Source organism: Candidatus Macondimonas diazotrophica (assembly GCF_004684205.1).
GTDB lineage: Bacteria > Pseudomonadota > Gammaproteobacteria > UBA5335 > UBA5335 > Macondimonas > Macondimonas diazotrophica.
Genome location: NZ_SRIO01000013.1, coordinates 1 through 52,466 on the forward strand (window position 1 = coordinate 1; position 52,466 = coordinate 52,466).

General features: G+C 61.3%; 72 protein-coding genes and 1 tRNA gene (1 of these 73 running past the window's edge). 62 read left to right on the top strand and 11 right to left on the bottom strand.

Going from position 1 to position 52,466, the window contains the following annotated elements:
* The 29 genes from E4680_RS09840 to rplQ form a co-directional block, all read left to right on the top strand.
* The coding region (locus E4680_RS09840) for an EF-Tu C-terminal domain-related protein (RefSeq protein ID WP_479688846.1) at nucleotides 1-139 on the top strand (139 nt) is incomplete at its 5' end.
* Nucleotides 140-142: 3 nt separating this feature from the next.
* Entirely contained in the window at nucleotides 143-457 is a 315-nt protein-coding gene (gene rpsJ, locus E4680_RS09845; RefSeq protein ID WP_135282240.1) for a 30S ribosomal protein S10, read from the top strand.
* A 98-nt stretch (nucleotides 458-555) separates the two neighbouring features.
* Nucleotides 556-1,203 carry a 50S ribosomal protein L3 gene (gene rplC, locus E4680_RS09850; protein ID WP_135282241.1) on the top strand — a complete coding sequence of 216 codons (648 nt, stop codon included), beginning with the start codon at nucleotides 556-558 and terminating at the stop codon, nucleotides 1,201-1,203.
* A gap of 10 nt (nucleotides 1,204-1,213) precedes the next feature.
* A complete protein-coding gene (gene rplD / locus E4680_RS09855) occupies nucleotides 1,214-1,828 on the top strand; it encodes a 50S ribosomal protein L4 (RefSeq protein ID WP_135282242.1) in 615 nt (204 codons plus the stop codon).
* Nucleotides 1,825-2,121 (top strand): 50S ribosomal protein L23, encoded by a 297-nt coding sequence (gene rplW / locus E4680_RS09860; protein ID WP_135282243.1) that lies wholly within the window; start codon nucleotides 1,825-1,827, stop codon nucleotides 2,119-2,121. Before rplD ends, rplW begins: the two co-directional genes overlap by 4 nt.
* Before the next feature lie 38 nt (nucleotides 2,122-2,159).
* The gene (rplB, locus tag E4680_RS09865) at nucleotides 2,160-2,987 is read left to right on the top strand and encodes a 50S ribosomal protein L2 (RefSeq protein ID WP_135282244.1); all 828 of its coding nucleotides are present in this window, start codon (nucleotides 2,160-2,162) and stop codon (nucleotides 2,985-2,987) included.
* Nucleotides 2,988-2,998: 11 nt separating this feature from the next.
* Complete coding sequence (rpsS, locus tag E4680_RS09870) at nucleotides 2,999-3,271, top strand: 30S ribosomal protein S19 (RefSeq protein ID WP_135282245.1); 273 nt, start codon at nucleotides 2,999-3,001, stop codon at nucleotides 3,269-3,271.
* A gap of 14 nt (nucleotides 3,272-3,285) precedes the next feature.
* Nucleotides 3,286-3,621 carry a 50S ribosomal protein L22 gene (gene rplV / locus E4680_RS09875; protein WP_135282246.1) on the top strand — a complete coding sequence of 112 codons (336 nt, stop codon included), beginning with the start codon at nucleotides 3,286-3,288 and terminating at the stop codon, nucleotides 3,619-3,621.
* 15 nt (nucleotides 3,622-3,636) lie between these two features.
* A complete protein-coding gene (gene rpsC / locus E4680_RS09880) occupies nucleotides 3,637-4,311 on the top strand; it encodes a 30S ribosomal protein S3 (protein ID WP_135282247.1) in 675 nt (224 codons plus the stop codon).
* Between the two features lie 12 nt (nucleotides 4,312-4,323).
* Nucleotides 4,324-4,737 (top strand): 50S ribosomal protein L16, encoded by a 414-nt coding sequence (gene rplP, locus E4680_RS09885; RefSeq protein ID WP_135282248.1) that lies wholly within the window; start codon nucleotides 4,324-4,326, stop codon nucleotides 4,735-4,737.
* The gene (rpmC, locus tag E4680_RS09890) at nucleotides 4,737-4,943 is read left to right on the top strand and encodes a 50S ribosomal protein L29 (protein WP_135282249.1); all 207 of its coding nucleotides are present in this window, start codon (nucleotides 4,737-4,739) and stop codon (nucleotides 4,941-4,943) included. The genes rplP and rpmC overlap by 1 nt, the downstream gene beginning before the upstream one ends.
* A complete protein-coding gene (gene rpsQ, locus E4680_RS09895) occupies nucleotides 4,936-5,199 on the top strand; it encodes a 30S ribosomal protein S17 (RefSeq protein ID WP_135282250.1) in 264 nt (87 codons plus the stop codon). Before rpmC ends, rpsQ begins: the two co-directional genes overlap by 8 nt.
* A gap of 37 nt (nucleotides 5,200-5,236) precedes the next feature.
* Nucleotides 5,237-5,605, top strand: a complete 369-nt coding sequence (gene rplN / locus E4680_RS09900) for a 50S ribosomal protein L14 (RefSeq protein ID WP_135282251.1) — start codon at nucleotides 5,237-5,239, stop codon at nucleotides 5,603-5,605.
* Nucleotides 5,606-5,627: 22 nt separating this feature from the next.
* On the top strand, nucleotides 5,628-5,945 hold the full coding sequence (rplX, locus tag E4680_RS09905) for a 50S ribosomal protein L24 (protein WP_135282252.1): 318 nt from the start codon (nucleotides 5,628-5,630) through the stop codon (nucleotides 5,943-5,945).
* A gap of 12 nt (nucleotides 5,946-5,957) precedes the next feature.
* Nucleotides 5,958-6,497 (top strand): 50S ribosomal protein L5, encoded by a 540-nt coding sequence (gene rplE, locus E4680_RS09910; protein ID WP_135282253.1) that lies wholly within the window; start codon nucleotides 5,958-5,960, stop codon nucleotides 6,495-6,497.
* A gap of 10 nt (nucleotides 6,498-6,507) precedes the next feature.
* On the top strand, nucleotides 6,508-6,813 hold the full coding sequence (gene rpsN, locus E4680_RS09915) for a 30S ribosomal protein S14 (RefSeq protein WP_135282254.1): 306 nt from the start codon (nucleotides 6,508-6,510) through the stop codon (nucleotides 6,811-6,813).
* A 29-nt stretch (nucleotides 6,814-6,842) separates the two neighbouring features.
* Entirely contained in the window at nucleotides 6,843-7,238 is a 396-nt protein-coding gene (rpsH, locus tag E4680_RS09920) for a 30S ribosomal protein S8 (protein ID WP_135282255.1), read from the top strand.
* Between the two features lie 10 nt (nucleotides 7,239-7,248).
* Nucleotides 7,249-7,776 carry a 50S ribosomal protein L6 gene (gene rplF, locus E4680_RS09925; protein WP_135282330.1) on the top strand — a complete coding sequence of 176 codons (528 nt, stop codon included), beginning with the start codon at nucleotides 7,249-7,251 and terminating at the stop codon, nucleotides 7,774-7,776.
* A 13-nt stretch (nucleotides 7,777-7,789) separates the two neighbouring features.
* Nucleotides 7,790-8,143, top strand: coding sequence for a 50S ribosomal protein L18 (gene rplR / locus E4680_RS09930; protein WP_135282256.1), 354 nt, complete (start codon nucleotides 7,790-7,792; stop codon nucleotides 8,141-8,143).
* Nucleotides 8,144-8,155: 12 nt separating this feature from the next.
* Nucleotides 8,156-8,662 carry a 30S ribosomal protein S5 gene (gene rpsE / locus E4680_RS09935; RefSeq protein WP_135282257.1) on the top strand — a complete coding sequence of 169 codons (507 nt, stop codon included), beginning with the start codon at nucleotides 8,156-8,158 and terminating at the stop codon, nucleotides 8,660-8,662.
* Nucleotides 8,663-8,667: 5 nt separating this feature from the next.
* The gene (rpmD, locus tag E4680_RS09940) at nucleotides 8,668-8,859 is read left to right on the top strand and encodes a 50S ribosomal protein L30 (protein ID WP_135282331.1); all 192 of its coding nucleotides are present in this window, start codon (nucleotides 8,668-8,670) and stop codon (nucleotides 8,857-8,859) included.
* Between the two features lie 2 nt (nucleotides 8,860-8,861).
* Nucleotides 8,862-9,293 carry a 50S ribosomal protein L15 gene (rplO, locus tag E4680_RS09945; RefSeq protein ID WP_135282258.1) on the top strand — a complete coding sequence of 144 codons (432 nt, stop codon included), beginning with the start codon at nucleotides 8,862-8,864 and terminating at the stop codon, nucleotides 9,291-9,293.
* 33 nt (nucleotides 9,294-9,326) lie between these two features.
* The gene (gene secY / locus E4680_RS09950; protein ID WP_135282332.1) at nucleotides 9,327-10,628 is read left to right on the top strand and encodes a preprotein translocase subunit SecY; all 1,302 of its coding nucleotides are present in this window, start codon (nucleotides 9,327-9,329) and stop codon (nucleotides 10,626-10,628) included.
* A 41-nt stretch (nucleotides 10,629-10,669) separates the two neighbouring features.
* Nucleotides 10,670-10,783, top strand: a complete 114-nt coding sequence (rpmJ, locus tag E4680_RS09955) for a 50S ribosomal protein L36 (protein ID WP_135282259.1) — start codon at nucleotides 10,670-10,672, stop codon at nucleotides 10,781-10,783.
* 95 nt (nucleotides 10,784-10,878) lie between these two features.
* Nucleotides 10,879-11,235 carry a 30S ribosomal protein S13 gene (gene rpsM / locus E4680_RS09960; protein WP_135282260.1) on the top strand — a complete coding sequence of 119 codons (357 nt, stop codon included), beginning with the start codon at nucleotides 10,879-10,881 and terminating at the stop codon, nucleotides 11,233-11,235.
* 50 nt (nucleotides 11,236-11,285) lie between these two features.
* The gene (gene rpsK, locus E4680_RS09965; RefSeq protein WP_135282261.1) at nucleotides 11,286-11,669 is read left to right on the top strand and encodes a 30S ribosomal protein S11; all 384 of its coding nucleotides are present in this window, start codon (nucleotides 11,286-11,288) and stop codon (nucleotides 11,667-11,669) included.
* A gap of 39 nt (nucleotides 11,670-11,708) precedes the next feature.
* A complete protein-coding gene (rpsD, locus tag E4680_RS09970) occupies nucleotides 11,709-12,329 on the top strand; it encodes a 30S ribosomal protein S4 (RefSeq protein ID WP_135282262.1) in 621 nt (206 codons plus the stop codon).
* A 13-nt stretch (nucleotides 12,330-12,342) separates the two neighbouring features.
* Nucleotides 12,343-13,365, top strand: coding sequence for a DNA-directed RNA polymerase subunit alpha (locus tag E4680_RS09975; RefSeq protein WP_135282263.1), 1,023 nt, complete (start codon nucleotides 12,343-12,345; stop codon nucleotides 13,363-13,365).
* A 45-nt stretch (nucleotides 13,366-13,410) separates the two neighbouring features.
* A complete protein-coding gene (gene rplQ, locus E4680_RS09980; RefSeq protein ID WP_135282264.1) occupies nucleotides 13,411-13,800 on the top strand; it encodes a 50S ribosomal protein L17 in 390 nt (129 codons plus the stop codon).
* Between the two features lie 463 nt (nucleotides 13,801-14,263).
* Here the strand turns inward: rplQ and E4680_RS14075 are convergent, their stop codons facing one another.
* The 4 genes from E4680_RS14075 to zapE form a co-directional block, all read right to left on the bottom strand.
* Nucleotides 14,264-14,404 (bottom strand): hypothetical protein, encoded by a 141-nt coding sequence (locus tag E4680_RS14075; RefSeq protein ID WP_167792471.1) that lies wholly within the window; start codon nucleotides 14,402-14,404, stop codon nucleotides 14,264-14,266.
* A gap of 303 nt (nucleotides 14,405-14,707) precedes the next feature.
* Nucleotides 14,708-14,890 carry a transposase gene (locus tag E4680_RS09985; protein ID WP_135282265.1) on the bottom strand — a complete coding sequence of 61 codons (183 nt, stop codon included), beginning with the start codon at nucleotides 14,888-14,890 and terminating at the stop codon, nucleotides 14,708-14,710.
* Nucleotides 14,887-15,012 carry a hypothetical protein gene (locus tag E4680_RS14550; protein ID WP_276605623.1) on the bottom strand — a complete coding sequence of 42 codons (126 nt, stop codon included), beginning with the start codon at nucleotides 15,010-15,012 and terminating at the stop codon, nucleotides 14,887-14,889. The genes E4680_RS09985 and E4680_RS14550 overlap by 4 nt, the downstream gene beginning before the upstream one ends.
* A gap of 43 nt (nucleotides 15,013-15,055) precedes the next feature.
* Nucleotides 15,056-16,183 (bottom strand): cell division protein ZapE, encoded by a 1,128-nt coding sequence (gene zapE, locus E4680_RS09990; RefSeq protein ID WP_240696180.1) that lies wholly within the window; start codon nucleotides 16,181-16,183, stop codon nucleotides 15,056-15,058.
* A gap of 108 nt (nucleotides 16,184-16,291) precedes the next feature.
* On the opposite strand from zapE, the gene E4680_RS09995 reads away from it, so the two are divergent.
* Nucleotides 16,292-18,130 (top strand): OPT family oligopeptide transporter, encoded by a 1,839-nt coding sequence (locus tag E4680_RS09995; protein ID WP_135282266.1) that lies wholly within the window; start codon nucleotides 16,292-16,294, stop codon nucleotides 18,128-18,130.
* On the opposite strand, the gene E4680_RS10000 is transcribed toward E4680_RS09995, so the two are convergent.
* Complete coding sequence (locus E4680_RS10000; protein ID WP_135282267.1) at nucleotides 18,091-18,879, bottom strand: lysophospholipid acyltransferase family protein; 789 nt, start codon at nucleotides 18,877-18,879, stop codon at nucleotides 18,091-18,093. The genes E4680_RS09995 and E4680_RS10000 overlap by 40 nt on opposite strands.
* Before the next feature lie 52 nt (nucleotides 18,880-18,931).
* Here E4680_RS10000 and E4680_RS10005 point away from each other — a divergent pair, with 52 nt between their 5' ends.
* Together E4680_RS10005 and xerD are read left to right on the top strand one after the other, a co-directional pair.
* Entirely contained in the window at nucleotides 18,932-20,002 is a 1,071-nt protein-coding gene (locus E4680_RS10005) for a GGDEF domain-containing protein (RefSeq protein ID WP_135282268.1), read from the top strand.
* A complete protein-coding gene (gene xerD / locus E4680_RS10010; RefSeq protein WP_135282269.1) occupies nucleotides 19,999-20,886 on the top strand; it encodes a site-specific tyrosine recombinase XerD in 888 nt (295 codons plus the stop codon). The genes E4680_RS10005 and xerD overlap by 4 nt, the downstream gene beginning before the upstream one ends.
* 11 nt (nucleotides 20,887-20,897) lie before the next feature.
* Here the strand turns inward: xerD and fdxA are convergent, their stop codons facing one another.
* Both fdxA and E4680_RS10020 read right to left on the bottom strand, forming a co-directional pair.
* Nucleotides 20,898-21,221, bottom strand: a complete 324-nt coding sequence (fdxA, locus tag E4680_RS10015) for a ferredoxin FdxA (protein ID WP_135282270.1) — start codon at nucleotides 21,219-21,221, stop codon at nucleotides 20,898-20,900.
* Nucleotides 21,222-21,306: 85 nt separating this feature from the next.
* Nucleotides 21,307-21,846, bottom strand: coding sequence for an NUDIX hydrolase (locus tag E4680_RS10020; protein ID WP_135282271.1), 540 nt, complete (start codon nucleotides 21,844-21,846; stop codon nucleotides 21,307-21,309).
* A 103-nt stretch (nucleotides 21,847-21,949) separates the two neighbouring features.
* Between E4680_RS10020 and mutL the strand changes: the two genes are divergently transcribed.
* From mutL to E4680_RS10065, 9 genes are all read left to right on the top strand, one after another.
* Nucleotides 21,950-23,761, top strand: a complete 1,812-nt coding sequence (gene mutL, locus E4680_RS10025) for a DNA mismatch repair endonuclease MutL (RefSeq protein WP_135282272.1) — start codon at nucleotides 21,950-21,952, stop codon at nucleotides 23,759-23,761.
* A gap of 1 nt (nucleotide 23,762) precedes the next feature.
* Complete coding sequence (miaA, locus tag E4680_RS10030; protein ID WP_240696181.1) at nucleotides 23,763-24,710, top strand: tRNA (adenosine(37)-N6)-dimethylallyltransferase MiaA; 948 nt, start codon at nucleotides 23,763-23,765, stop codon at nucleotides 24,708-24,710.
* 144 nt (nucleotides 24,711-24,854) lie between these two features.
* A complete protein-coding gene (gene hfq, locus E4680_RS10035) occupies nucleotides 24,855-25,112 on the top strand; it encodes an RNA chaperone Hfq (RefSeq protein ID WP_135282274.1) in 258 nt (85 codons plus the stop codon).
* A gap of 31 nt (nucleotides 25,113-25,143) precedes the next feature.
* Nucleotides 25,144-26,430, top strand: a complete 1,287-nt coding sequence (hflX, locus tag E4680_RS10040) for a ribosome rescue GTPase HflX (RefSeq protein ID WP_135282275.1) — start codon at nucleotides 25,144-25,146, stop codon at nucleotides 26,428-26,430.
* A gap of 63 nt (nucleotides 26,431-26,493) precedes the next feature.
* A complete protein-coding gene (hflK, locus tag E4680_RS10045; RefSeq protein ID WP_135282276.1) occupies nucleotides 26,494-27,609 on the top strand; it encodes an FtsH protease activity modulator HflK in 1,116 nt (371 codons plus the stop codon).
* 11 nt (nucleotides 27,610-27,620) lie between these two features.
* On the top strand, nucleotides 27,621-28,496 hold the full coding sequence (gene hflC / locus E4680_RS10050; protein ID WP_240696182.1) for a protease modulator HflC: 876 nt from the start codon (nucleotides 27,621-27,623) through the stop codon (nucleotides 28,494-28,496).
* Between the two features lie 6 nt (nucleotides 28,497-28,502).
* On the top strand, nucleotides 28,503-28,688 hold the full coding sequence (locus tag E4680_RS10055) for a DUF2065 domain-containing protein (protein ID WP_135282278.1): 186 nt from the start codon (nucleotides 28,503-28,505) through the stop codon (nucleotides 28,686-28,688).
* A gap of 19 nt (nucleotides 28,689-28,707) precedes the next feature.
* Nucleotides 28,708-29,904 (top strand): ATP phosphoribosyltransferase regulatory subunit, encoded by a 1,197-nt coding sequence (locus E4680_RS10060; RefSeq protein ID WP_135282279.1) that lies wholly within the window; start codon nucleotides 28,708-28,710, stop codon nucleotides 29,902-29,904.
* A gap of 42 nt (nucleotides 29,905-29,946) precedes the next feature.
* Complete coding sequence (locus tag E4680_RS10065) at nucleotides 29,947-31,239, top strand: adenylosuccinate synthase (RefSeq protein WP_135282280.1); 1,293 nt, start codon at nucleotides 29,947-29,949, stop codon at nucleotides 31,237-31,239.
* Nucleotides 31,240-31,316: 77 nt separating this feature from the next.
* Here E4680_RS10065 and E4680_RS10070 read toward each other — a convergent pair.
* A tRNA-Leu gene (locus E4680_RS10070) sits at nucleotides 31,317-31,403 on the bottom strand.
* Nucleotides 31,404-31,523: 120 nt separating this feature from the next.
* On the opposite strand from E4680_RS10070, the gene rnr reads away from it, so the two are divergent.
* From rnr to E4680_RS10085, 3 genes are all read left to right on the top strand, one after another.
* Entirely contained in the window at nucleotides 31,524-33,860 is a 2,337-nt protein-coding gene (rnr, locus tag E4680_RS10075) for a ribonuclease R (protein ID WP_135282281.1), read from the top strand.
* Between the two features lie 49 nt (nucleotides 33,861-33,909).
* Nucleotides 33,910-34,641: a 23S rRNA (guanosine(2251)-2'-O)-methyltransferase RlmB gene (gene rlmB, locus E4680_RS10080; protein WP_135282282.1), complete on the top strand. Its 732-nt coding sequence runs from the start codon at nucleotides 33,910-33,912 to the stop codon at nucleotides 34,639-34,641.
* 154 nt (nucleotides 34,642-34,795) lie between these two features.
* Nucleotides 34,796-35,488 (top strand): hypothetical protein, encoded by a 693-nt coding sequence (locus E4680_RS10085; protein ID WP_135282283.1) that lies wholly within the window; start codon nucleotides 34,796-34,798, stop codon nucleotides 35,486-35,488.
* A 27-nt stretch (nucleotides 35,489-35,515) separates the two neighbouring features.
* Here the strand turns inward: E4680_RS10085 and cydB are convergent, their stop codons facing one another.
* Nucleotides 35,516-36,526, bottom strand: a complete 1,011-nt coding sequence (gene cydB, locus E4680_RS10090; protein ID WP_135282284.1) for a cytochrome d ubiquinol oxidase subunit II — start codon at nucleotides 36,524-36,526, stop codon at nucleotides 35,516-35,518.
* A 17-nt stretch (nucleotides 36,527-36,543) separates the two neighbouring features.
* On the bottom strand, nucleotides 36,544-37,902 hold the full coding sequence (locus E4680_RS10095) for a cytochrome ubiquinol oxidase subunit I (RefSeq protein ID WP_135282285.1): 1,359 nt from the start codon (nucleotides 37,900-37,902) through the stop codon (nucleotides 36,544-36,546).
* 204 nt (nucleotides 37,903-38,106) lie between these two features.
* Between E4680_RS10095 and E4680_RS10100 the strand changes: the two genes are divergently transcribed.
* The 9 genes from E4680_RS10100 to E4680_RS10140 all read left to right on the top strand — a co-directional run bounded on the left by E4680_RS10100 (nucleotide 38,107) and on the right by E4680_RS10140 (nucleotide 45,864).
* On the top strand, nucleotides 38,107-38,565 hold the full coding sequence (locus E4680_RS10100; RefSeq protein WP_135282286.1) for an SUF system Fe-S cluster assembly regulator: 459 nt from the start codon (nucleotides 38,107-38,109) through the stop codon (nucleotides 38,563-38,565).
* Nucleotides 38,566-38,595: 30 nt separating this feature from the next.
* On the top strand, nucleotides 38,596-40,044 hold the full coding sequence (gene sufB, locus E4680_RS10105; protein ID WP_135282287.1) for a Fe-S cluster assembly protein SufB: 1,449 nt from the start codon (nucleotides 38,596-38,598) through the stop codon (nucleotides 40,042-40,044).
* 55 nt (nucleotides 40,045-40,099) lie between these two features.
* The gene (sufC, locus tag E4680_RS10110; protein ID WP_135282288.1) at nucleotides 40,100-40,852 is read left to right on the top strand and encodes a Fe-S cluster assembly ATPase SufC; all 753 of its coding nucleotides are present in this window, start codon (nucleotides 40,100-40,102) and stop codon (nucleotides 40,850-40,852) included.
* On the top strand, nucleotides 40,849-42,120 hold the full coding sequence (gene sufD, locus E4680_RS10115) for a Fe-S cluster assembly protein SufD (RefSeq protein WP_135282289.1): 1,272 nt from the start codon (nucleotides 40,849-40,851) through the stop codon (nucleotides 42,118-42,120). The genes sufC and sufD overlap by 4 nt, the downstream gene beginning before the upstream one ends.
* 12 nt (nucleotides 42,121-42,132) lie before the next feature.
* Nucleotides 42,133-43,392 (top strand): cysteine desulfurase, encoded by a 1,260-nt coding sequence (locus tag E4680_RS10120; RefSeq protein ID WP_135282290.1) that lies wholly within the window; start codon nucleotides 42,133-42,135, stop codon nucleotides 43,390-43,392.
* Nucleotides 43,392-43,835, top strand: coding sequence for a Fe-S cluster assembly sulfur transfer protein SufU (gene sufU, locus E4680_RS10125; protein WP_135282291.1), 444 nt, complete (start codon nucleotides 43,392-43,394; stop codon nucleotides 43,833-43,835). The genes E4680_RS10120 and sufU overlap by 1 nt, the downstream gene beginning before the upstream one ends.
* A gap of 7 nt (nucleotides 43,836-43,842) precedes the next feature.
* Entirely contained in the window at nucleotides 43,843-44,394 is a 552-nt protein-coding gene (gene sufT, locus E4680_RS10130; RefSeq protein ID WP_135282292.1) for a putative Fe-S cluster assembly protein SufT, read from the top strand.
* A 4-nt stretch (nucleotides 44,395-44,398) separates the two neighbouring features.
* Nucleotides 44,399-44,656 carry a hypothetical protein gene (locus tag E4680_RS10135; protein ID WP_135282293.1) on the top strand — a complete coding sequence of 86 codons (258 nt, stop codon included), beginning with the start codon at nucleotides 44,399-44,401 and terminating at the stop codon, nucleotides 44,654-44,656.
* Nucleotides 44,657-44,778: 122 nt separating this feature from the next.
* Nucleotides 44,779-45,864, top strand: coding sequence for a transporter family protein (locus E4680_RS10140; RefSeq protein ID WP_135282294.1), 1,086 nt, complete (start codon nucleotides 44,779-44,781; stop codon nucleotides 45,862-45,864).
* Nucleotides 45,865-45,922: 58 nt separating this feature from the next.
* On the opposite strand, the gene E4680_RS10145 is transcribed toward E4680_RS10140, so the two are convergent.
* Nucleotides 45,923-46,891 carry a YbgA family protein gene (locus E4680_RS10145; RefSeq protein ID WP_135282295.1) on the bottom strand — a complete coding sequence of 323 codons (969 nt, stop codon included), beginning with the start codon at nucleotides 46,889-46,891 and terminating at the stop codon, nucleotides 45,923-45,925.
* A 146-nt stretch (nucleotides 46,892-47,037) separates the two neighbouring features.
* Here E4680_RS10145 and E4680_RS10150 point away from each other — a divergent pair, with 146 nt between their 5' ends.
* The 9 genes from E4680_RS10150 to E4680_RS10190 all read left to right on the top strand — a co-directional run.
* Nucleotides 47,038-47,532, top strand: a complete 495-nt coding sequence (locus E4680_RS10150) for a cupin domain-containing protein (protein ID WP_135282296.1) — start codon at nucleotides 47,038-47,040, stop codon at nucleotides 47,530-47,532.
* Nucleotides 47,529-48,191, top strand: coding sequence for a 16S rRNA (guanine(527)-N(7))-methyltransferase RsmG (rsmG, locus tag E4680_RS10155; protein WP_135282297.1), 663 nt, complete (start codon nucleotides 47,529-47,531; stop codon nucleotides 48,189-48,191). Before E4680_RS10150 ends, rsmG begins: the two co-directional genes overlap by 4 nt.
* 10 nt (nucleotides 48,192-48,201) lie before the next feature.
* Nucleotides 48,202-49,011, top strand: coding sequence for a ParA family protein (locus E4680_RS10160; protein ID WP_135282298.1), 810 nt, complete (start codon nucleotides 48,202-48,204; stop codon nucleotides 49,009-49,011).
* A complete protein-coding gene (locus E4680_RS10165) occupies nucleotides 49,008-49,874 on the top strand; it encodes a ParB/RepB/Spo0J family partition protein (RefSeq protein WP_135282299.1) in 867 nt (288 codons plus the stop codon). Before E4680_RS10160 ends, E4680_RS10165 begins: the two co-directional genes overlap by 4 nt.
* Nucleotides 49,875-49,983: 109 nt before the next feature.
* Entirely contained in the window at nucleotides 49,984-50,352 is a 369-nt protein-coding gene (locus tag E4680_RS10170) for an ATP synthase subunit I (RefSeq protein ID WP_167792472.1), read from the top strand.
* A gap of 7 nt (nucleotides 50,353-50,359) precedes the next feature.
* Nucleotides 50,360-51,136 carry a F0F1 ATP synthase subunit A gene (atpB, locus tag E4680_RS10175; RefSeq protein ID WP_135282301.1) on the top strand — a complete coding sequence of 259 codons (777 nt, stop codon included), beginning with the start codon at nucleotides 50,360-50,362 and terminating at the stop codon, nucleotides 51,134-51,136.
* A gap of 54 nt (nucleotides 51,137-51,190) precedes the next feature.
* The gene (atpE, locus tag E4680_RS10180) at nucleotides 51,191-51,445 is read left to right on the top strand and encodes a F0F1 ATP synthase subunit C (RefSeq protein ID WP_479688847.1); all 255 of its coding nucleotides are present in this window, start codon (nucleotides 51,191-51,193) and stop codon (nucleotides 51,443-51,445) included.
* A gap of 56 nt (nucleotides 51,446-51,501) precedes the next feature.
* Nucleotides 51,502-51,972, top strand: a complete 471-nt coding sequence (locus E4680_RS10185) for a F0F1 ATP synthase subunit B (RefSeq protein ID WP_135282303.1) — start codon at nucleotides 51,502-51,504, stop codon at nucleotides 51,970-51,972.
* Between the two features lie 11 nt (nucleotides 51,973-51,983).
* Nucleotides 51,984-52,466, top strand: the 5' portion of a protein-coding gene (locus E4680_RS10190; RefSeq protein ID WP_135282304.1) for a F0F1 ATP synthase subunit delta. The gene runs 57 nt beyond the window's last position; 483 of the gene's 540 nt are visible here — the first part of the coding sequence; the start codon lies at nucleotides 51,984-51,986; its stop codon lies off the right edge, out of view.

The following is a 52,466-nucleotide window of genomic DNA, read 5'->3' on the forward strand; positions in this document are numbered from 1 at the left end:
GATGGTGATGCCGGGCGACAACGTCAAGGTGACGGTGAAGCTGATTGCGCCGATTGCGATGGAAGAAGGTCTGCGCTTCGCGATTCGCGAAGGCGGCCGTACGGTCGGCGCCGGCGTCGTCTCCAAGGTGATCGCGTAAGTCATGACTACCCAACAGCGTATTCGGATTCGTTTGAAAGGCTTCGATCACCGTCTGGTTGATCGCTCTGCGCGTGAAATTTTGGATACGGCGAAGCGTACGGGTGCTCAAGTCAAGGGCCCGATTCCGTTGCCGACGGACAAGGAACGCTTCACGGTTCTTGTTTCGCCGCATGTGAATAAGGACGCGCGCGACCAGTACGAAATTCGTACGCATAAGCGTGTCATGGAGATCATTGATCCCAGCGAAAAGACGGTTGACGCCTTGATGAAGTTAGATCTTGCGGCGGGCGTGCACGTTCAGTTGAAGCTGTATTGAGCTGCAAAGGGCGGTTCGTCGAGCGAGTTTATTTGCTCGGTTCGGTCTCGACTCAAGCGGTTCAGTAGTGTCGGAACATTGTTTTTTAAGGTGAAAAGATGGCGATCGGAGTGGTGGGGCGCAAGCTCGGCATGACAAGGATCTTTACCCCGGAAGGGGTTTCGATCCCTGTTAGCGTTATCGAAGTGCAGCCGAATCGCGTGACGCAGATCCGTACAGCGGAAGTCGATGGCTACGCTGCGGTGCAGATCACGACCGGTGAGCGCCGCCCGATTCGGGTCAAGAAGGCGCAGGCCGGGCATTTCGCCAAGGCGGGTGTGCCGGCCGGGCGGGGGCTGTGGGAGTTCCGGCTAGGGCGCGCCGATGTGGCCAGCGACTATCAAGTCGGCTCGGAGATCAAGCTCGATCAGTTTTCGGAGGGGCAGGTTGTTCATGTGACCGGCACCAGTATCGGCAAGGGTTTCCAGGGCGCGATCAAGCGTCACCATTTTTCCACCCAGGATGCGACTCACGGTAACTCCCTCTCCCATCGGGCGCCGGGTTCCATCGGGCAGCGCCAGACCCCTGGTCGCGTATTTCCCGGGAAGAAAATGGCTGGGCACATGGGTAATGTGCGAACGACTGCGCGCAATCTGAGTGTCGTGAAAATTGATGCGGAGCGTGGGTTGTTGTTGATCAAGGGTGCCGTTCCGGGCGCCAAGGGCGGCGATGTGGTCGTCCGTCCAGCGACAGCGGCCGCAGAGTAAGGAATAGGCGATGGAACTGAAATCAGTCGAGGGCCAGGCGCAAGTGGTGGTCTCGGATGCCGCATTTGGTGCGCCGTTCAACGAAGCGCTGGTGCATCAGCTCGTCACTGCTTATTTGGCCGGAGGCCGCGCTGGAACGCGCGCTCAGAAAACACGGTCCGATGTCAGCGGCGGCGGAGCGAAGCCGTGGAAGCAAAAAGGCAGTGGTCGTGCCCGAGCGGGAACGATTCGCAGTCCGCTGTGGCGCCATGGTGGCGTGACGTTTGCGGCACGCCCTCAGGATTACGGGCAAAAGCTGAATCGTAAGATGTATCGCGCCGGAATGCGCTCGATCTTGAGTGAGCTTGCGCGCCAGGACCGTTTGCAAGTTGCGGACAGCATCGCGATTTCCGAGCCCCGCACCAAGGCATTGCTCACCCAGTTGAAGCAGTGGAGCATCGGTTCGGACGCTCGCGTACTCCTGGTGGTTGAATCGATCTCTGACGCGCTGCAGCTGGCTGCGCGCAACCTGTATCGTGTGCGGATTTGCGAGGCTGCTCGAGTCAATCCGGTGAGTTTGGTCGGCGCAGAACATGTTGTCGTGGAGCGGGGTGCGCTCGCCGTGCTCGAGGGGTGGTTGCAGTGAAGCAGGAACGTCTTTTACAGATTCTCCTTGAGCCGGTGGTCACCGAGAAGTCCACTTATGTGGCTGAAGCAGGAAACCAGGCTGTGTTCAAGGTCTGCCGCGATGCCACCAAAAGTGAGATCAAGGCGGCTGTCGAATCGCTTTTCAGTGTTCGGGTTCTCGACGTCAATGTTGTGAATCTGAAAGGAAAGATGAAGCGTCATGGCCGCTTTTACGGGCGGCGCAATGGAAGTCGTAAGGCTTACGTTCGGTTGTCTGAAGACAGTCGCATCGAATTGTCCGTGAATCCCTGACCGGGCACGGCATCGCACAGTTAACAGTGAGATTGATCATGGCACTGGTGAAGTCAAAGCCCACCTCCGCTGGAAGGCGGTTTGCAGTCCAGGTAAAAACGCCTGATTTGCACAAGGGCGGTCCCTATGAGCCGCTTGTGGAGCGTCAGTCGACTCGCGGCGGCCGGAACAACGTCGGGCGCGTGACCGTGCGCCACCAAGGGGGCGGTCACAAGCAACGCTACCGCGTAATCGACTTTCGTCGCGACAAGGACGGGATTCCGGCGGTTGTGGAGCGTTTGGAGTATGACCCGAATCGCAGTGCAAACATCGCCTTGCTGTGCTATGCGGATGGTGAGCGGCGCTACGTTCTGGCGCCCAAGGGCGTGCGGGCAGGTGCGGATCTCCAGTCAGGCGTGTCGGCGCCCATCAAGTCGGGTAACGCGTTACCCCTGCGAAACATCCCTCTCGGCACGAGCGTCCATGCGATTGAGCTGAAGCCGGGCAAAGGCGCGCAATTGGCGCGGAGCGCAGGTGCGTATGCTCAGATCGTGGCCCGCGATGGGGGGTTTGCGACCTTGCGTTTGCGGTCGGGCGAGATGCGTCGTATTCACTTGGACTGCCGGGCTACCGTTGGTGAGGTCGGAAACGCTGAGCACAATCTTCGCTCGCTTGGGAAGGCGGGTGCCAAGCGTTGGCGCGGTATTCGTCCGACGGTCCGCGGGGTGGCGATGAATCCGGTTGACCATCCGCATGGCGGCGGCGAAGGCCGTACATCCGGGGGACGTCATCCAGTAACGCCTTGGGGTGTGCCCACCAAGGGTTACAAGACGCGCAGCAACAAGCGGACCGACAAGATGATTGTTCGTCGGCGCAGTTCCAAGTAAGAGAGTTTGATATGCCGCGTTCTATTCGAAAAGGACCTTTTGTCGACCAGTATCTGGTGAAGAAGGTCTTGGAAACCCAAGAATCCCGCACCAAGCGTCCCATCAAGACGTGGTCTCGTCGTTCGATGGTGATTCCCGAGATGGTCGGGCTAACAATTGCGGTTCATAACGGACGTCAGCATGTGCCCATTCTCATCTCTGAGAATATGGTTGGTCACAAGTTGGGCGAGTTTTCGCCAACCCGGACTTACAAAGGCCATGTTGCCGACCGGAAGGCGCGGTAAGGAAAGGATTGGCCATGCAAGTGTCAGCAACATTGAAATACATTCATATCTCGGCGCAAAAGGCGCGTCTGGTTGCAGATCAGATCAGAGGTCTGCCGGTTGATCGCGCGCTTCAGGTCCTGGCGTTCAGCTCGAAGCGAGCCTCCGCTCTTATGCGAAAGGTGCTGGAGTCGGCGATTGCTAATGCGGAGCACAATGAAGGCGCCGATGTCGACGAGCTCCGTGTTGCCGGCGTTTGGGTGGATGAGGGTCCGACCATGAAGCGATTCCATGCGCGCGCCCGAGGGCGTGGCACACGTATTCACAAGCGGACCAGCCACATTACCGTACTGGTTGGCGATCGGAAATAAGCGGGAGCGCAGGCTATGGGTCAGAAGGTTAATCCGATCGGCATCCGCTTGGGTATCGTGCGCGATTGGGCATCAACATGGTACGCCGAGAAAGGCGACTTTGCGGAATTTCTTAATCAGGATCTGCGGATTCGCGATTTTCTGCGTCGCCGCTTGGCCAACGCATCGGTCAGCCAGATCCGCATTGCCCGTCCCGCACGCTCGGTTCAGGTGACGGTCTATACCGCCCGTCCGGGAATCGTGATTGGCAAACGCGGGGAAGATATCGAGCGGCTTCGGACGGAACTGGGACAGATGGTCGGGGTTCCGTCGAGCATCAATGTGGAAGAGATCCGCAAGCCGGAACTCGATGCGCAGCTGGTGGCCGAAAGTGTGGCGCAGCAGCTGGAAAAGCGTATCATGTTCCGCCGCGCAATGAAGCGTGCGGTCGGAAACGCGATGCGCCTGGGTGCACAGGGTATCAAGATTCAGGTCTCAGGCCGACTGAACGGTGCCGAGATTGCCAGGACGGAATGGTACCGCGAGGGTCGGGTTCCGCTGCATACGTTGCGCGCCGACATTGATTATGCCCTTGCGGAGGCGCATACGACGTATGGCGTCATCGGCATCAAGGTTTGGATTTTCAAGGGCGAAGTTTTTCATGGTGATGGTTCGGCAGTCGAGCATCCCAGTGAAAAGGCCAAGGTTTAAAGGGGTAATCGCATGCGTCAGCCGAAGCGAACCAAGTATCGGAAACAACAGAAGGGCCGCAATCAGGGCTTGGCCAAGGGTGGCGAGCGAGTCAGCTTTGGCGAGTTTGGCTTGAAAGCTGTCGAGCGAGGCCGTATTACAGCTCGTCAGATTGAGTCGGCGCGTCGTGCGATTACCCGTCACGTGAAGCGCGGCGGAAAAATTTGGATTCGTGTCTTCCCCGACGTCCCTGTGACGAAAAAGCCCATTGAAGTGCGCATGGGTAAAGGCAAAGGGAATGTGGAATATTGGGTGGCGAAGATCCAGCCGGGTTTCGTCATGTATGAAATGGAAGGCGTGAGCGAGGACATCGCCCGGGAGGCGTTCAAGCTCGCATCGGCAAAGCTGCCGATTAGAACCGCCTTTGTGTCGCGGACGGTGATGTGATGAAGCCTGATGAACTGAAGGCCATGAGCCCCCAGCAACTGGAAGAGCAGCTGCTTAAGCTTCGACGAGAGCAGTTCGACTTGCGCATGCAGCGGAGTACCGGGCAGCTTGCGCAGTTTCATCACTTTCCAAGAGTGCGCAGAGAGATCGCTCGCGTAAAGACAGCGATCAATGCGCAGCGCAAGCAGGAAACGGTCAATGACTGAAGAAGCAAAGGCAAGTCGGACGTTGGTTGGGCGAGTCGTTAGCGACAAAATGGACAAGACCATCACCGTGGCAATCGAGCGTCGTGTGAAGCACCCGCTGTACGGTAAGTATGTAACGCGTACCAGTACACTGCATGCCCACGATGAAGAGAATTCCTGCCAGGAAGGTGATCTGGTCCGTGTGGTAGAATCGCGGCCGATTTCAAAAACCAAGTCGTGGCAACTGGTAGAAGTCGTGGAGCGCCGTCGGGACTGACTGACGGCGAGTTAAGTATTTCGAGGCGGATTAAACGATGATCCAGATGCAGTCCGAGTTGGCGGTAGCCGACAACAGCGGCGCAAAGCGGGTGATGTGCATCAAGGTGCTGGGCGGCTCAAAGCGTCGCTATGCCGGTATCGGTGATGTGATTAAGGTGTCCATCAAGGATGCGATCCCGCATGGGAAAGTCAAGAAAGGCGACGTGTATAACGCCGTCGTGGTGCGTACGCGAAAAGGTGTCCGTCGGCCTGATGGCTCTTTGATTCGCTTCGACGGTAATGCGGCTGTTTTGCTGAATAACCAGTTGCAGCCAATTGGGACGCGCATTTTTGGGCCTGTGACTCGTGAGTTGCGTTCAGAGCGCTTCATGAAAATCATTTCATTGGCGCCGGAAGTTCTCTGACCATCGGTCAAGGTAGATTGCGATGAAACGAATCAAAACTGGTGACGAAGTCGTCGTCATTGCGGGCAAGGACAAGGGACGGGAAGGTCGCGTCCTTCGTGTTCTTGCGGACGATCGCGTGGTTGTCGAAAACGTCAATGTCGTCAAGCGCCATACTCGGGGCAACCCTGCCTCGGGCCAGGCCGGTGGCATTGTTGAGCAAGAGCGGTCGATTCACATTTCGAATGTGATGATCCGCAATCCGCAGAGTGGGAAGCCCGAGCGGATTGGATACAAGCTGTTGGCGGATGGACGCAAGGTGCGCTTCCTGAAGTCTAATGGCGAAGTTTTTGACGTCTAAGGCGATTGAATCATGGCGAGACTGCAACAGACTTATCAGGAAAAAGTGGTGCCAGAACTCATGTCCCGGTTTGCATACCGGAATGTGATGGAGGTGCCGAGGATTGCCAAGATCTCCTTGAACATGGGGCTGGGTGAGGCCGTCGCCGACAAGAAGATTATCGATCACGCAGTGCGCGATATGACACAGATTGCTGGGCAGAAGCCCGTGGTCACGAAGGCACGCAAATCGATTGCCGGCTTCAAGATTCGTGATGGCTGGCCCATTGGCTGTAAGGTGACGTTGCGTCGTGATCGGATGTATGAATTCCTTGATCGACTGATTTCCGTGGCGTTGCCGCGTGTCCGGGATTTTCGGGGCGTCAATGGTCGTGGTTTCGATGGTCGCGGCAATTTCAGCATGGGCATTTCCGAGCAGATCATCTTCCCGGAAATTGATTACGACAAGATCGATGCGCTGCGCGGCATGGATATCACCATCACGACCACAGCGATGACCAATGAAGAAGGTCGGGCTCTTCTCGAAGGGTTTGGCTTTCCATTCCGGAATTGAGGACAGATTAATGGCCAAACGTAGCATGATTGAGCGAGAGAAGCGTCGCGCTAAGGCGGTCGCCCGCTATGCGGCTAAGCGCGAAGCGCTCAAGGCGACGATTCGTGACATGTCTCTTGATGATGAGACTCGGTTTGCTGCGGTTGACGCCTTGGCCAAATTGCCAAGGGATTCAAGTCCCGTTCGGCAACATAACCGGTGTCGTCGGACTGGCCGCACTCACGGCTATTACCGCAAGTTTGGGTTGGGCCGAAACAAACTGCGAGAAGCTGCCATGTTCGGGGAAATTCCTGGGCTGGTTAAGGCCAGCTGGTAAGCATTAATGTACGAGAGCGACTGAACCCTATGAGCATGACAGATCCCATTGCGGACATGTTGACGCGCATCCGCAATGCACAGCGCGCCGGCAAGGCCGTCGTTAGCATGCCCCTTTCCCGCGGCAAGCAGGCGATCGCGAAATTGTTGGTTGATGAAGGCTACGTGGCCGGCATCCAGGTCGTCGAGGAAGAAGGCAAAGGAACACTGGTTCTGGAGCTGAAATACTTCGAAGGCCGGCCTGTGATTGAACATCTGGCGCGCGTGAGTCGTCCGGGTTTGCGTATTTATCGCAGTGCGAAAGACCTGCCTGTGGTCCTTGGCGGACTGGGTGTGGCAATTGTGTCTACTTCAAAGGGCTTGATGACTGACCGTGCGGCGCGTGCCACAGGCATGGGCGGTGAAGTCGTCTGCACCGTTTATTGAGGATTTTGGGATGTCTCGCGTAGCGAAAAGTCCGGTGACGATTCCCTCTGGCGTGAATGTGCTCTGCGAAGGGCGCCGTCTGTCGGCCAAAGGAAAGAATGGCGCATTGGATTTGGACATCCATCCGGATGTCACTGTGAGCCAGGCGGAAGGGCAGCTGACTTTTGCGCCTATTCGGCCTGCCGCGGATAAGATGGCTGGGACAATGCGTGCTCTGTGTCAGAACATCATCAAGGGCGTGCATGAGGGGTTCGAGCGGCGACTCCAGCTGATTGGTGTCGGTTACCGGGCACAAATGCAGGGATCAAACCTGAGTCTCACGCTGGGTTTTTCACATCCTGTCGTCTATGCCGTTCCGCAGGGAATCACGATTGAAACGCCGAGCCAGACGGAAGTCGTGATCAAAGGCGCTGACAAGCAGCGTGTTGGTCAAGTCGCCGCAGATATTCGCGCTTATCGACCGCCGGAACCGTACAAGGGCAAGGGCGTTCGCTATGTTGGCGAGCGAGTGGTCCTGAAAGAGACCAAGAAGAAGTAAGTAGGTGGCCAATATGGATAAAAAAGCTGTACGCATGCGTCGCGCGCGCCGGGGTCGGGCGAAGATTCGTGACTTGGGAATGACGCGTCTGTGCATTCATCGTACGCCGCGCCACATCTACGCACAGCTGATCGGCGCCGATGGATCGACAGTCTTGGCCTCTGCGTCTTCGGTATTGAAGGACGTACGAGAGCAGACTGGGTCGACGGGGAATGCTGAGACGGCGGCTGTTGTTGGGCGTCTGATTGCCGAGCGAGGTCGGGCGGCTGGTGTCAGTCGCGTGGCGTTTGACCGGTCTGGTTTCAAGTACCACGGTCGCGTCAAGGCCTTGGCCGATGCTGCTCGCGAAGGCGGGCTTGAGTTCTAAAGGATTTCGAAGATGTCCAATACCGGGTTGCAAGCAAGTGGTGACGGTCTCTTGGAGAAGCTGGTCGCTGTCAACCGCGTTGCGAAGGTTGTAAAAGGAGGCCGTCAGTTCGGCTTCACGGCGTTGACTGTGGTTGGCGACGGCAATGGTCGCGTCGGGTTCGGCTACGGCAAGGCGCGGGAAGTTCCTCAGGCGATTCAGAAGGCGATGGACCGGGCGCGCAAGTCGATGCGACCGGTGCATGTGACTGAAGGAACCTTGCAACATCCGGCGATTGCAGCGCACGGATCGACCCGGGTGATCATGAAGCCTGCGGCTCAAGGGACAGGGTTGATCGCGGGTAGCGCCATGCGTGCTGTCTTCGAAGTTGCCGGCGTTCATAACGTTCGCGCCAAGTGCTTGGGTTCGCGTAATCCGCTCAATGTGGTTCGGGCGACAATCAAAGGTCTTCACGATCTGCATGATCCGACGCTCGTGGCGGCGAAGCGCGGCAAGACCGTGGAAGAGATTGTGGGGTGACCGACGTGACTGAAACAACCAAGCAATATCGGCTGACCTTGGTCCGTAGCGTTGCGGGCCGGCTGAAGAACCACCAGGCGTGTGTCCGCGGGCTCGGCCTTCGTCGGATGAATCACTCGGTCATCGTCCCGGGAACACCGGAAAATTGTGGAATGATCAACAAGGTTTCCTACTTGTTGTGTGTTGAGGAGCTTTGACCATGCATCTGAATACGCTGCGTCCCGCCGATGGAAGCCGTAAGGAGAAGCGTCGTCTGGGTCGCGGGATCGGTTCTGGCTTGGGCAAGACAAGCGGAAAAGGTCACAAAGGTCAGAAGGCACGTGCTGGCGGATTCCACAAGGTCGGTTTTGAAGGTGGCCAGATGCCCCTTCAGCGCCGGATTCCGAAGCGGGGGTTCCGCTCTCGTGTGGCGCGGAGCCATGCCGAAGTCCGACTGTCCGAGCTTAATGGACTTGAGAATCCGGTTACGCTGCTCAGCCTGATCGGTGCCGGGGTCGTGCCGCAAGGGACCGTCAAGGCGAAGGTGATCTTGTCCGGCGCGGTCGCCGGTGCGGTCACGCTGGAAGGAGTGTCTGCAACAGCAGGCGCGCGCGCGGCGATCGAGGCGGCCGGCGGGTCGATCAAGGACTGATGATTCGTGGCGACTAACCGACCCTTGCCAGATATGGGAAAGCTCACCGAGCTGCGCCAGCGGATTCTGTTTCTGTTGGGCGCCTTGGTCGTATTCCGGGTGGGTACGTTCATTCCGGTGCCGGGGGTGGATCCTGTTGCGGTTGCACAGATGTTTGAGCGCACCAGCGGCACCATTCTGGACATGTTCAACATGTTTTCGGGCGGTGCATTGGAGCGCTTGAGTCTCTTTGCGCTCGGGGTTATGCCCTATATTTCAGCCTCCATCATTGTTCAGTTGATGACGTCGGTCATACCGGCATTCGAGGAACTGAAGAAGGAAGGCGAAAGCGGACGACGCAAGCTGACACAGTACACGCGCTATGGAACGGTGGTGCTCGCCTCATTTCAGGCGATCGGTGCGTCGGTGGCACTACAGAATCAAGGTGTGAACGCCGTTCAGGGGCCGTTGTTCGTCGTGATTGCCGCGACAAGCCTGGTGGCGGGTACGATGTTTTTGGTGTGGCTTGGCGAGCAGGTAACCGAGCGTGGCATCGGTAATGGCATCTCCATGATCATCTTTGCCGGCATTGTCGCCGGTCTTCCGTCGGCAGTTGGGGGGACCCTGCAGCTGGTGCGTAATGGTGAGATGAATCCGCTGTTTGCCGTGGTCATTCTGGCGCTAGCGTTCGCGGTCATCGCCGGCGTGGTATTCGTCGAGCGGGGGCAGCGTCGCATTCCCGTGCATTATGCGAAGCGTCAGCAGGGACGTCGCTTGTTTGCCGCACAAACCACGCATTTGCCGCTCAAACTGAACATGGCTGGGGTCATTCCGCCAATTTTCGCCTCGAGTCTGATTTTGTTCCCGGTTACAATGGGCGGCTGGCTCGGCGGCGCGTTGGGTGATGGGTGGGCGGCGTCCGTGGTGCAGAGTGTCACCAGCGCACTCTCCCCTGGGCAGCCCATATACGTTCTGCTCTATGCGGCGCTGATCATCTTCTTTTGCTTTTTTTATACGGCGCTTGTTTTCAATGCGCGTGAGACTGCGGATAACTTGAAACGGTCCGGTGCGTTCATCCCGGGCATACGGCCAGGCCAGAATACAGCCAACTACATCGACGGCGTGCTGACCAGGCTGACAGTGGTAGGTGCCATCTATATCACGGCCGTGTGTCTCATGCCGGAGTTCTTGATTTTGTCCTTCAACGTGCCTTTTCACTTTGGGGGGACTTCGCTCCTCATCATTGTGGTGGTGGTGATGGATTTCATGGCGCAAGTTCAGGCGCACGTGATGTCGCATCAGTACGAAGGCTTGCTGAAGAAAAGTAACCTGAAGGCCGTCGGTCGCGGTGAGTGACCTATAGGGTCCCGCGTCGGCATCGAGGAGTAGTTTGGATCATGAAAGTGCGAGCTTCGGTCAAGCGGATTTGCCGTAATTGCAAAATCATTCGGCGGCATGGCCATATCCGTGTGATCTGCACGGATGGCCGGCACAAGCAGCGGCAGGGTTGAAGGCCACCGCATTGCCATAGGTAAAAGAAACGGCTATCATAGCCGGCTCGCCATTTCTTGGCCGGCGGGCGCTAGGCTCAGTAGGAGATTTTTGAATGGCCCGTATTGCCGGTGTCAATATTCCTGATCAAAAGCATGCAGTGATTGCATTGACTGCAATTTATGGCGTTGGGCGGAATCGTGCAAAACTGATCTGTGAGATGGCTGGCATCAGCCCTTCGGCGCCGATCAAGGATCTGACCGAGGGCGAACTTGAAACGTTGCGGCAAGCAATTGCGAAGTTCACTGTCGAAGGTGATCTGCGACGCGAAGTTTCGATGAACATCAAGCGCCTTATGGATCTGGGCTGTTATCGCGGACTCCGTCATCGCCGCGGCCTGCCGGTTCGGGGGCAGCGCACTCGAACCAATGCGCGTACACGCAAGGGCCCGCGTCGCGCGATCCGCAAATAAGGCAGGCATCCTGCTCAAGGTCGTATCAATCACGGAATTGGCGTATTTCAATGGCAAAGACAGCACCCCGTAAACGAGTCAGAAAGCATGTCACCGATGCTGTGGCTCACGTGCATGCATCCTTCAATAACACCATCATCACTATTACGGATCGTCAGGGTAATGCGCTCTGTTGGGCGACGTCTGGTGGATCGGGGTTCCGTGGTTCACGCAAGAGCACGCCATTTGCGGCGCAGGTCGCTGCGGAACGAGCCGGGAATGCTGCTCAGGAACATGGCGTCCGGAATCTTGATGTCTTGGTTAAAGGCCCGGGTCCTGGTCGTGAGGCGGCGGTTCGTGCACTCCATAATGTGGGCTTCAAGGTGTTGAGCATCACCGATGTGACCCCCATTCCTCATAATGGTTGCCGGCCACCCAAGCGGCGGCGGGTCTGATCGACGCATTGGCGTGATGCGATCGTACGAGAGATAGGCATGGCGAAGTATATTGGACCGAAATGCAAGCTTTCCCGTCGCGAAGGAACGGATCTGTTCCTTAAGGCAAGGGGGAGCTCCTATGAGAAGAAGTGCCGAAGTGAGTCGGCTCCCGGCCAGCATGGTCAGCGCCGCACACGCGTATCTGACTACGGTTTGCAGCTTCGCGAGAAGCAGAAGTTGCGCCGCATGTATGGCGTGCTCGAACATCAGTTCCATGGCTATTATGAAAAAGCGGCGCGGACTCGTGGGAATACCGGTGAGTTGATGCTGCAGATTCTTGAGAATCGCTTGGATAACGTGGTCTATCGCATGGGGTTTGCGTCGACTCGTGCTGAGGCACGTCAGTTGGTTGGACACAAGGCGTTTATGGTCAACGGGAACACCGCAAATGTTCCATCGATGCAGGTTCGTCCAGGTGACGTGATCCGTGTGGCAGACCGTGCGCGTGGGCAGGACCGAATTCGTGGTGCGTTGACGGTTGCCTTGGAGGTCGGTCTTCCCGCTTGGGTCGAGGTGGATGAGAAGGAGCTTCAGGGGACCTATAAGATGGTTCCGGATCGGTCCGACTTGTCCCCGGATATCAACGAAAACCTCGTTGTAGAGTTGTACTCCAAGTAAGAGGGAAGAGTGGATGCAGGGCTTCGGTGCTGATTTTTTGAAACCCCGCTTGGTTGATGTCCAACGGCTGTCGTCGACGCATTTCAAGGTCGTACTCGAACCTCTGGAGCGTGGCTTTGGGCACACTTTGGGGAATGCGCTGCGGCGTGTCCTGCTCTCCTCAATGACCGGGGTGGCGGTGGTCGAGGCGGAGATTGATGGCGTTCTGCACGAATACAGCAGTATCGAAGGTGTTCAGGAAGATGTCATTGATATTCTCTTGAATCTCAAGGGTATCGCTTTGCGCATCACGGATCCTGCGGTGAGTGAAGTCAATCTCATGCTCATCAAGGAAACGCCAGGACCGGTCACCGCCGGTGACATTCAGTTGACGCATCATGTCGAGATCGTCAATCCGGATCTGGTGATCGCCCATCTCAACGAAGGCGCGCGCCTCAAGGCGCGGCTGAAGGTTCGCAAGGGGCGCGGCTATGAGCCGGCACAGGTGCGACTGGGCGTTCATATGGAGGATGATGCACGGCCGATCGGCGTGCTTCACCTGGATGCCTCTTACAGTCCTGTCCGCCGTGTGTCCTATACGGTGGAAAGTGCCCGCGTCGAGCAACGGACCAATTTGGATAAGCTGGTGATCGAACTCGAGACGAACGGTGTGCTCGATCCGGAGGAAGCGATTCGTCATGCGGCGACGATTTTGAGTGACCAGTTGTCGTCTTTCGTCGATCTTCAGTCGGAGCAGCTCGAAGACAAGAGTCTGCGTAGCGGTGATCTCAATCCGATCCTGTTACGGCCGATCGATGATCTGGAATTGACGGTCCGCTCTGCCAATTGCCTAAAAGCCGAGAATATTTTCTATATCGGTGATCTGATTCAGCGCAGTGAAGTCGAGTTGCTCAAGGCGCCCAACCTGGGCAAGAAGTCCTTGACAGAAATCAAACAGGCGTTGGCAGCTCACGATTTGTCATTGGGTATGCGCTTGGATAATTGGCCGCCGGCGGACTTGCAACAACGCTCGGCCGGAGTCGAGGCTGGCGCTTGATAGCTTTTCTCTCCCCTTACCGGGAGACTGTAACGGAATTTCACCATGCGACATCGTAATAGCGGTCGACAGCTTAGTCGGAACAGTGCGCATCGAAAGGCGCTTCTGCGGAATATGACAGTCTCGTTGCTGAAGCATGAACTGATTCAGACGACGCTGCCAAAAGCCAAGGAACTGCGACGATTTGCGGAACCCATGATCACCTTGGGCAAGGAAGATGGCGTGTCGCGTCGCCGTCTGGCATTCGATCGGCTTCGCGATCGCGCGGTGGTAACCAAGTTGTTCAACGAGCTTGGTCCGCGCTATCGGGGACGTCCTGGCGGCTATCTGCGGATCTTGAAGAACGGCTTCCGTGCCGGCGACAATGCGCCGATGGCGGTGGTCGAGCTGGTGGATCGCCCGCAACGGGGTGCCGAGGAATCGCCCGCGGAATAGGCTGTATTCCGACACTGAACTGAGCAAAAGGCCGGGAGAAATCCCGGCTTTTTGCGTCGTGGGTTTGATCACGATTGGAATGGCGGCTGTTGGACCGGATCTGCCCCCCAGCCTTAAGACCGCAAGCGCCGGTTGTAGAGCGTCCAGGGTGACGCACTTAGTGTTCGGGTGCGGTCGAGGGAACCACCGTCATCGCGCGTCGAGCTGCGAACTCCGATGGCGTGAGCCGCCGAGCGAGCGCACCTCGTTGTCGTGGCGTCGCCACGTCGAGATCGCAGCCTGGGCAGGTTCGAGTGACACGAACCCGTTCTCGTTGAGGCGTTCGACGTCGAGGTTCTATGTCGCCTTGCCCGGCTGGATCTGCATCCGCCTGATGCGTTTGGCAGCAAGCCCGCGATTCAGCTGGATGGTGGGTGAACGCCAGGTCGTGGTCCGTGCGGATGGTGCCGGATAGCCATACGCGTCACCGGCCCGCAATCTCGACCGTATTCTTGGCGCAGTTGACGGCCACATTCAGAGACGTGATCGGCCGGCCGTTGGTCAGCGCATCGAACACAAGTTCCTCGACGCGGTGTGGTGTGGTGTGGTGTGGGCTCGACGGCACGCGCAGCGCCTGCGCTTAACCGCGACGTGCTTGGGCACCGCAAACCCTGCTGGGCGGTACAGGGGATGCGCGCGCGTGTTGCTTGGCAACAAAGTCTTCGCGGTCGACGGGGAGATCAGGCGCCGGTAACCGACGCGCCGGCGCTCGCTGGCCAGATCCACTAGATGCTGTTGACGCCGGTCATCCCGCCGCTACGCCGTGTAGTGCAGCGCGCTGAACGTAAGCTGCAACACGCGGCATGCGCGTCCCTCCGAGATCGGGACTTCGGCCCGCATAGCCGGTCACGACGGGGTTACGCCGCAACTACGGATCTGGAATTCCCGGCGCAACGACCTTCAGCACGTCGATGTGCAGCATGGCTTCGATCAGCATCTTCTTGAGCTTGACGTTTTCGGCCTCCAGCGTCTTCGGGGGCTTCGCATCCGGCATCTCCATCCCGCCCAACTGCCGGCGCCACAGGGAAAATGATGCGTCGCATGAAGTCATGCTTGCAGCACCGATCCTTCATCCGCGTCTTCGCCGCGTGTGTGCTTCAGGAAGCCGATGACCTGCTCGTCGGTGAACGGCTTCTTCTTTATGTCCGTCTTCTCCTGGGCAACGGAGGCCACTGAGATCACGCGGGTCCGGAAAACCGGGGGCAGGTCAGGCCGATCAAGGCCTGTGGGCCTGGGCGAGATAGGCTGCACTCCCCATCTCCTCCAAGCGGCTTGCCGTGCGTGCGAACTCGAAGGTCAGCCGGTTTCCCCGGTAAAGTTCGGCCGGATTAGCCTGCGCGGTGACGATGAGCTTCATGCGGTGATCATAGGCAACGTCGACCAAATGAATCAGCCGTCGCGCAGCATCTTCCTGCCATTGATCCAGAATCGGGATATTACTGATCAGCAACGCATCGAATTGGGTTGCGAGTTCGAGATAGTCTTGCTGACTCCGTCCCGGCCCGCAGATCACGTCGAAGTCGAGCCAGACGGCGCTTGTTCCGAGGGCGCGAGCGGGGATGTCCCGTTCAAGGATGTTGACGGTCCGTGCGGCTTGTTGAGCATGAGGACACAGTCGGGCGAATTGCCGCGCCAGCATGGATTCTCCTGCTGCGTCCGGTGGGACATGATAGCTTTCTGCAGCCTGAAGCGTGCGCAGTCGGAAGTCTTCTCCATCCTCGATTCTGACCACGTCGGTATGCTGCTCTAGCAGTGCGATTGCAGGCAGAAACTTTTCCCGCTGCAGGCCGTTCCGATAAAGATCGTGCGGCGGCACATTGGACGTTGCAACCAGGGTTAATCGCTGCGCGAACAGGTGCTGAAACAGTGTGCCGAGCAGCATCGCATCGGTGATGTCGGAGACGAAAAATTCATCGAAACAAATCACACGGGCGCGGCGCGCCAGCGATTCTGCGATGGGTCGCAGCGGGTCGCGGACCCCGGCATGCCCGGCCAGCTCCTGGTGGACGCGGCTCATGAAGGCATGAAAATGGACACGCAGGATTTCCGGGAACGGCAGGGTGTCGTAGAAGCAGTCCATGAGGTAGGTCTTGCCGCGCCCAACCCCTCCCCACACGTAAAGTCCCCGCACCGAAGGCCAACGTGGCGGCCGCAAGTTTCTGAGGTAGCGGTGTGCGAGACGTGAGCGTGGATGGGTCGCAATCAGTTCCCGATGGAGGGCTTCAAGTCGGGTGAGGATCTGCTCCTGCGCTGGGTCTGGCAGGAATCCCCCTTCAGCCTGATCGGTTCGGTACCGGGACAGTGGTGTGGCGTTTGCAGCGTACTGAGGGTTGAGATCCAACACGGTTCCTCTCGATCACTTCAGAGTGTGGCAGGTATCCGAGGCAAAACCATTGCATTATAACGACGGGCGCGACGGCGGCAGACGACGTGCGAGTTGGAAGGAGGACACATGCAGAGCGAGTCGCTGACCATCCGTTCCTTGGTGCTGGGTGCGCTGCTGGCCACGCTGTTGGGGGCTGCCAACGCCTATCTGGGACTGTATGCGGGCCTGACCGTATCTGCCTCGATTCCCGCGGCCGTGCTCGGTATGGGCCTATTGCGGATGCTGGGTGGCGCGCCGGCTCGGGAAGTCAATCTAGTGCAGACCGCTGCCTCATCTGGAGAAGCGTTGGCGGCAGGCGTGATCTTTACATTCCCCGCGTTGCTGATGATCCACTACTGGTCGCAGGTGGATCCATGGTCATTGACCGTGATTGCGTTGGGGGGCGGCTTGCTCGGCATTCTGGCCTCGATTCCACTGCGACGGCTGTTGGTCAACGATGCCGCCCTCCCGTTTCCGGAAGGGCGGGCGACGGCGGAGGTGGTGCGGCTCAGCGAGGCGCCGGAAACGGCATCGATGCGGCATCTGTTGGCCGGCGCGCTCGGCGCCGCGTTGTTCAAGGTGCTGCAAGGCGGTGTCGGGCTGTGGCCTGGCGCGTGGAAGGGCGCTGCATGGTGGGGCGGCTGGATGGGGGCTGGGGGTGTTGCGCTCTCGCCTGCCCTGTTAGGCGTTGGTCTGTTCGTTGGGATTCGCACGGCAGGGCTTATATTCGCCGGGGGTTTCCTGGGCTGGGGGATCGGGATTCCATTGCTGGCGCGGGGTGAGCTGCCCCCTATGGGGGATCCTTCGGGCCTTGCGATGGACTTATGGTCCACCCAAATTCGGTATATCGGGGTGGGCGCGATGCTCATCGGCGGCCTGTGGTCGTTGCTGGTACTCGTGAGGCCTTTGGCCGCATTGATGCTTTCATCATCGACGGATCGCAGCGACGGGTCCGATGGCGGGGATCTGCCGAGCCCAGTCCTCGGGATCATGGCGCTGATGGCGCTTGGGGGGCTCGCCCTGGCCAGCCTGGGCGTGGTCGGCAGCCCGACGCTCGCCATTCTGCTGACCGTGATTCTGGCCTTGGCTGGTTTTTTGTTTTCGGCGGTCGCGAGCTACATGGCCGGATTGCTTGGATCCTCTCACAACCCGGTGTCCGGAATGACCATCGCCACGATTCTGTTGTCGGCGTTGTTGTTGCGATTGCTGATGGGGGTCGACGCTGCAGGGGGCGCGGGGGCCGTGTTGCTCGTCGGCGCTGGCGTTTGTTGCGCGGCGGCACTCGCAGGCGACAACATTCAGGACCTGAAGGCGGGTGCGTTGCTCGGGGCGACGCCATGGCGTCAGCAGACCGCCCAGATTGTCGGCGTGATTTCTGGATCGCTGGTGATGGCGCCGGTGCTCATCTTGCTGGAGCAGGCCTATGGCTTCGGCCCGATCGATGCAGCCCATCCCCATGCCTTGCCGGCTCCTCAGGCTGGATTGATGGCGGCGTTGGCGACCGGCGTGTTCAACGGCGATCTGCCATGGGACATGATTCTAATGGGCATCGGCTGTGGCGCGGCGGTTATCGTCGTGGACCAGATTCTGGCGTGGCAGGGGAGAGGGTTCCGAGTACCGGTCCTTGCGGTGGCCGTCGGTATCTATCTGCCGATCGACTTATCCGCTGCCATTCTGCTTGGTGGGATATTGGGTGCCGTCATCGGCGCGGGCGCCAATCCACAGGGTCCGGGCTTGTTGCGTGCAGCCGGCTGGATTACGGGAGAGGCGCTGGCCGGGATCGCACTGGCCGCCTGGGTCGTCAGTGGTGGCACCAAGGCGCTCGATGCGCCACCGGGCGGAAATATCGCTTGGGTGTGGGGGGTGATCGCATTATTCGCGCTAACCTATCCCGTATTGCGATCACGCCGCGCAGATTCCGCATGATGCGGTGACGCTTCGGCTTCCAGACTACGCGCGATGCGCATGCGCGCTTGGTCTCGCAGCCACGCTAGGTCGGGGCGATTACGGCCCTTCGGATGGATCGGCGCGTGGATGCGCACCCGTATCGGATGATGGTAGACGCGCCAGCGATGGTCATCGGGCATGACCCGCTCCGTCCCTTCCAGGCTGATCGGGACCACCGGGCACTGTAATTCTGCGGCGGTCAAAAAAGCGCCCAGCCGGAACGGTCCCAAAGCGCCACCCCGGGGAATCGTTCCCTCCGGAAAAAACGCAAACGAGGTCCCCTGTTGCGCCCGGCGCAGGATCGAGCGGGCGTCACGCGCGCCTTGGGCCGGTTTCTCCCGATTGACGAAGGCGATACCCAGTCGACGCAACAACCAGCTCGCAAGGGGGACTTGCGACATCTCGTGCTTGGCCACGAATACATAGCCGGCCGGCAGCACGCCGGTGAGCAGCAGTCCATCCAGATAGCTAACGTGATTAGCGACCACGATCGCTGTTCCTGACGGCAGGTGTGCCAGGCCGGATACGGTGGGTCGCAGGCGGCACAGCGTCCAGGTGAAGCGCATGCCAAGCCGAGCGATGTGCTGGCGAAGACGCAATCCCGGTAAAATGAGGATCATCAGCCCGAACGTGGTTAAGACAAACAGGAACCAGAGCCAGCACCACAGGTTGTACAGCGTGCTGAGTCGGGATTTGAGGGGAATGAGCATGGTGCGGGCCGGCAGCATAAAGGATCCTTCTTATGCGCATGAATCACATCGACGTCAAGAAGTTCATTGAATGAACAGCCCGCTGCAAGGCCGCGGCGCCCGAGTCTTTCTGCCGATCCGGGAGTTGTCCTGGTCCGCTCAGCGGCGTCAGTTCTGGGTGCGATACTTTTTCCTCACGCTGCTGGTGCTGTATTTCCTGAGTCTCGAGACCGTCGCCCCGGTTCTGTGGGGACTCGACTGGGTTCTGATCATCGCTGCGGTTTATGCCGGGGTGGTCTTGCTCATGATGATCTGGGCGCGGCTGCAGCCGATTTCGCCATGGCGGGTCGCCGTCAGCCTATGGTTGGACTATTTCATTCTGGGATTGATGGTGGCGCATGATCCCAATCCTGCGCTCCCCACCGCGCCGGTGTTGCTGACAGTGCTATTCGGCCACGGGCTCCGTTTCGGCCCCATGGCACTGGAGTCGGTATTGGGTGGAAGCCTGCTGGTTTTTCCAGCCATCATGACGCTCCGTGCGCTGTTCGGAGGCATCATGCCGGAAACAGCGACGTTCCTGACGCTTTTTCTTTATGCCGTGCTGGCGATGTATGGCGCTATGTTGATTTGGCGCAGCGAGCGGCTGCGACGACGCCTCGAGCGCCATAGTTCAAGTGACGAGTTAAGTGGGGTAAGAACCCGACGGGCGCTGGCCGAGCAGGCGGAGGTCATGTTTAACATGCATTCCCGGAGCGGCCGGCCGCTGACGCTGTTGTTGTTCGAGATCCCGCTTCCGGGCGTGCAATCCGACCGGCGCGAGCGTGGCAGCCTGTCGCGCCGGTTACTCCGGACGTGCGGTGAAGTCCTGCGATACGGCTTGCGCAGCTACGATCTGAGCGGCCGACAGGATGATGACCGTTTTGTGGTCCTGCTGCCGGACACTGACGCAGCAGATGGCGTGATCGTTGGCGAACGCTTGCGTCAGGGCCTGCAAAGGCGCCTGGGGCAGGTCTGGGGCGGCTCTGTGGACGTGCGGGTGGTGCAGGTCCAGGCACCTGGCGATGGTGGGGACTACGGCCGCCTGCTGACCGATGCTTTGGCCCGGATGAATGCCGGCAGGGCGAAAAGCGAGGCTGCGTCGACGGCTCCCGGTCTGTCATGACCGATGCGGCGCGCATCGAAGCATTTCTCGCTCGTCTGTGGAGCGAGCGTGGCGTGTCCGTGCATACCGTTGCCGCCTATCGGCGCGATCTGATGATGCTTTCCGGATGGCTGGCGCGCTGTGGTCTGGATCTGGCTTCGGCAGGGCCTGCCGAGCTGCAGGATTATCTTGCGGATCGTTTGCGACAGCATGCCAGCACCCGCTCGATCGCGCGCCAGATTTCAGCGTGGCGACAGTTCTATGGCGATGCGTCCCGACATGGGCAATGTGGCGATCCCACGACCGATCTCCAATCACCTCGCCTGCCACGCCGGCTGCCGCAGGTTTTGAGCGAAGCGGATGTCGATGCGCTGCTGAGGGCGCCAGCGCTCGATACCGCCATTGGATTGCGCGATCGCGCCATGCTGGAATTGCTCTATGCCACCGGCGTTCGGGTGTCCGAGCTGGTGGGTTTGGTGCTCGGACAAATCGATCTGCGCGTGGGGTGGATCCGCATTCAAGGAAAGGGCCGCAAGGAGCGTCTGGTCCCGATGGGCGAAGAAGCATTGCACTGGGTGGCCCGCTACCTCACCGAGGCACGCCCCGCTTTCCTACCCGTTCGAGGTGGTGATGCCTTGTTCCCCGGACGGAGGGGCAGGCCACTGACCCGGCAAGCCTGCTGGCATCGGTTGCGTGCGCTGGGGCAGGTGGCCGGTATTCGCAAACGCTTTTCACCGCATGACTTGCGCCATGCATTCGCGACCCATCTGCTTGATCATGGGGCTGATCTGCGCATGGTGCAGCTGCTGCTGGGCCACAGCGACCTATCGACCACGCAGATTTATACCCATGTCGCCCAAGCGCGGTTGAAAGCCCTCCACGCGGCGCATCATCCGCGTGGATGAGCGGAGGTTTCTCAACGCTCCAGCAGGTCTTTCTTGCCGGGTTTTCCGTCCCATTCCTCCGCATCGGGCGGTGGATCCTTCTTCTCGGTCAATACAGGCCATTCTTTCGACAGCTCGGCATTCAAGGCCAGGAACGGCGCCTGCTCGTTGCTGAGATCATCTTCCGAAAAGATCGCCTGGGCCGGGCATTCCGGTTCGCACAGCGTGCAATCGATGCATTCCTCGGGGTCGATGACCAGCATGTTGGGGCCTTCGTGGAAGCAATCAACCGGACAGACTTCCACGCAATCGGTGTATTTGCATTTGATGCAGTTCTCGGTGACGACGTAAGTCATGAGCCCTCTCCAAGAGTGGTTCTGTCTGTTGGGATCGCTGGGGGCCGAATTCTAGCGGTTCGGGGGGCAGCTGGCGAGTCCGGCGTTAACGGGCTCCGGGGTCGACATTCACATCGAGCGGCGGATAAGTGCCTTCACGTCGATCCTTGAAGTAGTCTTCGAGTGTCAGCTTCATGGTGCGAAAGGCTAGATCGTCCCAAGGTATTTGGGCTTCCGCGAACAGCCTGGTTTCGAGTGATTCGGCGCCTGGCGAGAAGTCGAGGTCCAACAGGCGCGCACGGAAGAACACGTAGATCTGATGAATGTGCGGCAAGTCGAACAGGCGATAGAATGATTCGATCTCGACGCGCGCATTTGCCTCTTCCAGCGTTTCACGCGCCGCACCCTGACGGGTCGTTTCGCCGTTCTCGAGAAAGCCGGCCGGCAGCGTCCAGTAGCCACGTCGCGGATGAATGGCCCGGCGACACAGCAGTACCCGGTCCTCCCAAACGGGAACACAGCCGACGATCATGCGCGGATTGTCATAATGAACCAGATTGCAGGACTCGCACACAGAGCGAATCAGATGATCCCCTTCGGGAATCCTGCGAACGACCGGCTGGGCGCAACGGGGACAGAATTTCATGGCTGGCTGGGTGCGAGGGGTGAAGGGTTCACTCCGTCATGGTCCCATCCCCGTCGGGTGCTGTCCATCCCCGAATGCAGGGGCTCTGGTAAAATCACTCGGAATGTCGATTGTTCGCCTGCCTGATGCATTGATCAACCAGATCGCCGCCGGCGAGGTGGTGGCGCGCCCGGCTTCGGTCGTCAAGGAACTCGTCGAGAACAGCCTGGACGCCGGTGCGCGACGGATCCGCATCGAGGTGGAGCGTGGCGGAATCGGGTTGATCCGCGTTACCGATGACGGCGCGGGAATGGCGCCCGAGGAACTGCCCTTGGCACTGGAGCGCCATGCCACCAGCAAGATCCGACACCTTGCCGACCTCGAACGCATCGCCACGCTTGGCTTTCGCGGCGAAGCTCTGCCGAGCATTGCGGCCGTCTCGCGTTTCAGTCTGACGTCCCGCATGGCCCACAGTCCGCATGCCTGGCGGGTGGAGTGCCACGATGGCGGGCTGAGCGAACCGATTCCGGCGCCTCATCCGCCGGGAACCCGGGTCAGCGTTCGTGATCTGTTTCACAACACGCCGGCGCGACGCAAATTTCTGCGCAGCGAGCGGACCGAATTCGACCACCTGGCGCGCACCGTGTTGCAGCTGGCGCTGGCCGAGCCCGAAGCCGGACTGACGTTGATTCACAACGGGCGTACCCTTTGGCAGCTTCCACCGGCCACCGAGCCGGTGAGTGTGGAAAGCCGGCTTGCGATCCTGCTGGGTGAGGATTTCTTGCGTCATGCCCTGCATGTGCGTCATGAGCGTGCCGCCATCGCCCTCTCGGGCTGGATCGCCGCACCGGCGTTCTCGCGCGCCCAGGGCGATGTTCAGCATCTGTTTGTCAATGGCCGCTGGATCCGGGACAAGGGGCTAGCCCATGCGGTTCGCCATGCCTATCGCGATGTGCTTCATCATCAGCGGCATCCGGCCTATGTCCTGCATCTGACACTGGATCCGGCGTCGGTGGACGTGAATGTGCATCCGGCTAAGCATGAGATCCGCCTGCGGGATGCGCGCCAGACCCACGATTTCCTGGCCCGCAGTCTGCAAGATGCGCTGGCTGCGGTGCGCCCGGGCGCTGAGGCAGGCCATGTCGTAACCGAGATTCCCATGCCAACCCCAGCGCTGGCGCCGAGGCAGGATCCCTTGCCCCTGAAGGTGGCGGAGTCGGCGCCTCGTTACGCATCGGCCATACCGAAGGGCGGCATGGCAGCGGCTGGCTGGGATGTGGCGTCGCCCCTCGCGGCAGCGCCAGCACCCGCCAGCGACGGTTCGATGGCCGACCGGGCCGCCCGGCCCGATGAGCAACCGCTCGGGTTTGCCTTGGGGCAGCTCCATGGGATCTACCTGCTGGCACAGAATGCCGCCGGGCTGGTGGTGGTGGATATCCACGCGGCGCATGAACGCATTCTTTACGAGCGGCTCAAACGCGCCGCTGCTGATGGCGGGCCGGCATCCCAGTCCTTGCTCGTTCCGGTCGAAATCACCCTGAATATTACTGAAGCGGATTGGGTGGAGCGCTGGGCGCCAGAATGGACAGCCTTCGGGCTACTGGTCGATCGCACCGGCCCGGCGAACGTCACGCTGCGGGCCTTGCCCGCGGGCCTGCCGATGCAGGATCCGGTCGGGCTGTTCCGGGATCTGCTGGCTGATCTCATGCATCAGGGCCGAACCGATCGTGTAGAAGCGCAGCACCATGCACTCATGGCCTCCCTGGCGTGCCATGGTGCGGTGCGCGCAGGACGGGCGTTGACCGTGCCGGAGCTGGATGCACTGCTTCGCGACATGGAACGAACCGAGCGCTCGGGTCAATGCAATCATGGGCGTCCGACCTGGGTGCAGCTGGATCGCGCCGCGCTCGATCGTCTGTTTCTGCGTGGACGTTGAGTTGGGGTCAAGCGCCGGCCGGTATGATGCCTTGGCGTTGCTTGGGCCAACCGCGAGTGGAAAGACCGATCTTGCACTGGCCTTGGCGGAGCAGGGTCCGGTCGATATCGTCAACATGGATTCGGCGCAGGTCTATCGCGGCATGGATATCGGTACGGCCAAGCCCGAGCTTGCTGTGCGGCAACGTATCCCGCATCACCTCTTTGACGTTGTGGATCCGGCTGAAGCCTATTCAGCGGGCCGTTTCGTTGAAGAGGCGCAGGCGGTCATTCGGGCCATCCGGCGAGCCGGTCGCATTCCGCTCTTGGTCGGCGGCACGTGGCTCTATTACCGGGCGCTGCGCGACGGCTTGGCGCCCTTGCCTCCTGCAGTGCCCGGAGTGCGGGATAAACTCGCTGAGCGCGCAGCGCATCTTGGATGGCCATCGCTGCATGCCGAGCTTGTGCGCATCGATCCGGCAGCAGGCCAGCGGATTCACCCTCATGATGCCCAGCGCATCCAGCGGGCCTTGGAGGTCTGGGAAGTGACCGGTATTCCGCTGAGCGTGCATTGGACGCGCGCGCGTCACCAGGGGCTCGCCCTGCGCACGCTGGTGCTGATACCGGATCATCGCGATTGGCTGCATCGGCGCATTGCCCAGCGATTGGAGGCGATGTTCGCTGCCGGATTCGTCGAGGAGGTGGCTGGCCTGCGCGCACGATCCGATCTGCATCCCGATCTTCCGGCCTTGCGCGCAGTCGGCTATCGGCAGGTCTGGACCTGCCTGGACGGACGATTGCCTCGCGAGCGGTTGTTTCAGGCTGTTCTGGAGGCGACGCGGCAGTTTGCCAAGCGGCAGATCACCGCGATGCGTCCGCTGACGGCCGTGGATATGCTGGATCCCGCTGATGAGACAGCCAGAACCAGGGCGGTAGCGGATTTTCAGCGGCGTTTTGAATCACTTGGATAAACGCATGTAATGTCAAACATGCTATGATTTTCAGGCGCTCTGGACGGGAGCGGTAGGGCTGGGTCCCATAATCATTATTTTTAATCTACGCGGCGCCGCCCGGCCCGAGGCGGGCGACCATAATAACAATGTTGGAGTGATATCATGGCGAAAGGACAGTCTTTGCAGGAGCCTTTCCTCAATGCGTTACGCAAAGAGCGTATCCCCGTCTCGATTTACCTGGTCAACGGGATCAAGTTGCAGGGGCACATCGACTCGTTCGATCAATTCGTGGTTCTGCTGAAAAATACGGTGAGCCAGATGGTCTATAAGCACGCCATTTCGACGATCGTTCCTTCGCGCAATGTCAAGTTGAGTGAGCCGGATGGTGCAGATGCCGGCGCCAGTGATGGGAATTTTTGATTCTGACTGAGTCTTCCTGAGCGGGGCGCCGATGTTCGAACGCCCCGTTATCGATCCGCGGTGTGTGCTGGTCAGCCTCGATATCGGCATACGAGATCCTGCTGTGCACCTTGAGTTCGAGGACCTCGCGTGTTCCGCCGGGGCCCAGATCGTCGCGCGTGTCGGCGGCCAGCGGGTCACGCCCGAACCGAAGTACTTCGTCGGGACCGGCAAGGCCGAGGAAGTTCGGGCCAAGGTTCAGGAAACCGGTGCGGGTCTGGTTTTGGTCAACCATCCCCTGTCCCCCAGTCAGGAGCGCAATCTGGAGGCACTGATCCAGTGCCGGGTCCTGGATCGAACCGGCTTGATTCTGGATATCTTCGCCCAGCGTGCTCGTTCCTTTGAAGGCAAGTTGCAAGTCGAACTCGCGCAGTTGCGCCACCTGGCGACCCGGCTGGTGCGCGGATGGTCGCATCTGGAGCGCCAGAAGGGCGGGATCGGCTTACGGGGGCCGGGAGAAACCCAGCTCGAAAGTGATCGCCGTCTGTTGCGTGCCCGGGTGGCCCAGCTGGAGCGCCGCCTATTGCGCGTGGGCCGGCAGCGCAGCCAAGGCCGAGCACTGCGCCAACGCAGCGCTGTTCCCACGGTGGCGCTGGTCGGGTATACCAATGCGGGAAAATCGACGCTGTTCAATGCGATGACCGGCGCGCAAGGCTATGCGGCAGACCAGCTCTTTGCCACGCTCGATCCGACTGCGCGCCAGTTGGATCTGGGTACGCTGCGGGTGGTGGTGGTCGACACCGTCGGGTTCATTCGGGATCTGCCGCATGAGCTGGTGGCTGCATTTCGGGCTACGCTGGAAGAAACCCGTCAGGCCGACCTTCTGCTGCAGGTGATCGATGCGTCGGATGACGAAGCGGATTCGCAGCAGATTGCAGTGAACGAGGTACTGGACCAGATCGGCGCGGGAGAAATTCCCAGATTGTGTGTCTTCAACAAGATCGACTTGGCGGGTTGGCCGAATGCGATGCGGGAAGATGCCGCAGGCCGGATCGTGCAGGTGGATGTATCCGCCCATACCAGCGCGGGGCTGGATGGGTTGCGGACCGCAATTCGCCGGCACTTCCAGGGCGTGAGTCACCGCCACTGGCTTCGGCTGGATCATGCCGAAGGCGGAACGCGGGCGCGTCTGTATGCGGCGGGCGCCGTATGTGATGAGCGCGTCGATGAATCGGGATGGCTGCTGGAAGTGGATGCCCCTCCTGCTCGTCTGGCGGAGCTGGTGCAAAAGCCCGTGGACGACATGGGCCTGGTTGCCCCTGCGGCGGGTCATCCCTAGAATGCCCCGGGCTGGCTCGCGGCGGGCAAGCAGCTTCTAAACCTACGGTGGGAGAGGGTTTTCATGGCGTGGAATGAACCAGGTGGACGCGACCCCTGGGGCGGACAGAATCGCAACTCGGGTGGTCCGCCCGATTTGGATGAGCTCCTCAAGAAACTGCGCCAGCGCCTGCCGAGTTGGGGTTCCGGCGGAGGTGGCGGCAGCGCCGCCGGGCTCGGTCTGTTACTCGCAGGCGTCGCCGTGCTGTGGCTCCTGTCCGGGCTGTATATCATCGACCCGGCCGAACGCGGGGTCGTGTTGCGGTTCGGCGAGTTCGAGCGCATCACCACCGAGGGTCCGCGGTGGCATTTGCCCTATCCCATCGAGCGTGTGCAGAAAGTCAATGTCGACAGCATTCGGACCAGCACACACAAAGGCCTGATGCTCACGCGAGACGAGAATATCGTCAATGTGGAAGTCGCCGTGCAGTACCGGGTGGGGAATGCTCGCGATTTTCTGTTCAATGTCCGAGAGCCCGAGGGTACGCTGCGGGATGCCACGGTCAGCGCGGTGCGTGAAGTGGTGGGCACCAGCACGATGGATTTCGTGCTCGGCGAGGGACGCAGCGAAGTCGCGTCGCGGACGCAGAGTCTGTTGCAGACGACGCTGGACAGCTATGGTGCGGGTCTGGTCGTGACCTCGGTCAATCTTCAGGATGCGCAACCGCCCGAGCAGGTGCAGTCGGCGTTTGAGGATGCCATCAAGGCGCGTGAAGACAAGCAGCGCATCATCAATGAAGCCTATGCCTATGCCAACGCGATCGTGCCCGAGGCGCGCGGTGCCGTGGCCCGGCAGATGGAGGAGGCGCAGGCCTATCGCGAGCGGAGGGTGGCTGAAGCGCAGGGGGAAAGCGATCGCTTCCTCGCATTGGCAAGCGAATACCGGAAGGCGCCGAATGTAATGCGTGAGCGTTTGTACCTCGAGACCATGGAAGAGGTGCTGCGGCTCAATCCGAAGATCATGGTGAACAACAACGGCGGCAGCAATGTGATGTACCTGCCCTTGGACAAGTGGCTGAAACAAGCTCCTGAGCTTGCGGCGCCGTCCTCAGCGGGAACAGCGCCCGCAGATCCGGCGCGAGGAACGCCGCGAGAAACGCCGTCGAGATATGAGCGCAGCAGTCGTGGGGTGGTGCGATGAGAGGACTGGGCATGACGGCTGGCGCGATCGTGCTGCTGGCCTTGTTGATGGGATCAAGCGCCTTTTACATCGTGGATATCCGTGATCGGGCCATCCTGCTGCGTTTGGGCGAAATGGTCGAAACCAATGTCTCGCCGGGGCTGCATCTCAAGGTGCCGCTGATCGACAGCGCCCGTATTTTTGATGGCCGTCTGCAGACCCTCGATATTCCGCCGGAGCGGTTTCTGACGCAAGAAAAGAAAAACCTGATCGTGGATTTCTACGTCAAGTGGCGGATCGACGATGTCGCGCGCTATTACCGCGCGACCGGCGGCAATGAGTTCGTTGCTGCGCAGCGGCTGGAGCAGATCGTCAAGGATGGTCTGCGCAGCGAATTCGGTCGGCGCACGGTGCAAGAGGCGGTCTCCGGGGATCGGGCCAATCTGGTGGAAACCATGACCACGTTGGCGACACGCCAGAGCAGCGAACTGGGGATTGAAGTCAAGGAAGTGCGGATCAAGCGTATGGATTTGCCCAATGAGGTGAGCAGTTCCGTCTTCGCCCGAATGGAGGCCGAACGCGCGCGAACGGCGCGCGAGCTGCGCGCGGAAGGCGGCGAAGCGGCCGAGGCTGTTCGGGCCGAAGCAGATCGTCAGCGTGAAGTGATGCTGGCCGAAGCCTATCGCGACGCCGAACGTTTGCGTGGTGAAGGCGACCGGCTCGCCGCAGAGGTGTTTGCTGAGGCGCACCGCACCGCCCCCGAATTTTACGCATTCTACCGCAGCCTGCAGGCCTACCGTCAGGCTTTTGCGGAGGGCGATACGACGATGGTGCTCTCCACCGAGGAAGGGTTCTTCGATTATTTCAGATCGTTGTCCAAGGCACCGGCTTCACCTGCCGGGCGCTGAATCGACATGGCGCAGGAGTTGATTACGGCGCTCGGTCTGGTGCTGGTGCTGGAGGGGGTGCTGCCCGTCGCGGCGCCGCGTTTGTGGCAGCGCGGATTGGCACAGCTCAGCAATTTGCCGCCGGCCATGGCGCGGATTCTCGGTCTGGTCAGTCTGGTGGTCGGCTGGCTGATCGTGCGCGCCGAGCAGTGAGATCAGGAGCATTGACTCGATGAGCATCGAAAATCGCTGGCTCCTGCCCGAGGCGGTGGTGCAGGTTCTGCCGCCCCATGCCCGAGCAATCGACTTGCTGGGGCGTGCGATCATGGACCTGTTGTGGTCGTGGGGTTATGACGCCATCGATCCACCGTTGATCGAGTATCTCGAATCGCTGTTGACGGGCACCGGCCGCCATCTCGATCTGGAAACCTTCAAGTTGACCGATCAATCGACGGGCCGCCTGATGGGCGTGCGTGCGGACATGACCTCGCAGGCTGCCCGGATCGATGCTCAGGTCTTGCGGGGAGAAGGTCCTCGCCGACTGTGCTATCTCGGGCCAGTCCTGCATACGCGCGCCGATGGCCTCAGCGGTTCGCGTTGTCCGCTGCAGGTCGGGGCCGAGTTGTTCGGCGACGCGAGCACCCACAGTGATCTCGAGATCATGTCACTTATGATCGAGACCTTGGGGTGCGCCGGTATCACCGATCTGCATCTGGATTTGGGTCACGTTGGCATTTATCGCGCGCTGGTGCACGATGCGGGACTGGACGGGCAGGACGAACGCCGTCTGTTCGATCTGATTCAGCGCAAGACCATGCCGGAGCTGCGCGAGTTTCTGGACGCGCATTCCATGTCGCGGGACCTGGCGGGCTGGCTGTGGGCGTTGCCCGATCTCAATGGGCCACAGGACATCTTGCCACGAGCGCGTGCAACGCTGGCGGGCGCCGGTGAGGGCGTGGAGCGGGCATTGAAGGAGCTGGGGCACCTCGCCGCGTGTATCGCGACGCGTTATCCCGAGGTCACCGTTCACCTGGATCTGGCTGAGCTGCGCGGTTACGACTACCACACCGGTATGGTGTTTGCGGCGTTCCAGGCGGGTCGCGGCCAGGATTTGGCGCGAGGCGGTCGTTACGACCATGTGGGCGAGGTCTTTGGTCGTGCCCGCCCGGCGACCGGCTTCAGCGCCGACGTGCACGTCTTGTACGATGTCGGCCGGACGCATGCCGAGCGCTCAACGGCGGCGATATGGGCCCCGGCGGCCGGCCGGGACAGCGCATTGGAAACGGCGGTTGCGGCCTTGCGTCATCAGGGCGAGCGAGTTGTGCGCGCATTGGGAGAAGATCATACGACGCAGCCATGCGGGCTGCAGATCGATCGCCATCTCGTGCTGCGCGACGGGCAATGGCGTGTGGAAGCGTGGAATTCGTGAACCATCCACCGCGATGGGGCGGGGACTGCATAGAAGGACATCATGGGTAAGAACGTCATCGTGATCGGCGCCCAGTGGGGTGACGAAGGCAAGGGCAAGATCGTTGATCTCCTGACGGAGCGCTGCGCCGCAGTGGTGCGCTTCCAAGGCGGGCACAACGCCGGCCATACCCTGGTCATCGACGGTAAGAAGACGGTCCTGCATCTTATCCCGTCCGGCATCCTGCATGACGGTGTGCAGTGCCTCATCGGCAACGGCGTTGTGGTATCCCCGCCGGCGCTGTTGGAAGAGATTCAGACGCTGGCCGAACAAAACGTCGATGCGCCTGCACGTTTGCGCATCAGCCCCGCGTGCCCGCTGGTCTTGCCGTCCCATGTCGCCTTGGACCGCGCGCGAGAACAGGCCCGCGGCGCGTTTGCCATCGGTACCACCGGCCGCGGCATCGGTCCGGCCTATGAAGACAAGGTTGCCCGACGTGGGGTGCGGGTGGGCGATCTGTTTCACCGGGAACGGCTGGCCGCCAAGCTTGGTGAGCTGCTCGACTACCACAACTTCGTGCTGCGCCATTACTACAAGACGGATGTGGTCGATTTCCAGGAGATCCTGGAATCGCTGCTCATCGTGGCGGAAACCCTGAAGCCGATGGTGATCGACGTATCGGCACAGATCAGCCGGTTGCACCAGGACGGGCAGAACGTGCTGTTCGAGGGCGCTCAAGGCGCGTTGCTGGACGTGGACATGGGGACGTATCCCTACGTGACCTCGTCCAACACTACGGCTGGGGGCGCCGCCACGGGTTCGGGCGTCGGCCCTGCATCTTTTGACGACATTCTGGGGATCGTCAAGGCCTATACCACGCGTGTCGGGGCTGGCCCCTTCCCGACTGAACTGTTGGATGAGAACGGCAGCCATTTGGCGCAGCGCGGGCATGAGTTCGGCTCCACCACAGGACGTCCGCGTCGCTGCGGCTGGTTCGACGCACCCGCTTTACGCCGGAGTGTGGTGATGAACAGCCTTACTGCATTGTGCATCACTAAGTTGGATGTCTTGGATGAGCTCGACGCCATCCGCATCGCGGTTGGTTATCGGGTGGACGGCGAGCCGATGGATTCTCTGCCGATCGGCGCAGAGGCGGTTGCCGACTGCCAGCCGATCTACGAAGAAATGCCCGGCTGGCGCGCCAGCACCTTGGGTTTGCGCAGTTTGGATGAACTGCCAGGGGCCGCGCGTGATTATCTGCGCCGCATTGAAGAAATCGTTGGCGTGCCCGTGGACATGATTTCCACCGGCCCGGACCGGAATCACACCATTGTGTTGCGTAATCCGCTGGATTGAGCGAGCGAGGGTCGTCGTGACCTCGCCCACGAAAAAAGGCTTTCCATTATGGAAAGCCTTTCTCCTTGAAATTCAGGTGGTGCCGAGAAGAGGACTTGAACCTCCACGGGGTTTCCCCCACTAGTACCTGAAACTAGCGCGTCTACCAATTCCGCCATCTCGGCCCTGCGGTCCGGCGCGTACAACACCATCCCGTGGGCTGCGAACTTTAAGACTCCCCAAAGCGGTTGTCAACGGGCACAATGCCCAACCTTGGATAAGAATTTTTCTGATGGACATCTTGAATGGCTGAAGCTGACTGGCAATCCCGTGATCCCCACTACGAGCAGGAACGTCTGAAGTATCCCGAGCCCGCGCCCAGCCGGGAATACCTTCGTATGCTCCTGAGCGAGGCCGGAGAGCCGCTGAGTCGCGAAGCACTCATCGAACGCGGGGGGATCTCCGGCGCTGAGGCCCTGGAAGGTGTCGAGCGGCGGCTGATGGCCATGGTTCGCGACGGCGAGCTGGCGATCAATCGCAAAGGTGCCTATGGCCTGGTCGAACGCATGCACTTGGTGCGCGGTCGTGTCATCGCTCATCGCGACGGCTTCGGGTTCCTGGTTCCCGAGGATGGGGGCGACGACATCTTCCTCCCGGCTCGGCAAATGCGCGAGTTGTTTCATGGCGATCGCGTCTTGGTGCGCATCCGCGGTGAGGATCGGCGAGGCCGCCGCGAAGGCGTCGTGGTCGAGGTTCTTGAGCGCCACACCCAGCAGGTGGTCGGGCGATTTTACCGGGAGCAGGGTGTCGGCATCGTCCTGCCGGAAAATCCCCGGTTGACACATCAGGTGGTCATTCCACCCGAATGGCAGGGCGAAGTCAGTGATGGTCAGATCGTCGTCGCCGATATCGTCGAGCCGCCGAGCAAACGTGGCCCGCCGCTGGGCCGAATTCGCGAAGTGCTGGGTGAACACATGGCGCCCGGCATGGAAATCGAAATCGCCATCCGCAGCTACGGCATTCCCGCGCGCTGGCCGGATGCGGTGGAAGCGGAATGCACGCGGTTCGGGACGCGGGTGAATCCAGCCGACAAGGCTGGACGGGTGGATCTTCGCGGTATCCCACTGGTTACGGTCGATGGGCCGGATGCGCGCGACTTCGACGATGCGGTATTTTGCGAGCCGGGCCAGGACGGCGGGTGGCGCCTGCTGGTGGCCATTGCCGATGTCGGGCACTACGTGCGTCCCGGCGACCCGCTGGACACCGAGGCGGCCGAACGGGGGAACTCGGTGTATTTCCCCCAACAGGTCGTGCCCATGTTGCCCGAAGTGCTCTCCAACGGGTTGTGCTCCATCAATCCGCGGGTGGACCGGCTCTGCATGGTTTGTGCGCTGGAAATCGACTCGGCAGGCGAAATCAATCGGTTTCGTTTCTTTGAAGGCGTCATGCGTTCGGCACGGCGTTTGACCTACGACGAGTTCGCCCAGGCCGCCATCGAACGCGATGCGCAGACGCGTGAGCGGTTCAAGGCACTCACTGACCATCTGGATGACCTGAATAGCCTCTACCAGCTGTTGCGGCAAGCCCGCGAGCGACGCGGCGCGCTCGATTTCGGCAGCGCGGAAACGGTGGTCGAATTCGGTCCGGATCGCAAGATCTCGCGCATCGTTCCGTTCCTGCGCCATGATGCCCATCGCATGATCGAGGAGTGCATGATTGCCGCCAACGTGGCGGCGGCGCGTTTCCTTAGCGAGCACCGGATCCCCGCGCTGTACCGGGTGCACGCACCGCCTTCGACGGAGCGGCTCGAAGAGCTACGCGCCTTCCTCGGTGGATTCGGCTTGTCGCTGGGAGGTGGCGATAAACCCACTCCGCAGGATTACTCCAAGGTCCTTTCGGCGCTGGAAACGCGCGAGGATCGCCACCTGATCGAGCCGGTTCTCCTGCGTTCGCTCAGCCGCGCCGAATACACCGTATCCAACGATGGACACTTCGGTCTGTCGCTGGCGGCCTATACCCATTTCACCTCACCGATCCGGCGCTATCCGGACCTGATCGTCCATCGCGGTATTCGGCACGTCCTGCAGGGCGGGACGGTGGACAACTATCCCTTGACCACGACAGAACTCGAACGAATCGCCGAACAATGCTCTCTGACCGAACGGCGCGCCGATGAGGCGACCCGGGATGTTGCGGACTGGCTCAAGTGTGAATTCATGCTTGAGCGTGTCGGCGAAGTCTTCGAAGGCCGCATCAACGCGGTCACCGGGTTCGGGCTGTTCGTGCTGCTCGATGAGGTTTTCGTCGAGGGTCTGGTTCATGTGACCTCGCTGTCGAACGACTACTATCAACACGATCCGATCCATCATCGCCTGCGCGGCGAGCGTAGCGGGCACATCTACCGGCTCGGCGATCGGATCCGGGTGCGCCTGATCCAAGTGAATCTCGATGAACGCAAAATCGACTTTGAACTCGCCCCTCCGGAAAAGGGCCAAGAAGCCGGCGATGGCACCGAGGCCCGAGCCCAAAAGCGCAGAGTCTCCGCACGAACGGCATCCGAGTCCAGCGAAAACGGCGAAAAAGGGAAACGTCGCCGGCCCCGCAAGCGACGCAAGGTCAAAGGCAAGGAAAAGAAGGGCTGACTCGTCCCAAGAAAGGGCTGCCGAGCGGACGCCCGCGGGTACGCAGGGTGTGTTTGGGCTGCATGCCGTCCTCGCACTGATTGAAACCGAGGCCGATCGGGTGCGCGCGATCTGGGTCCAGGACAGCCGCCGGGAGGATCGGGTGGCGACGGTCCTGGCACAGGCGGCGAGCCGTGGGATCACGGTCGAGGTGATGCCGCGGCGGACGCTGGACGCGCGCCTGCCTGGCCTGCGTCACCAAGGGCTGGTGGCCTGGGCCATCCCGCCCGCCCGCCTGGGGGAAGCGGATCTGCAGGAACGCCTGTCGGCATGGGGTGAAGCGCCGTTGCTGTTGGCGCTGGACGGCGTTCAGGACCCGCACAATCTCGGCGCCTGTCTGCGCACGGCCTGGGCGGCGGGTGTTCAAGGGGTAATCGTCCCGGCCGATCGGGCCGTCGGGCTGACGCCGGTGGTGCGCAAGGTCGCCGTCGGCGCGGCCGAGCATGTGCCGCTATTCCAGGTCACGAATCTGGCGCGGACCTTGCGCATGCTCGGGGACGCCGGTTTCCGCATCCTCGGCGCCGATGCCCATGCCGAGGAAAGCCTGTATCAGGCTGATCTGTCCGGTCCGCTGGTGTGGGTGCTCGGCGCCGAAGGCAGCGGCTTGCGGCGTCTGACGCAGGAAGCCTGCGACCTGCGCGTCACCATCCCGCTGGATGCCGCGGCCGAGAGCCTGAACGTGTCGGTTGCCGCCGGCGTCGTGCTGTTCGAAACCCGCCGCCGGCGTTTGACAGCGGACTGAGTGGTTCGCCAGGGGCTGGGGCGACGCCCCATCAGCGCTCAAGCTGTCTTGACCGACGCCGATTGAAGTTGCTGGGACGGCGTTGATCCGCCGGTTCAGCCGCTTCGATCGGGGAGACGCGAAGGTCATGCACTGCGCAGGAAACGGCCTCGACATGCCGGACGCATTCCCGTGCGAGGCATTCACGCGGTACCGGGAAGCGGCGCGACGTGTGCTGGAAACGCCGTATGGCTCCGATGCTCAGAAGGAGTTCGGGGGCGCGTCCAACCTGATCGCCTGGCGTTTTCGCGCCTGTGACGAGGATTGGCGGGCCTATCAAAACTGGTTTGTGGTATCGGAAACGCAATCGTCCTACGAGGCGAATTTCCGCTGCGAGCGCGCCCTGTTCGGTATGTTCACCAGCGGTGTTTCGTGCATCGAGGCCATGACCTATTCGCTGGCCGCGCTGGCCAGTCATCCGAACATCCTGTCGCTGCCGTTCGATGCGCAGCGCCAGCGTGCGTGCAATCCGTCACGGCTTGCAGACTGGCTGCAGCCCCATGCCGCGGCCAGCAGGCTCGAACGCGCCTTGCGAGACTTGGTTGCTGCGGCTGAGTGGTCCTTCTGGGTTGAATTCCGCAACCGCATGACCCATCGCGGCAATCTGCCGCGCATCATTCCAGTCAACATGGGCGCCCCCACACCGCCCGCCCAGTCGCTCGACTTCGGCGGGACGTCGAGCACACCGGTCATCCGCATGGATACCGCCGACGTCGAACTGCGGCTTGGATGGCTCGCCCGGACCCTGTGCGTTCTGCTCGAGCAGGGCGCCGATCTGGTCGATGCACACGCCCCATCTCCCGCCTGATGTAAGGCTCGCCACGAGAGCGGGCAATCAGTGATAGCCGGCGCCGGGGCGGACCTTGCCGCGAAACACCCAGTAGTTGTAGGCGGTGTAGCCCAGGATCAACGGCAGCAGGGCGACCGCGCCGATGAGCAGAAAGCCCTGTGAAGCCGGCGGCGCGGCGGTTTCCCAGAGCGTGAATGCGCGTGGCACGGTATACGGCCACAGGCTCACGGCCAGACCGAATGCACCCAGCCCGAACAGGATGATGGTGAGGACGAACGGCGCGCGGGTGGCGTGGCGGCGCAAGGCCCGCCATAACATCCAGCCCACCGTTGCCGTCAGTAGCGGAATGGGCAACAGCCAGAACAGGTTGGGCAGACTGAACCAGCGCCGGGCGACTTCAGCCGACATGAGGGGCGTGGCGATACTGACCATGGCGATCCAGGCCAGCACCACGAACATCAGAACCTGTCCGGCTTCGAACGCCCAGCGCTGCAGATCGCCTTCGGTCTTCAACGCCAGCCAGCAGGCCCCGAGCAGGGCATAGCCGCATACCAGCGCAAAGCCGGTCATCAGGCTGAAGGGGGTGAGCCAGTCCATGACATTGCCGGTAAACCGGTCGCCGGTCACCTCGATGCCTTGGATGAAGGCTCCGAGCACCGCACCCTGGAAGAACGCGGCCAGCACCGATCCCAGGTTGAAGGCCACATCCCAGACCCCCCGGCTGCGTTCGGCCTTGAATCGGAACTCGAAGGCGACGCCGCGGAAGACCAGCGCGAACAGCATGAACAGGATGGGGATGTACAGGGCCGTCATGAGCAAGCCGTAGGCCTTGGGAAAGGCCGCGAAGAGGCCGCCACCCGCGAGCACCAACCAGGTCTCGTTGCCGTCCCAGTGTGGCGCGATGCTGTTCATCATCAGATCCCGTTCCTGGTCGGTTCGCCCCCACGGAAACAGGATGCCGATGCCCAGGTCGAAGCCGTCCAGGATCACATAGAGCATCAGTCCCAGACACAGGACCCCGGCCCAGACCAGCGGAATCCACACCGTTGCATCCATCGACAGCACTCCTTCACTCACATCCAGGCCGTGCGGGGCGGCTCGGCGTATACGGGCGCGGCGTCGGGTGCCTGCGGGCCTTGTCGGATGAGTTTCGACAGGTAGTAGAGATAGGCCAGAAGCAGGGTTCCATAAACCGCGAAGAACAGGGACAGCGTGGTCAGGATGGCGCGTGCCGGGACGTCCGAGATGGACTCCGATGTGCGCATCAATCCTTCGACGATCCACGGCTGACGGCCGGTTTCGGTCACGATCCAGCCGGCCAGCGTGGCAATGAAGCCGAGCGGGGCGCTGACCATGCAGAGCAGTGCGTAGCTCCGGCTGCTGTACAGCGTGCCGCGCCAGCGCAGCAGCAGTCCGAGCGCGCCGAGCAGGAGGAACCAGAAGCCCAGTCCAACCATGATGCGGAAACTGAAGAAAACAATCGGCACCAGAGGTCGATCGGTCGGCTCAACCTCCTTGAGACCCAGCACGGTCCCATCCGGATCATGCTGGAGAATCACGCTGGCCAGCTTCGGAATCGCGATTTCGAAGTGATTGCGTTCGGCGGCCATGTCCGGCCAGGCAAACAGCAGCAACGGCGCGCCGGCGGTGGTTTCCCACAGGCCCTCCATGGCGGCCACCTTCATGGGTTGATCCCGTTGCACCTGAAGACCGTGCAGGTCGCCCATGACGATCTGCAACGGGGCCAGGATCGCCAGGGCCAGGGTGGCCACCGAAAACGCCGGTCGGGCCACGGTGGCGGTGCGAATGTCTTGCAGATGCCGGGCCGATACCCCGGCCACGACGAGCGCCGTGGTCAGGAAGGAGGCCAGCAGCATGTGGGGAAAGCGATAGAAGAAGGATGGATTGAAAATCACCGCCGGCCAGCTTTCGACATGAAAGATGCCGTCCACCAGGCGATAGCCCGCCGGGGTGTGCATCCAGGAACTGGCCGCGAGAATCCAGAACGCCGAGATCATGGTGCCCAGTGCCACGATGCAGGTCGCCAGGAAGTGCAGCCGTGGCGGTACGCGATTCATGCCGAACAGCATGACGCCGAGGAAGCTCGCTTCCAGAAAGAATGCGGTCAACACCTCGTAACCCAGCAACGGACCAAGGATGTTTCCCGTGACTTCCGAGAAGCGGGCGAAATTGGTTCCGAACTGATAGGACAGCACCACGCCCGACACCACCCCCATGCCGAAGGAAAGCGCAAAGATCTTCACCCAAAAGCGATAAAGCGCCAGATAGGCCGCGCGTCCGGTGCGCAGCCACATGCCCTCGACGATGGCCAGGAACAGGGCCAGTCCAATGGTGAGGGTGGGGAAGAGGATGTGGAAGCCGATGGTCAGGGCAAACTGCAGCCGGGCCAGGATGACGGGATCGAAGGACATGCGTATCTCCGCGCTCCGTTGGGATGTTCAGGGGATGGCGAGCGCCGTTTCCTCGGCAGGATTGAGGCTCTTCCTGAGCAGCACACGCTAGCATAACGCAGCGAGTGACGCGGAGGCGGTGATGCGACCTGATGCCGCATAGCAGTGGTGATTGGGTTGTGGCATAATAAGGACCAATTTAGTCCCCATTCCACCGGAGGATCCATGCTCCGGATCGGCAAAATGACCGATTATGGTGTTGTGGTCATGACGCATCTGGCTCGTCGTCCGGCGATCATCCAGACCGGGCCGGAGATTGCCGCGGCGTGCCGCATTGCCCTGCCGACCGTCAGCAAGCTACTCAAGTCGCTGACGCGCGCGGGTTTGCTGGTTTCGGTGCGTGGGGTCTGCGGCGGGTATCATCTGGCGCGCGATCCACGACAAATCAGCGTACTGGATGTCATTGCTGCACTTGAGGGGCCGCTGGGCCTGACCGAATGCAGTCGGGTCCCTCAGAGCTGCCCGCAGGAGGGTGACTGCAGCCTGTCCGGGCATTGGGATCTCATCAGCCAAGCCGTGCGGTCTGCGTTGCGCGGTGTCAGCCTGGCCCAGATGGCGAGCCCCATGCAAACTGTGCAATGGCATCAGACGCAGGGCCTGCCGGTGGTGGCGTCCTCACCATGACCCCCGTTTTTACCTGAAGGAGTTCCCGACATGGCATCGAGCAAGGATGATCTGGAACGCCTGCTCACGCGCGATTATGTAGCGGGTTTTGTCACCGACATCGAATCGGATACGGTTGCGCCGGGTCTCAGCGAGGCGGTGATCAGGCTCATCTCCGCGAAAAAGGAGGAGCCGGCGTTTCTGCTTGAATGGCGGCTCGCGGCCTACCGGCACTGGCTGACCCTGCGTGAGCCACGGTGGGCGAAAGTTGCGTATCCGCCCATCGACTATCAGGCCATTTCCTATTATTCGGCGCCGAAATCCCGCGCCGATGCGCCCAAGAGCCTGGACGAAGTGGACCCCAAGCTGCTGGAGACCTACGAGAAACTCGGGATTCCGCTGCACGAGCGTGCGCGCCTGGCCGGCGTGGCTGTAGATGCGGTGTTCGACAGCGTATCAGTGGCGACCACCTTCAAGGAGAAGCTGGGCGAGGCCGGGGTCATCTTCTGCTCGTTCTCCGAGGCGGTGCGCGAACATCCCGATCTGGTGCAGCGCTATCTCGGCACGGTGGTGCCGCATACCGACAACTTCTATGCGGCGCTGAACGCGGCGGTGTTTACTGACGGGTCATTCGTCTATATTCCGCCAGGCGTGCGCTGCCCGATGGAGTTGTCCACCTATTTCCGCATCAACGCCGCCAATACCGGCCAGTTCGAACGGACTCTGATCATTGCCGATGCCGGTGCTCACGTCAGTTACCTGGAGGGCTGCACGGCGCCCATGCGCGATGAGAACCAGTTGCATGCGGCGGTGGTGGAGCTGGTGGCGCTGGACGATGCGACCATCAAGTACTCCACCGTGCAGAATTGGTATCCGGGCGATGAGCAGGGGCGCGGCGGAATCTACAATTTCGTGACCAAGCGAGGGGACTGCCGGGGCGATCGCTCGAAAATCACCTGGACCCAGGTGGAAACGGGTTCGGCCATCACCTGGAAATATCCCAGCTGCATCCTGCGCGGCGCGGATTCGGTCGGCGAGTTCTACTCGGTCGCGACCACGAACAATCACCAGCAGGCCGATACCGGCACCAAGATGATCCACATCGGCCCGAACACGCGCAGCACTATCGTGTCCAAGGGGATTTCGGCGCTGCACGGCCAGCAGACCTATCGCGGTCTGGTGAAGGTGTTGCCGAGCGCGGAGGGCGCGCGCAACCACACCCAGTGTGATTCATTGCTGATGGGGGATCGCTGCGGCGCCCATACGGTTCCCTATATCGAAGTCAAGAATCCCACTGCGCAGGTGGCGCATGAGGCGACCACCTCGCGTATCGGTGAAGATCAGCTGTTTTATTGTCGTCAGCGCGGCATTAGCGCCGAGGATGCCGTGAACATGATTGTCAACGGCTTCTGCAAGGAAGTGTTCCAGGTGCTACCCATGGAGTTCGCCGTCGAAGCCCAGAAGCTGCTCTCCGTTTCGCTCGAAGGCGCCGTGGGCTGAAGCGCTTTTTTTCTCAACCAGATAGGCGCCTTGGCGCCTCGGGAACCGAAGATTCATGCTACAGATCGACGATTTGCAGGTCAGCGTGGAGGATCGCCCCATCCTCAAGGGCTTAAGCCTCAAGGTCAACGCGGGCGAAGTCCACGCCATCATGGGTCCGAACGGCTCGGGCAAGAGCACGCTGGCCGCGATGCTTGCTGGCCGTGAGGGCTATGTTCACACCGGTGGGACGGTCCGCTACCGTGGCCAGGATCTCCTCGCCATGGCCCCCGAGGAGCGCGCCCGCGAAGGCGTCTTTCTGGGTTTCCAGTATCCCGTGGAAATCCCCGGGGTGAACAATGTCTATCTGCTCAAGGCCAGTCTGAATGCTCAGCGTCGGCACCGTGGCGAACCCGAGCTCGATGCCTTCGAGTTTCTGTCGCTGGTGCGTGAGCGGATGGCATTCATGGGCATTCCCGAGGAATTTCTCAGTCGTTCGGTCAACGAAGGGTTCTCCGGCGGCGAGAAAAAGCGCAACGAAATTCTGCAGATGCTGATTCTGGAGCCGCGTCTGGCGATCTTGGACGAAATCGACTCGGGGCTCGACATCGACGCGCTGAAGGTGGTGTCGCAGGGGATCGAAGCCATGCGCTCGCCCGATCGGGCCATGATTCTGGTCACGCACTACCAGCGTCTTCTGGACTATGTCACGCCGGATTTCGTGCATGTCCTGGCCGGCGGGCGCGTCATCCGTTCGGGGGGTAAGGAGTTGGCGCAGGAACTGGAGGCCGAAGGGTATGCGTCCGTGCTGGCGGGAGCGGTTGGATGAGCGAGGCAGCCGGGGACGCGGTGCGAGCCTATCTCGACCAGTATGCCGCGGGTGCCTCGCCGATCCCTGAGCTGGCCGAGCGCGGTGCGGTGCATCTGGCGGCGGCGGGGTTACCGGGCACCAGCACCGAGCGATGGCGCTACAGTGATCCGGAGCGCCTGTTAGCGTGTCGCTTTCCGCTCGCAGACGCGGCGCCAGCCGTGCCCGAGTCGTCGACGCTTCCACAACTGTCAGGCGCCATCCGTCGCGTGTGGATCGGCGGCTGCCCTGCGCCTGCCTTGGATGTGGGTACGGTGCCGGCCGGCGTGCAGCTGGAACAGCTCGAAACCGGCGGAGGCGACATCGGTGGGCAGCTTCCGCCGGAGCGCGATGGCTTTGCGGCGCTCAATGCGCTGGGCTTTCGTCATGGCGCATCACTCGCGCTCGACGCGGGGGTCGCGCTGGCTGATCCGGTGCACTTGCTGTGGTGGTCGGCGGCCGATCATCCTGCCTTCACGGCACATCCGCGCGTGTCTATTCGCCTGGGTGAGCAGGCCTCGGCAACGGTCGTGCTGCATCATGCGGGCACACCGCAAGCCGGCGCTTTTTTGAACAGCGGGGCCGAGATCCGGCTCGATGCCGGCGCCCAGCTCAACCTGATTGTGATCGATCAGTCGGGCAGCGGCACGTATGGCGTCGGCCAGATTGCCGCCCAAGGTGCCCGCGACAGTGGGTTGAGGGTGTGGCTGATCGATGCGGGGAGGGGCTGGGTTCGCCGGGAGCTGGAGGTGACGCTTGCCGAACCCGGCGCCACGGCAACGTTGCACGGGCTGGTGCAGGGGCGCGGCCCCTTGCAGGTGGACAACCAGATCGCTATCCGGCACGACGCGCCGCATACCCATAGCACGCAGCAAACCCGCGCGGTGCTGCAGGATCGGTCGCGCGCGGTGTTCGGCGGAGGCGTCGAAGTGGCCAGCGGGGCCCAGGGCATCACCGGGCGCCAGTCCAATGCCACCTTGCTGCTGTCCCGGCGTGCGGAGGTGGTGACGCGACCGGCGCTGGAGATCCTGGCGGACGACGTGCAGTGCAGTCATGGGGCCAGCGTTGGTCAGCTGGATGAAACCGCCCTGTTTTATCTTCAGAGTCGTGGTCTGGATCGCGAGGCGGCCCGTGCCCTGCTCATCGAATCCTTCGCCCGCGCGGCGCTTCCCGGTATGCCGGTTCCATCGATTCTGGATTGGGTATTCGGTCGGACCGAGTCGAGCGTCTTGCCGGATGCAACGGCCTGAGAGAGGTCTGTCATGACAGCATTTCAATCAGCGAGTCTGCCCGATGCCTATGATGTGGCAGGGGTGCGGACGGATTTTCCCATTCTTGACCAGCTCATCCATGGTCAGCGGCTGGTGTATCTGGACAATGCGGCGACGGCGCAGAAGCCGCGCGCGGTACTCGAGGCCATGGATCGCTACTATCGCGAGGCCAATGCCAACGTCCATCGGGGGGTGCATACGCTATCCGAGCGCGCCACGGCCTTGTATGAGGGCGCGCGTGACCGGACCCGGGGATTTCTCAATGCGCGGGAGCGCGAAGAGATCATCTTCGTGCGGGGGACGACCGAAGGCATCAACCTCGTTGCCCAGAGCTATGCCCGTCCGCGTCTGGGGCCGGGCGACGAGATCCTGATCACGCATTTGGAACACCATTCCAATACCGTGCCTTGGCAAATGGTGTGCGAGCAAACGGGCGCGACCCTCAAAGTGGTCCCCATCACTGCGGATGGAGCGGTGGATTTGGCGGCGTTTGAGCAGCTGCTGGGGCCGAAAACCCGCATTTTCGCCGTGGCGCACGTATCCAACGCACTGGGCACGGTCAATCCGGTTGCGGAGATGACGGCGCGGGCGCGGACCGCCGGTGCGGTGGTGCTGATCGACGGCGCCCAGGGCGTTCCTCATCAGCTCGTCGATGTGCAGGCCCTGGATTGCGATTTCTACGCTTTTTCTGCGCACAAGCTCTATGGCCCAACCGGGATCGGCGTGCTCTACGGCCGCCGCGAGTTGCTCGAATCGATGCCCCCCTGGCAGGGCGGAGGCGACATGATCCGCACCGTGCGCTTCGCCGGCAGCACGTGGAACGACCTGCCCTACAAGTTCGAGGCGGGCACGCCTGCGATCGCCGAAGCCGTGGGGATGGGCGCAGCGATGGATTATGTGGCCGCACTCGGGCTTGAACGCATTGCGGTGCATGAGGCCGACCTGCTGAGCTATGCCGTGGCTCAACTGGCCGAGATCGACGGCTTGCGCTTCATCGGTACCGCGCCGGTACGTGCCGGTGTAGTGTCGTTCGTGCTGGACGGCGTTCATCCCCATGATCTGGGGACCATTCTCGATCATGCCGGAGTGGCGATTCGGGCAGGGCACCACTGCGCGATGCCGGTCATGGAGTTCTACGGCGTGCCGGCAACGGCACGTGCTTCTTTTGCCTGTTACAACACCCGTGCCGACGTCGATGCCCTGGTAAAGGCATTGCGTGGCGCGACGGAACTGTTCGGGGGGCGACGTTGATGGATTTGCGCGAGCTGTATCAGGACGTCATCGTCGATCACAATCGCAATCCGCGCAATTTTCACCCGCTCGAAGGCGCGGTTCGGATCGCCGAGGGATACAACCCGTTGTGCGGCGATAAGTTGTCCGTATATGCCCGCATCGACGATGGGCGCATTACGGATGTCAGTTTCGTCGGCAGTGGTTGCGCCATTTCGACGGCATCGGCCAGCCTCATGACCGAGGCGGTCAAGGGCAAGACCGTAGCGGAAGCGGAAGCGTTGTTCGCGGATATGCATGAGTTGCTGACCGGCAAGACAGCGGCCGATGCGGGCCGTCTGGGCAAGCTGGCGGCGCTGGCGGGCGTCAAGGACTATCCGGCTCGGGTCAAGTGCGCCACGCTGTCGTGGCATACGTTGCATGCGGCATTGCAGGGTGACCTGACCCCTGTGCGGACGGAGTGAGGGCGCCATGTACTCGCAACAAGCCGACTACGCTACGCTGTCCCGGGATTGTCTGGGCGTGCTGATTCCAGCGGGGGATACGGTGGTGCTCCCGGAAGGCGCCGATGTCCGCATCACGCAGGCGCTGGGTGGCAGCTTTACCGTGTATTACGGCGGCAATCTGGTGCGAATCGCCGGCAAGGATGCCGATGCGCTGGGCCGCGAAGTACCAGCCGGTCCGGAGTTGCCGGAGGATGCCGATGATGCGGCCGTGGAATCCTGCATCGAGGATCAGCTCAAGACGTGTTTCGACCCCGAGATTCCGATCAACATCGTCGATCTGGGATTGATCTACGACCGGATGGTGGAGGTGCTCCCGGAAGGTGGGCGTGCCGTACATATCCGCATGACCCTGACGGCGCCCGGCTGCGGCATGGGCGACATTCTGGCTGATGAAGTGCGTGCCAAGGTGGCTGCCGTGCCGACGGTGAAACGGGTGAGCGTGGAGCTCACCTTTGATCCGCCCTGGGATCAGAGCCGCATGTCCGAAGCGGCACGATTGCAGACCGGGATGTACTGAGCGGATGCCGGCCACCCCCTGGCAATACGCGCGGCTGGTATGTGGGGACCGGTATGTGGAACTGCGATTGCAGCGGGACCTGTTCGGCTGGGTGGTCACCCGCACCGCCGGTGATCTCAAGCGCGGGTCTGGCGAATTCAAGACCATGCCCTGCGCAGACTATCCCGAGGCGATCCATCAGTGGAACCATGAGGTGCGCGCCCGCAAGCGGCGGGGGTACGTTCCGGCCGAGTCCGCAGCCGCCGTCGAGCCCCGCTCCTGAGCTGCGCCGGCCACCCGGACGGTGCGACAATCTGTCACATTCCGCTGATCGACGCTCGCCGATAGACTGATCCGCGACGCTTTCCGGTGTTCGCAGAAAAATCACAACGCGAGAGATTCTTCATGTTCGAGTACTTGCCGCCTGTTTCCCGATCTTTCAATCGCCCCTTGTGCCTGCTCGGTTTGATGGCCGGCGCCGGCCTTGCCCAGGCGCATGACGACTGGCAGGGCGCCCGCGCCGACGCCCATGCACCCATTGGCGTCATGGGCGATCACGTTCACAAGGCGGGCGAATGGATGGTGGGCTACCGCTACATGCCCATGCATCAGGAAGGCCTGCTGGATGGGTCGGATTCGGTCTCCAAGCAGGAGACCTACAGCAGCGAGGCCGCGGGTGGCTACGGCTATCACAACGCCCCGAAAGACATGGACATGGCCATGCACATGGTCGAGGTGATGTACGCCCCGACCGATCGCTGGACGCTGATGGCCATGATCCCCTATGTCACGATGGACATGAGTTCCGAGCTGCACAGCCATGGCGATCATCCGCCTGTGCCCTTCGATATGGAATCCGACGGAATCGGAGATGTGTCGCTCTCCGCGATGTTCCGCATCACGCCGGTGGCCAGCGCGCACCAGGCCATCGCCAGTCTGGGGCTCAGTGTTCCGACCGGCAGCATCACCGAGAAGGACGACATGCCCCATGGCGAGCACGGCGCGCCAGTAGCCATGCGTCTGGAGTATCCCATGCAGCTCGGCTCAGGGACCTACGATCTGAAGCCCGGCCTGACCTATGTCGGTCAGGGTGAGCGCTGGTCCTGGGGTGGGCAAGGCATCGCCACCCTTCGCACCGGCGAGAACGATGAGGGTTATACCCTCGGAAACCGCACCGATCTCACGGGCTGGATCGCCTATGGCTGGACTCCTGCGGTGAGCACTTCCCTGCGCCTGGCCTTTGCCACCTGGGGCAATATCGATGGCCAGGACGAGCGGATTTCGCCCACCATGTCACCGGCTGCCGATCCGCGTGCCCAGGGCGGCGAGCGGGCCGATGTCGGTATCGGTGTCAATTTTTATGCCCCCGAAGGCCTCTTGCAGGGCCATCGGTTGGGGATTGAAGTCCTCTTGCCGGTCGCCCAGCGTCTGGACGGCCCGCAATTGGAGACGGACTGGTCAGCCGTTCTGGGCTGGCAGTACGCCTTTTGATGTAACCCTCTCAGCCTCTTGTTGCCTGATGTTGCGCCGGGAGTTTCCCGGCGTTTTTTTAGGTCTCGTTCCACAGCCCGAGCGCGGGTGGCGCCCAATCCCAATAGACTTGCTGGATCAGGTAGGGATGGGGATGTTGGCGCAGGTGATGGCGCATCAGCGTGATGGGTACGATGCGCGGTACGTGGCCGACGCGGTAGGCCTCGATCGCGTGGGTGAGCTCGGCCTTGTCCGGGGCGCCCAGTTGCTTTTTGAGATAGCCCATGGCGTGGTAGAGGACGTTCGCATGGCGCTTGCGCGTCGCGCGATAGTGCAATGTGTGCATGAATCCGGTGCCATAGTGATCCACCGTCTGCGCAAGGGGTGCTTCGGCGAGCTGGGCGATCAGGCGACCCAGAATGCGCAGATGCGCACTGCCGTGCGCCATGAGCTGGAGCTTGTGGCGGGTGTGAAACTGCACCAGGGCTTCTGCCGTTGCTCCGGCTGCAAGTAGATCCTGCCAGTCGCGATAGGCAACGACGCGCTCGATGAAGTTTTCCCGTAGGGCGGCATCTTTCAGTCGACCTTCTTCTTCCGCGGGAAGGAGCGGCAAGGCTTCGAGGAGGGCATCGGCGTACACGCCGCGCCCCATACGGGACGCCTTCCCGTCCGGATCGTAGATCTTGACACGCTCCACACCGCAGCTCGGCGAGCGGGCCTTGAAAATATAGCCACTGAGATCGTGTGCGGTTGACGCGATCCGCTGTCCCATTGCGGACAACGCTGAGGTGACATCGAGCGTGGGGTCTCGCGCCCCCAGCACGCGCAGGGCTGCCCCCTCCTGCACCAGTCGCAGCGGCGGACGCGGAGTCCCCAGGCCGATCGCCATTTCCGGGCAGATGGGGCGAAAATCGAAATGGGGGGAGAGTTTCTCGAGAATGTAGCGGTCGCGCTTGTGGCCTCCATTGTAGCGGACGGGTTCGCCCAGCAGGCATGCGCTGATGCCTAGTGTGAGGCGGGGCGTGGGAGGGACCGGATCACATGTCATGACGGATGCCCCACTGCTGTGCTTCTCCCGGGTGCGGGAGTCGTACGTGAAAGATCTGCGTTAAGATGGCCAATTTGGTCCGGTTGACGATCGGGGTCGCGGGGCCTGGGGCGTGCGCTGCCCGCTGGACGCATGGGGGAACCCGGATGAACGCCGCACAATGGGTGAAAATGCTCGACCTCGCGCCGCATCCCGAGGGTGGATATTTTCGCCGAACCAGCACCAGTGGGCGGACATTTCGGCGCGACGACGGCGCGACGCGGCCCCTGATGACCGCGATCTACTATTTGCTCACGGCCGATCGGCCGTTGGGAAAACTGCATCGCAATCAGTCCGATATCATTCATTTTTTTCATAGCGGCGACCCGATTGTCTATTGGCTATTGTTTCCGGACGGGCGGCTCGAGCGTCATCTTCTGGGGCCGGATCCGTTGGTGGGACATCGATTGCAGTTGACGGTTCCCGGTGGTATCTGGAAGGCGAGCGTGCTGGAGGCGGGTGATCACGGGTTGATCAGCGAAGCTGTAGCGCCTGGATTCGATCCGGTGGACCGCGAAATGGCGGATGCAGGTCTGATCGAACGTCTGTTTCCCGCGCACTGGCCTCAGCTTTCTTATTTGGTTGGCCGGGGTGGATCATGAGCCAGATGCAGCCAGAGGACGTGTTGGCGGCGGGCGTGGACGCGCTGGGGGTGCCGGTATCGCCCGGCGTTCAGGCAAGCCTGCTCGCGTTCCTGCGCATGCTGGTTGAGTGGAACGGGGCCTATAATCTGACCGCCGTCCGGGATCCTGTGGAGATGGTTAGCCGCCATCTTCTGGATAGTCTGACGGTCTTGCCGCATCTGTGCGGCAACAGCGTCGCCGATGTGGGGAGTGGTGCCGGTCTGCCCGGGATTCCGCTGGCAATCGCTGATCCGAAACGCCGTGTCGTGTTACTGGAGAGCAACGGCAAGAAGGTGCGCTTCCTGCGCCATGTCGTCGGCCGGCTTGGTTTGTCGCAGGTGAGTGTGATTCAGGCGCGTGCGGAGTCGACCCGTCTTTCGCCGCCGGTGGACACCGTCGTCGCGAGGGCGGTGGCCGATTTGGCGACGCTTTGTGACTACGCTCGGCGGCTGGGTGTTGCCGATGTCCGTATGGTCGCCATGAAAGGGCCGGATGTGACGGCGGAGCTGGCGACGCTGCCGGCTGATTTTGTCGTGCAGGCGGTCCTGCCGGTGGTGGTGCCGGGCTTGGAGGCGCAACGGCATTTGATCTGTTTGCAACGGACGAGCGAGCAGCGTATTGAAATCAGAGATCAATGAGGAACGGGGCGTGGGCCGCATAATCGCAATCGCCAATCAGAAGGGCGGCGTGGGGAAAACCACGACCACCGTCAATTTGGCGGCGGCCTTGGCCCTGGCGCGCCAGCGAGTGCTTCTGATCGACATGGATCCGCAGGGTAATGCGACGGTCGGTTGCGGTCTGTCTGCCGAGAATGGGCCGGCAACCGTGTGCGAGGTCCTGCTGGGTGAGTGTGCCTTGCGTGAGGCTTTGCAGCACGCCGATAAATCGGGGTTTCATGTGCTTGCCGCCTCGGGTGACCTGACTGCGGCGGAGGTGGGGCTGTTGGCCGAAAGCAGCCGCGAGCGCGCTTTGGCGCGTGCACTCGATGATGCCAGTGAGGCGTTCGACTACGTATTGATCGATTGTCCGCCGTCACTCAACTTACTGACGGTCAATGCGCTGGTCGCCGCACAAGGCGTCTTGATTCCGATGCAATGTGAATATTACGCACTGGAAGGACTCAAGGCCTTGTTGGGTACCGTCGAAGGCGTACGCCGTGGCCTCAACCCCACGTTGGAGATCGAGGGCCTGCTGCGCACCATGTTCGATCCGCGCAACCGGCTTGCGCGCGATGTGTCCGAGCAGTTGCTGCGTCATTTCGGGGACCGGGTTTATCGCAGCATCGTGCCGCGCAACGTGCGGCTGGCCGAGGCGCCGAGCTATGGCATGCCCTGTGTGTTGCTCGACCGCAGTGCGCAAGGAAGTGCGGCTTATCTGGCATTGGCCGGGGAAATGCTGCGCCGTCATGGCCGGAGTCGGTCGCAGCCGGTCAACGCGCTGGAGGGTCCATTGCTATGAATCGCAAACGAGGTCTGGGGCGGGGTTTGGATGCCCTGCTCGGTGGTGTCGCCATGGCCGGTCCGGCTGCGCCCGACGAATCCTTGGCGCATCTCCCGGTGGAGCGCCTGCAACGGGGACGCTATCAGCCACGGTTGCACATGGACGCCGAGGCGCTGAGCGAATTGGCCGAATCGATTCAAACCCAGGGCGTCGTGCAGCCGATCGTCGTGCGTCCGGTCGAAAACGGTTACGAAATCATCGCCGGAGAACGGCGCTGGCGTGCGGCCCAGATGGCGGGATTGCGTGAAGTACCTTGTGTCGTGCGGGAGGTCCCCGATCAGGCGGCGATGGCGATCGGACTGATCGAGAATATTCAGCGTGAAGATCTCAATCCCATGGAAGAAGCGGGGGCGCTGGCGCGGCTGCAGCACGAATTTTCGCTCACCCATGAACAGATCGCTGCTACCGTCGGACGATCCCGGGTTGCCGTCACCAATCTCCTGCGTCTGAACGAACTGGAGCCACCGGTTCGCAAACTTCTGGAAGACGGGAAGCTGGAAATGGGCCACGGGCGGGCCCTGCTGGGGCTCAAGGGTGGGGCACAGTGCGAGGCCGCAGCGCAGGTATTCAAACGCAAACTCACCGTGCGTCAGACCGAAGCGCTGGTGCGGCGCATGCTGCAGCCCCAGGCGGCTGAGAAGACCCCAGACCCCAATGTCATGCGGCTGGAGCGATCGTTATCCGAACGTCTGGGGACGGCCGTCACCGTCCAAGACCGTGGCGGCAAGGGCGTAATTCGCATCGATTATCATTCTCTTGAGCAGCTAGATAGCCTGCTTGGGTTTCTGGGGCACGATCCGGAAGACCGTTTTCGGCATTGACCCATTCGGACGCGCTCTTTATACTTGCCGCGCTTTTGAGGGTGGCCGGATGAACCTGTCCTGCTACGCTTAAGCGACGAGCGAGGCTCCCAAGTCTTTGAGTGGTGCAGTGGTCGGTCGGCTTTTTCGGTGGCAAGCAGTCGTAACGCTGGGCGTTGCCGCACTGGCCTACATGTTCGGAGGCTGGCCTGCCGTTGCGGCGGCAGTTATGGGCGGATCCGCCAATCTTCTGGCCGTGACCGTATTCGCCGTGCGAATGGCACTGTTGCCGCCGGATGCATCACCTCAGCGCCGGCTCGCTGCCTTGGTGCGCGCCGAAGCGGTGAAGTGGGGGATCAGCATCGGTCTTTTCGCGGGTGCCGCGCTGGTTTTCCCGGAGCATTTCTTGGTGCTCATTGTGGCGTTCATGGCAACAACGGGTGTTTACTGGGTCTCCCTCCTGTGGGAGGTTCCCGAGGATAGACAGCAAAGGGGTTGATTGGTTCATGGCCAGCGCTGAACATACCGCTCACTCTCCCCAGGAGTACGTGACGCACCACTTGACCGGGTGGACCGCAGGGGAAGGTTTCTGGACCTTCAACATCGATACGCTGCTGATGTCTGCCGTGCTCGGGGCTCTGCTGGTCGTCACCTTTGCGATCGCTGCCCGCCGGGCGACCGTCGGTGTTCCGGGGCCGCTCCAGAACATGGTCGAGTCCGTTATCGAATTCATCGAAGGCGTCGTGCATGAAACCTTCCATGGTGAAAGTCGTCTCATTGCGCCCTTGGCGCTGACGATTTTCTGTCTGGTTCTGTTGTGGAATACGATGGACCTGATTCCGGTTGACTTCTTCCCGATGATTGCCGGCTGGTTCGGCGTGGAATATTTCCGCCCTGTGCCTTCGGCTGACATGAGCGCCACCTTCGGGCTGTCGTTTACGGTGTTCCTGCTGATCATCATCTACAGTATCAAGGGCAAGGGTGTCGGCGGCTATCTGGAAGAGCTGCTATTCCACCCGTTCGGTAAATACTTGGTGCCGTTCAATCTGATTCTGAATGCCGTAGAACTGCTTGCCAAGCCGCTGTCTCTCGGGCTGCGACTGTTCGGCAACCTCTATGCCGGCGAACTGATTTTTGTCTTGATTGCCCTGCTGCCTTGGTGGGCGCAGTGGGGGCCCGGCGGTGCCTGGGCCATCTTCCATCTCCTGGTCATCCCGTTGCAGGCGTTCATTTTCATGACCCTCACGGTGGTGTACCTGGGTATGGCCCACGCCAAGCATTAATCCCTTTGGCTCACACTGCTTATTCCTGAACTAGGAGGAATGATGGAAGCTCTCATCGCCCAGATCCAGGCCAATACCGTCTTGACGGTCGGCATCATTTTCGGTCTCGCCGCAGTTGGCACCGCAATTGGTTTCGCCCTGCTGGGCGGCAAGTTCCTCGAAGGTGTAGCCCGTCAGCCTGAACTGGCCGGCATGCTGCAAACCCGCATGTTCATCATTGCGGGTCTTCTGGACGCCGTCTCCATTATCGGCGTGGCCATGGGCCTTTTGATGATGTTCGCCAATCCGTTCCTGGCCGCGCTGGGCTGAATTGCCCAGCCTCGCCGACTGTTTTTGGTTAGAACACGAATCGCGGAGAATTTATCGTGGGCATCAACGCCACTCTGATCGGCCAGATGATCACCTTCGGGTTGTTCGTGTGGTTCATGATGAAGTTCGTCTGGCCGCCCTTGACTCAAGCCATGCAGGAGCGTCAGCGGCGCATCGCCGAGGGGCTGGCTGCGGCTGAACAAGGCAATACACAGCTGGAGCGCTCCCGACAGGAGATCGAAAGCACGCTGCAGGCTGCACGCCAGCAGGCCGCCGAAATTCTGGCTCAGGCGAATCGCCGCGGTACCGAGATGGTTGAGCAGGCCAAGCTGGCTGCCAAGGAAGAAGGTGAGCGTCAAATCCGCTCTGCCGAAGCCTTGATTGCGCAGGAAGTTGCGCAGGCTCGTGAAGCGCTGCGCCGTGAGGTGGCTGATCTGGCCACGACGGGCGCTGGCCGGATTCTCAAGCGTGAAATCGATCCGGCCGCCCACCGTGATCTGGTGGACGACTTGGTCGGCCAGATCTGATTGGGGGTTCGATGTCCGATGTAACCACGATGGCGCGGCCGTATGCCAAAGCCGTGATCGATCTGGCGCGCGAAAGCGGCGAATCATTGGCGGACTGGCAGAATCGGTTGGATCTTCTGGCCGCTCTGGTTATCTATCCGCCGATTCGGCAGGCGCTTGAAAATCCGCGGCAAACCGCTGACCAACACCGGCAGCTGATCAGTGACGCGTTGGGTCCCGAGCTGGGTCCTCAAGGTATCAATCTGGTCAGTCTCTTGGTGGAGAATGGCCGGTTGCTGCTGGCGCCGCAGATTGCAGAAGTGTTCAGCGCTTTGCGTGCAGAGGCGGAAGGCTCGGTAGACGCAGAGATCATCACCGCCGTGGCCTTGGATCCCGAGCAGGAACGACGGATCGTGGATTCGTTGGCAAAGCGGCTTGGGCGCCGAATCAATCTCAAGACCCGGATCGACGACAGTCTGGTGGGTGGTGCGATCATCCGGGCTGGCGATTTGGTG

Coding starts and splice junctions, on each gene's coding strand:
- rpsJ (WP_135282240.1), top strand. CDS start 143: ATGACTACCCAACAGCGTATTCGGATTCGTTTGAAAGGCTTCGATCAC.
- rplC (WP_135282241.1), top strand. CDS start 556: ATGGCGATCGGAGTGGTGGGGCGCAAGCTCGGCATGACAAGGATCTTT.
- rplD (WP_135282242.1), top strand. CDS start 1,214: ATGGAACTGAAATCAGTCGAGGGCCAGGCGCAAGTGGTGGTCTCGGAT.
- rplB (WP_135282244.1), top strand. CDS start 2,160: ATGGCACTGGTGAAGTCAAAGCCCACCTCCGCTGGAAGGCGGTTTGCA.
- rpsS (WP_135282245.1), top strand. CDS start 2,999: ATGCCGCGTTCTATTCGAAAAGGACCTTTTGTCGACCAGTATCTGGTG.
- rplV (WP_135282246.1), top strand. CDS start 3,286: ATGCAAGTGTCAGCAACATTGAAATACATTCATATCTCGGCGCAAAAG.
- rpsC (WP_135282247.1), top strand. CDS start 3,637: ATGGGTCAGAAGGTTAATCCGATCGGCATCCGCTTGGGTATCGTGCGC.
- rplP (WP_135282248.1), top strand. CDS start 4,324: ATGCGTCAGCCGAAGCGAACCAAGTATCGGAAACAACAGAAGGGCCGC.
- rpmC (WP_135282249.1), top strand. CDS start 4,737: ATGAAGCCTGATGAACTGAAGGCCATGAGCCCCCAGCAACTGGAAGAG.
- rpsQ (WP_135282250.1), top strand. CDS start 4,936: ATGACTGAAGAAGCAAAGGCAAGTCGGACGTTGGTTGGGCGAGTCGTT.
- rplN (WP_135282251.1), top strand. CDS start 5,237: ATGATCCAGATGCAGTCCGAGTTGGCGGTAGCCGACAACAGCGGCGCA.
- rplX (WP_135282252.1), top strand. CDS start 5,628: ATGAAACGAATCAAAACTGGTGACGAAGTCGTCGTCATTGCGGGCAAG.
- rplE (WP_135282253.1), top strand. CDS start 5,958: ATGGCGAGACTGCAACAGACTTATCAGGAAAAAGTGGTGCCAGAACTC.
- rpsN (WP_135282254.1), top strand. CDS start 6,508: ATGGCCAAACGTAGCATGATTGAGCGAGAGAAGCGTCGCGCTAAGGCG.
- rpsH (WP_135282255.1), top strand. CDS start 6,843: ATGAGCATGACAGATCCCATTGCGGACATGTTGACGCGCATCCGCAAT.
- rplF (WP_135282330.1), top strand. CDS start 7,249: ATGTCTCGCGTAGCGAAAAGTCCGGTGACGATTCCCTCTGGCGTGAAT.
- rplR (WP_135282256.1), top strand. CDS start 7,790: ATGGATAAAAAAGCTGTACGCATGCGTCGCGCGCGCCGGGGTCGGGCG.
- rpsE (WP_135282257.1), top strand. CDS start 8,156: ATGTCCAATACCGGGTTGCAAGCAAGTGGTGACGGTCTCTTGGAGAAG.
- rplO (WP_135282258.1), top strand. CDS start 8,862: ATGCATCTGAATACGCTGCGTCCCGCCGATGGAAGCCGTAAGGAGAAG.
- secY (WP_135282332.1), top strand. CDS start 9,327: ATGGGAAAGCTCACCGAGCTGCGCCAGCGGATTCTGTTTCTGTTGGGC.
- rpmJ (WP_135282259.1), top strand. CDS start 10,670: ATGAAAGTGCGAGCTTCGGTCAAGCGGATTTGCCGTAATTGCAAAATC.
- rpsM (WP_135282260.1), top strand. CDS start 10,879: ATGGCCCGTATTGCCGGTGTCAATATTCCTGATCAAAAGCATGCAGTG.
- rpsK (WP_135282261.1), top strand. CDS start 11,286: ATGGCAAAGACAGCACCCCGTAAACGAGTCAGAAAGCATGTCACCGAT.
- rpsD (WP_135282262.1), top strand. CDS start 11,709: ATGGCGAAGTATATTGGACCGAAATGCAAGCTTTCCCGTCGCGAAGGA.
- E4680_RS09975 (WP_135282263.1), top strand. CDS start 12,343: ATGCAGGGCTTCGGTGCTGATTTTTTGAAACCCCGCTTGGTTGATGTC.
- rplQ (WP_135282264.1), top strand. CDS start 13,411: ATGCGACATCGTAATAGCGGTCGACAGCTTAGTCGGAACAGTGCGCAT.
- E4680_RS09985 (WP_135282265.1), bottom strand. CDS start 14,890: ATGACTTCATGCGACGCATCATTTTCCCTGTGGCGCCGGCAGTTGGGC.
- E4680_RS09995 (WP_135282266.1), top strand. CDS start 16,292: ATGCAGAGCGAGTCGCTGACCATCCGTTCCTTGGTGCTGGGTGCGCTG.
- E4680_RS10000 (WP_135282267.1), bottom strand. CDS start 18,879: ATGCTGCCGGCCCGCACCATGCTCATTCCCCTCAAATCCCGACTCAGC.
- E4680_RS10005 (WP_135282268.1), top strand. CDS start 18,932: ATGAACAGCCCGCTGCAAGGCCGCGGCGCCCGAGTCTTTCTGCCGATC.
- xerD (WP_135282269.1), top strand. CDS start 19,999: ATGACCGATGCGGCGCGCATCGAAGCATTTCTCGCTCGTCTGTGGAGC.
- fdxA (WP_135282270.1), bottom strand. CDS start 21,221: ATGACTTACGTCGTCACCGAGAACTGCATCAAATGCAAATACACCGAT.
- E4680_RS10020 (WP_135282271.1), bottom strand. CDS start 21,846: ATGAAATTCTGTCCCCGTTGCGCCCAGCCGGTCGTTCGCAGGATTCCC.
- mutL (WP_135282272.1), top strand. CDS start 21,950: ATGTCGATTGTTCGCCTGCCTGATGCATTGATCAACCAGATCGCCGCC.
- hfq (WP_135282274.1), top strand. CDS start 24,855: ATGGCGAAAGGACAGTCTTTGCAGGAGCCTTTCCTCAATGCGTTACGC.
- hflX (WP_135282275.1), top strand. CDS start 25,144: ATGTTCGAACGCCCCGTTATCGATCCGCGGTGTGTGCTGGTCAGCCTC.
- hflK (WP_135282276.1), top strand. CDS start 26,494: ATGGCGTGGAATGAACCAGGTGGACGCGACCCCTGGGGCGGACAGAAT.
- hflC (WP_240696182.1), top strand. CDS start 27,621: ATGACGGCTGGCGCGATCGTGCTGCTGGCCTTGTTGATGGGATCAAGC.
- E4680_RS10055 (WP_135282278.1), top strand. CDS start 28,503: ATGGCGCAGGAGTTGATTACGGCGCTCGGTCTGGTGCTGGTGCTGGAG.
- E4680_RS10060 (WP_135282279.1), top strand. CDS start 28,708: ATGAGCATCGAAAATCGCTGGCTCCTGCCCGAGGCGGTGGTGCAGGTT.
- E4680_RS10065 (WP_135282280.1), top strand. CDS start 29,947: ATGGGTAAGAACGTCATCGTGATCGGCGCCCAGTGGGGTGACGAAGGC.
- rnr (WP_135282281.1), top strand. CDS start 31,524: ATGGCTGAAGCTGACTGGCAATCCCGTGATCCCCACTACGAGCAGGAA.
- E4680_RS10085 (WP_135282283.1), top strand. CDS start 34,796: ATGCCGGACGCATTCCCGTGCGAGGCATTCACGCGGTACCGGGAAGCG.
- cydB (WP_135282284.1), bottom strand. CDS start 36,526: ATGGATGCAACGGTGTGGATTCCGCTGGTCTGGGCCGGGGTCCTGTGT.
- E4680_RS10095 (WP_135282285.1), bottom strand. CDS start 37,902: ATGTCCTTCGATCCCGTCATCCTGGCCCGGCTGCAGTTTGCCCTGACC.
- E4680_RS10100 (WP_135282286.1), top strand. CDS start 38,107: ATGCTCCGGATCGGCAAAATGACCGATTATGGTGTTGTGGTCATGACG.
- sufB (WP_135282287.1), top strand. CDS start 38,596: ATGGCATCGAGCAAGGATGATCTGGAACGCCTGCTCACGCGCGATTAT.
- sufC (WP_135282288.1), top strand. CDS start 40,100: ATGCTACAGATCGACGATTTGCAGGTCAGCGTGGAGGATCGCCCCATC.
- sufD (WP_135282289.1), top strand. CDS start 40,849: ATGAGCGAGGCAGCCGGGGACGCGGTGCGAGCCTATCTCGACCAGTAT.
- E4680_RS10120 (WP_135282290.1), top strand. CDS start 42,133: ATGACAGCATTTCAATCAGCGAGTCTGCCCGATGCCTATGATGTGGCA.
- sufU (WP_135282291.1), top strand. CDS start 43,392: ATGGATTTGCGCGAGCTGTATCAGGACGTCATCGTCGATCACAATCGC.
- sufT (WP_135282292.1), top strand. CDS start 43,843: ATGTACTCGCAACAAGCCGACTACGCTACGCTGTCCCGGGATTGTCTG.
- E4680_RS10135 (WP_135282293.1), top strand. CDS start 44,399: ATGCCGGCCACCCCCTGGCAATACGCGCGGCTGGTATGTGGGGACCGG.
- E4680_RS10140 (WP_135282294.1), top strand. CDS start 44,779: ATGTTCGAGTACTTGCCGCCTGTTTCCCGATCTTTCAATCGCCCCTTG.
- E4680_RS10145 (WP_135282295.1), bottom strand. CDS start 46,891: ATGACATGTGATCCGGTCCCTCCCACGCCCCGCCTCACACTAGGCATC.
- E4680_RS10150 (WP_135282296.1), top strand. CDS start 47,038: ATGAACGCCGCACAATGGGTGAAAATGCTCGACCTCGCGCCGCATCCC.
- rsmG (WP_135282297.1), top strand. CDS start 47,529: ATGAGCCAGATGCAGCCAGAGGACGTGTTGGCGGCGGGCGTGGACGCG.
- E4680_RS10165 (WP_135282299.1), top strand. CDS start 49,008: ATGAATCGCAAACGAGGTCTGGGGCGGGGTTTGGATGCCCTGCTCGGT.
- atpB (WP_135282301.1), top strand. CDS start 50,360: ATGGCCAGCGCTGAACATACCGCTCACTCTCCCCAGGAGTACGTGACG.